We start from the raw sequence: 57,485 nt of genomic DNA, 5'->3' as shown, positions 1-57,485 counted from the left end.
ATGCGAGGGCGGAAGGTCGGGGTCGTGATAGATCGCGACAGGATTCTCACCGAACCCGCGCGGCGGCTGCACCATGATCGCCACATTGCCGAATGTCAGTGCTGCGACGACGATCTCGCCGTCGGAGCTCTGCGATCGGTCGACGAAGAGGTCGCCCGGCGCAGGCCCCCAGTGCTGTTCGACGCCGTGCCGCAGTTCCTCCGGCAGCGTCGCGAACCACCTCTCGTAGTCGGTGGCGCTGACGCGAATCGGGTTGGCAGCCAAGGCCTCCTCGGTCAGCCAGTCGGAGTCCTGGCCGCCACGGTCGATGACCGCGTGGATCAGTGCGTCCGAATCATCCTCAGCCAGACCGGGAATCGCGTCCGGCCCCGATTCCGGGCCGATGTCGTAGCCTGCCGCGCGCAACGCATCCAGCAGACGTAGGAGGCTGCGGGGTGTGTCGAGGCCGACAGCGTTACCGATGCGCGCGTGCTTGGTGGGATACGCCGACAACATCAGTGCAATACGACGATCCGCGGGTGCGATATGCCGTAACCGGGCGTGCGACACCGCGATTCCCGCAACCCGGGCACATCGCTCGGTGTCGGGTTGGTACCAGGGCAGACCGTTCTCGTCGAACTCCTTGAAGGAGAACGGCACGGTGATGATGCGGCCGTCGAATTCCGGAACAGCCACCTGAGTCGCGACGTCGAGCGGCGAGAGCCCGTCGTCGTTGGCCTCCCAGTCGGCTCGTGGCCCGGTGAGGCACAGTCCCTGCAGGATGGGGATGTCGAGCGCGGCGAGGCGCTCGATGTTCCACGCCTCGTCGTCGCCTCCGGCCGACGCTGTGGCAGGTGTCGCGCCACCGGCGGCGAGGACGGTGACCACCAGCGCATCCGCGGTCGCCAGCAACTCGATGAGGTCGTCGGGCGCGGTACGCAACGAGGCGCAGAAGATCGGGATCGGCCGCGCGCCCCGCTCCTCGATCGCCGCGCATAGTGCTTCGATGTACCGCGTGTTCCCTGCGAGGTGCTGTGCTCGGTAATAGAGGACACCGATCACCGGCGCGGTGTCGGGAACAGCTCTGGTCGGCTGCCGCTCGAGAACTCCCCAGCCGGGAGTCTGTTCGGGAGGTTCGAACCCGTACCCGGACAGCAACACCGTGTCGGACAGGAAGTTGTGGAGGTTGGTGATGTTGGGCACCCCGCCGAAGGCGAGGTAGTTGTGGGCGTCTGCGGCCACCCCGGCGGGCACCGTCGACAGCGCCATCAGGTCGGGATCGGGTTGCTGCTCGCCGGAGAGGACGACTACCGGTTTCCCGACGGCGAGGACGGCGTCGAGCCCCTCCTCCCAGGCGCGGCGGCCACCGAGGATGCGAACGACCGTGAGGTCGGCGTCGGCGACCATGCCGGGAACGTCGTCGAGCAGGATTCGTGACGGGTTCGCGACGCGATACTCCGCGTCGCTGGCGTCAGCGGTGATGAGATCGGTGTCCGATGTGGACAGCAGCAGGATCATCGCAACTCCTCGGACTCCGACTCGCGCGGAGACATGTGGAACACAGGTCCGAGGTCGCAGGTCTGGCTTCGCAGGAGCCCGCTGCTCTCGCGTCACAGTGGCGCGACCGCGCCGGAATCGCACCGGCTTCCGCGCACCTCGTGCGGCTCAGCCTAGTGGAGAGCGTTCCGTGACGGTCGGACACGTCCCGCGCAGGTTCGCACCCGTCCGCCGACGCCTACGCTGGATACCGTGCGTGACCCCGCCTCCCCTTCGTCACACGGCCAGTCCCGTGAGCCCACCGGTGAGTCGTCGACGGGGCGAACAGCGTCGGACCGATGCCCCGGAGTCTTCACCCCGCACCCGTCCACCGACGGCGCACTGGCGCGTGTTCGTCTGCTCGGTGGATCGATCACGCCCGAGCAACTCGCGGTGCTCGCGCATGTCGCCGCACAGTACGGCGACGGTTTCGTCGATCTGACGGGGCGCGCCAACGTGCAGATACGCGGCATCGCCGATGTCGACGCCGTCGCCGACGCGCTCGTCGATGCCGGACTGGTGCCGAGCACCACGCACGAGAAGGTACGCAACATCGAGGTCAGTCCCTTCACCGGGCGCGTCGGCGGCCTTGCCGATCTACGTCCCCTGGCGCACGAACTCGACGACGCACTCCGCTCCGATCACAGCCTCGCGGCGCTATCCGGCCGGTTCCTCTTCGGCCTCGACGACGGACACACCGACATCGCGGGTGGCGGCACCGACGTGTGCGCCGTCGCGCGCAGCCGTACCGACGGATCGGTCGGTTTCGACATCGTCGTCGACGGCGAGATCGCAGGCTCGGTCGCCGACGACTCTGCCGTGACACAGGCGCTGCTGGGTGTTGCGCACGATTTCCTCGAGGTGGCGGGCAGTGCGTGGCGGATCGCGGATCTACCCGAGTCCGCGCGTGGCGACCTGATGGCGGTGACCCGGGACCGACTCGACCCGCCGCTCGAGCCAGGAGCTCTCGCACCGACGGCCGGCGATCCGCGAGTGGGGTGGTTCGACCAGGATGACGGCCGCGTGCTGCTCGGCGCAGTCGTCGAACTCGGGCGCCTGCCCGCGCGTCTCGCCGAATTCATCGCAGCCGTCGAAGCGCCGGTGGTGTTCACGCCAGACCGCGAAATCCTCGTCTGCGATCTCGGCGAGGGTGTTGCCGAGACCGTGGTGCGCGTCCTCGCTCCGATGGGACTCATCTTCGACGCCGCGTCACCGTGGGCACAGGTCAGCAGTTGTGCCGGCGCACCCGGCTGCTCGCGCGGGCTTGCCGAGGTCCGCGCCGACGTGAGTGAACGAGTCGAATCGGGGCCGCCCGTCACCGAGCGTGAACACTGGGTGGGCTGCGACCGTGGATGTGGGTCGCCGCGCGAACCGCACCTGCGGGTCGAGGCAACCAGCGCAGGATATCGACGCACACACGAGTGAGGATCAGGTCCTCTCGACCACCCCGATAGGGTTGAACAACTATGCCCGAATACCTACGCGACGCCGCCGAGATCTACCGGCAGTCTTTTGCCACCATCCGAGCCGAAGCTGATCTGTCCGGATTCGCCCCGGATGTCTCCGGGGTCGTCGTACGCATGATCCACGCGTGCGGCGAAACGGATCTGACGACGAACGTCGTCGCGACAGACGGCGTCGTATCCGCGGCACGGTCGGCTCTCGAGGCAGGTGCGCCGATCCTGTGCGACTCGACGATGGTCGCCAGCGGGGTGACGCGCAAGCGGTTGCCCGCCGACAACGAGGTGCTGTGCTACCTCGCGGAACCCGGCTTGCCTGCGCTCGCCGAGCAGTTGTCGACCACACGGACCGCCGCGGCCGTCGAGTATTGGCGTGACCGACTCGACGGCGCGGTCGTCGCGATCGGCAACGCACCGACCGCGTTGTTCGCGCTCCTCGACATCATCGATGCCGGCGCACCACGTCCGGCAGCGATAGTCGGTGCGCCCGTGGGATTCATCGGGGCCGCGGAATCCTGTGCGGCACTGGCGAACCGCGACGATCTCGAGTTCATCACCGTCACCGGACGTCGGGGTGGATCGGCGATCGTCGCCGCGGCGATCAACGCGCTGGCGAGTGCACAGGAATGACGTCATGAGCACATCACCCGACGCGGGGAACACATCGCGCAAGGCGGGCACCGGAAAACTCTGGGGCGTCGGACTCGGTCCCGGTGACAGCGAGTTGGTCACGGTCAAGGCCGCACGTGTCATCGCTGCGGCCGATGTCATCGCGTATCACAGTGCGCGCCACGGAAACAGCATCGCCCGAGGTGTCGCCGAGCCGTATCTGCGTGGCGATCAGATCGAAGAGCGGCTGATGTATCCGATCACGGTCGAGACCACCGATCACCCGGGCGGCTACCGTGGCGCCTTGAATGACTTCTACACCGACAGTGCCGAAACTCTCGCGGCGCATCTGCGGGCAGGACGGGATGTCTGTCTGCTGGCCGAGGGCGATCCGCTCTTCTTCAGTTCGTACATGCACATGCACAAGCGCCTCGCCGACGACTTCGACGCCGAGATCGTGCCCGGGGTGACGTCGGTGAGCGGGGCCTCCGCCGCGCTGGGCATCCCGCTCGTCGAAGGTGAGGAGACGCTGACCGTTGTGCCGGGAACACTCCCGGTCGACGAGCTGACCGCGGAGTTCGCCGGCGCCGACGCCTTCGCGGTGCTCAAGCTGGGTCGGACCTTCTCGACGGTGCGCACAGCCCTCGAACGCGTCGGACGGCTCGACGAGGCGTGGTACGTGGAACGGGCGTCAACCCCGGCACAACGTGTCCTGCCCGTCAGCGAGGTCGATCCGTCGGACGTCCCGTACTTCTCGATGGTCGTCGTGCCGGGCCGACGCAACAATCCGCGTTTCGATCCGACGGAGCTCGGGACCGGCGAAGTCGTGGTGGTCGGCCTCGGGCCGGGGGCCGCGTCGCAGACAACGCCGCAGGTGCGCGCCGAATTGTCTTCTGCCACTGACCTTGTCGGCTATCGAACCTATCTCGCGCGCGTCACGCCTCGGCCAGGGCAGCGGGTGCATGCCAGCGACAACCGTGTCGAGGCAGAGCGCGCAGAATTCGCGCTCGACCTCGCCTCCCGGGGTGCCCGCGTGGCCGTCGTGTCCTCCGGTGACCCGGGTGTGTTCGCCATGGCGGCTGCCGTCGCCGAGGTCGCGGCGCAATCGCGCTGGGCGGACGTACCCGTCCGCGTGGTACCGGGGGTGACGGCGGCAACCGCGGTCGCCGCGGTTGCCGGTGCCCCGCTGGGGCACGACTTCGCGGTCATCTCACTGTCGGACAGACTCAAGCCGTGGGAGCTGATCGAGGCGAGGATTCGGCATGCGGTTCAGGCCGATCTGGTGATCGCCGTCTACAACCCCGGCTCACAGAGCAGGACGTGGCAGGTGCCGCGCCTGCATGATCTGTTGCGCGAGATGGTCCCCGACGACCGTGTGCTCATCGTCGGGCGCGATGTCGGCGGACCGGAAGAGGCTCTGTCGGTGACGACTGTCGGCGCGTTCGATCCGTCGATCGTCGACATGCGCACGATGCTCATCATCGGATCGTCGGCGACGACGATTGCCGAGCGCAGCGGCGGTCGTCTGGTCTTCACACCGCGCCATCACAGCGTCTGATTGTCTCAGCGTCTGATTGTCACAGCGCCTGACTATCTCAGCGCCTCATTGACTCAGCGCTGACCGGCGAGCAGATCACACACGAGTCCGACGGCGACTTCTGCGTCCTCGACGGCGCGCGTCGCGGGTTCGCTCGGACGGTCGACCATCACGACCTCGATACCGAGAGTCCTTGCGGCGTCGAGCTTTGCGCGAGTCATGTCGCCGCCACTGTTCTTCGTGACGAGCACGTCGATGCCGTGCTCACGCATCAGGGCCGTTTCGTCGGATAGACGATACGGGCCACGCGACCGGATCACCGTGTGGTGCATCGGCATAGCGGTCTGCGGTGGGTCGACGACCCGGATGAGAAACCACGCTGACGTGTTCTCGGCGAAGGCGTCGACGTCCTGCCTTCCTGTGGTCAGGAATACGCGGGCTTGTCGACCGTCGAGATGCCTTGCGGCGCTGTGTATGTCCGGAACCCGAACCCAGGTATCTCCGTCACCCGGCGACCACGATGCGCGGCATAGCCGGACGAGAGGTAGTGCGAGGTCGTGGGTTGCCGCAGCGGCGTTGGCACTGATGCCACTCGCGAAGGGGTGTGTCGCATCCACGACGACGCGAATGGCGTTGTCGCGCAGCCATGTCCGTAGACCGGCCGCTCCCCCGAAACCTCCGATGCGTACGGCGCCGACGGGCAGTCGCGGCTCGGCAACCCGGCCGGCAAGTGAACTGATCACGGGAATGTTCTCGGCGACGAGTCCGGCGGCCAGCGCGCGAGCTTCGCCGGTGCCCCCGAGCACCAGCACAACCGGTGTATCGGTCATGTCGTCGATGAATTGTCGTCGTGGGCGCCGCTGCGAAGTTTTGTCATCCGTGCCTGCGAGTAGAGATAACTGTCTGTGGGGGTCGAGGTTCCCGGGTCGAGCACCTTGCCCACGAAGATGACTGCGGTGCGTCGGATCCCGTGGTCGTCGAGCTGCTGCGGCAGGTCCGACAGCGGGCACCTGATCACCACCTGATCGCTGCGGGACGCGAAGGCGACTGTAGCCGTAGGGCATTGCGGCCCGTAGTGTTCGGCGAGTGCTTCGACGATCTGTGGCGCGCGGTGCGCAGCGAGGTGCAACGCGAGGGTGACACCCGACTGCGCCAGGCGCGCGAGTTCTTCACCTGGCGGCATGTCCGTCGACAGCGTCGACATGCGGGTGATGAGAAGACTCTGGCCGACGCCGGGCACGGTGAGTTCGGTATCGAGGGCCGCCGCTGCCGCGGCGAAGGCCGGTACCCCCGGCACGATTTCGGTATCGATACCCAGGCGTCTGAGCTCACGGTGTTGCTCGGTGAACGCCGAGTACAGCGAGATGTCGCCGGAATGCAGGCGTGCGACGTCGCCACCGGACGCGTGTGCCTCGACGATGTGCCCGATGATCTCGTCGAGCGGCGTCCGAGCGGTGTCGATCAGGGTGGCGTCGGCCGGACACAGGTCGAGAAGTTCCTGCGGGACAAGCGATCCGGCATAGAGACAGGTGGTGCATTCACCCAGGATGCGGGCGCCACGCAGGGTGATGAGGTCGGGTGCGCCCGGACCCGCACCGATGAAATAGACGGTCACGACTCATCGTCCGTCCGTGTGACCACCCACTGCACGATCGGGAGTGCGGGGCGCCATGTGGTCATGGAACCGAGCGGTTCGACGGTTTCGATGGAGAATCGTCGAAGAGTTCCACCGACGCGGCGGTGCCAGTCGACGAGCAGTGACTGGGTTTCGACCGTGACAGCGTTCGCGACGAGGCGCCCACCCGGGAGCAGCGCGTGCCACGAAGCGGTCAGGACCTCGTCGTCGAGTCCTCCCCCGATGAAGATCGCATCCGGATCCGGTGCGCGGCGCAGTGATTCGGGCGCGGCGCCCAGCAGGGTCAGCGCGCCCGCCACACCGTGACGGACGGCGTTGCGTCCGAGTCGCGCGGCACGAACCTGGTCGCGTTCGAATGCGATGGCGGTCCCGTCGGAGTCTGCGCGCAACCACTCGATCGCCACGCTCCCCGACCCGGATCCGATATCCCACAGGATAGCTCGCCCACCCGGTGCGAGGGCCGCGACGGTCAGCGCTCGTACCGCCGACTTGGTGAGTTGGCCATCATGCTCGTAGGCGTCGTCGGGTAGCCCCGGTAGTCGGGTCGTGCTGGGTCCGACACAATCGATGGCGACGATGTTGAGCGCATCGTGGGGTTGAGGTCGGTACGAGCGCGCAACGGACTCGACGGTCCGTTCTTGTGGACCACCGAGTTGTTCGAGAATCGTCATCGTCGACCAGCCGAACCCGTTGCGCACCAGCACCTCGGCGATCGCGGCGGGTGTCTGCGATCCCCTGCTGAGCACGAGGATCCGACGGCCGTCGGTCAACGCGGGCACCACGACGTCGGCGTCGTCGCGCAGCGTGCTGATCACCTGTGTGCGGGACAGGTCCCACCCGAGTTCGGCGCAGGCGAGACTCGCCGATGACACGGTGGGGAGCACTCGAACCCGGTTGCGCCCCACGGCATTGACGATCGTGGACCCGACACCGTGGAACATCGGATCGCCGCTGGCCAGTACGTGCACCGGGGAGTGAGAAGTGGCGGACAGCACCTGCTGTAGGTGCTCGGACATCGGCGAATGCCATGCCACCGTCGTCGCGTCGAGGTCGGGAAGGAGTTCGAGTTGGCGTGTCGACCCGTATACGACTGTGGCGCTGCGTAATTCGTCGCGTGCACGATCGGTCAGTCCTGCCCACCCGTCGGCGCCGATCCCGACGACGACGAACTCCGATGTGTCCGTCGCCGCGGCCGTCATCGGGGCAACCTGCGCCAGATCGCGCGCGGTACGAACTGCATCGCGAATCCGACGAAGCGCAGTGGTCCGGGAATCCACACCTCCCAACGACCGCGGTGGTACGCCCGTGCCACCGCGTCGGCCACCTGTTCGGCGTCGACCGACATGGGCGCGGGCTTGGTGCCCGAAGCCATGAGTTCTGCTGTCATGTTGCCGACCACGAAACCCGGTCGGGCGAGCAGTAACCGGACGCCCGATCCATGGAGTGCGTCCGACAACCCACTGGCGAAGCCGTCGAGTCCCGCTTTCGCCGACCCGTACACGTAGTTGCCGCGACGTACCCGCACACCGGCGATCGACGAGAAGACGATCATGGTGCCCGACCCCTGCCGCCGCAGTGCGTTGGCCAGCGGCGTCAGCACACTGATCTGGCCGACGTAGTCGGTCTGGGCGATCTGTAGCGCGTGCGCGACGTCGGTTTCGGCGCGATGCTGATCGCCGAGAATGCCGAACGCGATGATCGCCGCGCTGATCGGTCCGTGATCGGCTGTGATCGTCTCGATGAGCGACGAGTGCGTCTGCGTGGCATCGGCGTCGAACTCGACGGCGATGACGTTGTCGGCGCCCGCCGCGCGCATCGCGGCGATCTCCTCGTCGAGGTCGTCGGACCGGCGCGCGGCAAGGACGACGCTGCGGCCTGCGACGAGCCTCTTCGCGAGGGCGATCCCGATCTCGCTGCGTCCACCGAAGAGGACAACGGTTCCCTGGTCGTCGTGTGAGTTGCTACGCGCCATGACAGGCAGTATTCCACCGGCCGACAGGCAGCCGACAGCGGCGCCACCGCGGTGGCTATCGTTGGCGCCATGCCGCGTACTCCGGAGAACCTCGGTTCCGCTGCGCTCGACTTCTTGGGCGAGCGACACCTTGCGTCACTCGCGACGCTCCGACCCGACGGCACACCACACGTCGTTGCCGTCGGATTCACGTACGACCCCGACAGCGGATTGGCTCGGGTGATCACTCGTGAGGGCAGCCAGAAGGTGCGCAACGCCGAGCGCGGCGGCTATGCCGCGGTGACCAACGTCGACGGTCCGCGGTGGCTGACGCTGGAGGGCCCCGCGACCGTTCATCGCGATCGCGACCGCGTTGCGGAGGCCGAACGGCGCTACGCCCAGCGATATCGCGAGCCGAAACCGAATCCCGAGCGCGTCGTCATCGAGATCGACGTGCAGCGTGTGCTCGGTTCGCACTCGCTGCTCGATTGATCGTCACCCCTCCCGTGGGGCGTGGGTCTACAACACCACCAACTCGTGCGGGCGCACATTGACCGGTTCGCATCCGTCGTCGGTCACGATGACGATGTCTTCGATCCGCGCGCCCCACTGCCCCGGGAAGTACACGCCCGGTTCGATCGAGAACGCCATCCCGGCCTCGAGGACGAGATCGTTGCCACTGACGATGTAGGGCTCCTCATGAACAGAGAGGCCGATGCCGTGGCCGGTTCGGTGGATGAAGTTCTCGCCGAATCCTGCGTCGACGAGTACCTCGCGCGCTGCGGCGTCGACCTTTTCGGCGGTCACTCCCGGACGTACGGCGGCAACCGCGGTCCGCTGAGCGAGCTCGAGCGCGGCATACGCACGTGCCCTGTCGTCGTTCGGCTGGGCGAAGCAGTATGTCCGCGTGGAATCGGAGTTGTAGCCCGGTTCGACAGGTCCCCCGATGTCGATCACGACGATGTCGTCGGGTTGAATCACTCGCTCTGACTGCTCGTGGTGCGGGTCGGCGCCGTTCGGTCCCGACCCGACGATGATGAATTCCGGCGCGGTGTGCCCCTCGGCCACGATCGCCTCGCCGATGTCGGCGGCGACGTCGGCTTCCGTGCGTCCCGGACGCAGCCACTCACCCATGCGTGCGTGTACCCGGTCGATCGCGGCGCCTGCGCGTCGAAGGGCCTCGACCTCGTTGTCGTCCTTGATCATTCGCATCTGGCGAAGTACCGGCGTCGCGAGGACGGGGGTGGCTCCCAGACGATCTGCGATCGGCACCAGATGCAGCGCAGGCATCGACTCGGAGACCGCAACCGCAGCGGGAGTCGGCAATCCGGCAACCGCCAGCGCGTGTGCGTCATCGCCGTCGACCCAGTCGACGACGTCGATGTCGAGTTCGCTGACCGCGGAGTCGCGCACGGAGGCGAGCTCGAGTCGAGCAATCACCAGCCGAGGGGTGCCGGCGGCGGGGATCACCAGGGCCGTCAGACGCTCGAAGGTGTCGGCCCGCGAACCGGTGAGATAGCGCAGGTCGGGGCCGGGAGAAACGATGAGGGCGTCGAGTCCGGCTTTGCCGGTCAGCACGGCGGCCCGTGCAAGGCGACGGCGGTACACCTCGGCGTCGAAACGCTCTTCTGCAGTGGCGGTCACGAGTCGAAGCCTACGCGGATGGCAGAGTTGAGACATGCCAGGATCCGTGATGTTGCTCGACGGCGCAAGCCTGTGGTTCCGCTCGTTTCACGCACTGCCCGAGAAGCTCACCGCGGCCGACGGACGGCCCGTGAACGCGGTCCGTGGATTCGTCGACACGATCGCCTCTCTGGTGTCCCAACACCATCCGACGCGTCTCGTCGTCTGCCTCGACCTCGATTGGCGGCCCGCGTTCCGCACGGATTTGTTGCCGTCCTACAAGGCCCACCGGGTGGCGCAAGAGGCACCGCATTCCGGCGATGCAGGTCGAGAAGAACCCGACATCGAGGAGGTTCCCGACACCCTCACGCCGCAGGTCGACATGATCCTCGACGTGCTGGCCGCCGCGGGACTCACGACATCGGGAGCGGTCGGGTGCGAAGCCGACGACGTCATCGGCACACTCGCAGCGACCGAGGCCGACGACGACGTGATCGTGGTCAGCGGCGACCGCGATCTGCTCCAGGTCGTGGCCGACGACCCGGTGCCGGTGCGCGTGCTCTACGTCGGACGCGGGCTGGCGAAAGCCGAGCTGATGGGGCCTGCAGAGGTTTCCGACCGATACGGGGTGCCCGTCGAGCGCGCGGGTACCGCCTACGCGGAGATGTCGATGCTGCGCGGCGACCCGTCGGATGGTCTGCCCGGCGTCGCGGGGATCGGCGACAAGACCGCCGCGAAACTGATCACCACCTACGGCGACCTCGACGCACTCGAGGCTGCCGCCGACGACCCCTCGTCGACGCTCACCCCGCGCGTGCGGTCAGCACTGCGTGACTCCGCGGACTACCTCCGTGCCGCGCGCACCGTGGTCACTGTCCGCACCGACGCACCGACGGTGGAGAGCATCGATGACGATCACCTGCCGTCGGCGCCCGCCGACCCCGAGCGACTCGCCGACCTCATCGACGAACTGCGTATCGGTACGTCGGTGGGAAGGCTCGCCGATGCGCTCGGGTGGGAGTTGGTCTCGCGCTGATCAGCTCGTGGGACGCGACACCGCGTACTTGCCGTCGTCGTCGAGAATTGTGACCTTGACCTGCTGTTTCTGGCCTCCAACGGTGACAGAGCAGCTGAACGAATTGCCCTTCTTCACGCTCTGACCCGACGGGCACGAGACGTTCGAGACATCGGTCGCCTGGTAGTCCTTGGTCAGCACCTGCTTCACGCCGTCCTGAACCGCATTCTGATCGAGCGACTTCGGTGCCCACCCCGGCCAGGCGAACGCGGTGATGAGCAGGATCGCGGCAATGACGACCACCGCTCCGATACCGCCGAAGAGGGCCACGCGCTTGTTCTTCGACGACCCCGACGCGACCGACATCGCCGAGAACTGGTCACCCTGCTGGCCGGGCTGACCGAACTGACCCGGCTGGGTTGCCGTCTCACCCGCGGCTCCTGCCTGCCCGTACTGCCCCGGCTGGCCGTACTGACCGGGCTGACTGGTCTGACCGGGCTGTCCGTACTGGGGCGGCTGACCGTACTGGCCCGGCTGCTGTGGCTGGCCGTACTGAGGAGGTTGCCCGTACTGGGGCTGGCCTGCCTGGCCGTACTGGGGCGGCTGTCCGTACTGGCCCGGCTGCTGTGGCTGGCCATACTGGGGAGGTTGCCCGTACTGGGGCTGGCCTGCCTGGCCGTACTGGGGCGGCTGACCGTACTGGCCCGGCTGCTGTGGCTGGCCATACTGGGGCGGCTGCCCATACTGACCCGGCTGCTGAGGTTGGCCATACTGGGGAGGTTGCCCATACTGGGGCGGCTGTCCGTACTCGGGCGGTTGCTGGGAGTTCTGCCCCTGCTGGCTGTCCTCGCGCGGCTGATCACCGGTCGAGGACTGGTCACCGGCGTTGTTGGGATCGTACGGATGGCTCATGCGTCTCTCTCTCGATCGGCCCGGCAGTGGCGCACCGGTGTGCAATGTCGAACGGTCACGGTATCGCGGCGTGACGCACTCTCCCCTGCCGTCGTCGCCGACCGATATGCGAAGTGAAGGTTACCCCAGCGAACTGGGGTCGTCGGTCAAGCGGTACACGACTCCCGATCACGTCAACCCGGCCGCGTACGCCCACTACGTCAACCGAGTTCGGCAGCGACAACACCGCGTCTGATCGCTCCGACCGCCGCGCGCGCCGAACGGGCGAGCGGAGCTTCGTCGCCGACGCCGAGTCGGACCTGTTCGAGCAGGTCGACGACCTGCCGGTTCCAGCGAACGAAGTCGCCGGGCGAGAGCAGGGTGCCGCGTTCGCCCGCAGCGGCCAACGACTCGGTCAGTGATCGACCCGACGCCCAGAGCGACACCGCGACAGAGAAACCCGTGTCCGGCTCGCGTGTCGGCGACACCCCGTGACGGCGCTCGACGTCGGTGACCTGACACCAGATGTCGAGGGTCGCGGCGATCGCGGTCCGCAGCTCGACGTTTCCGGGCATCGCGTCGGCGCCTGCATGACTGTCACGACGCGACTCGAACACCATCGCGGCGATCACCGCAGCAAGTTGCGGCGGTCCGAGCCTGTCCCAGATTCCGGCGCGAATGCACTCGGTCACGAGGAGATCGCTCTCGCTGTAGATGCGACTGAGGAGCTGACCGGTGGGTGTCACCACCACCTCGCCACGCTCCTTCTCGACGTACCCGAGTTCGGTGAGCACGCCGACGATCCTGTCGAAGGTCACGCCGAGTGTCGATGTGCGCTCGCTGTTCGAGCGTTCCGCCGACACGATGTCCCGCACGAGCCGGTTTCGTTGCTCGGCCAGTCGGAACAGGTCGTCGCCGTTGTCGAGCTGATGAGCGGGGTGGGCGCGCAGTTGATGGCGCATCCGTGCCAGCTCTGTATCGTCTGCCGCCAGCGCCCGCTTCTTCTGACGGCCCCGCGGCATTTCTATCCCGGTCGACCGCAGTGCCGATGCCAGGTCGCGTCGACCGCGTCCTGTCCTGCGGTCGGGGTTCTTGGGTAGCCGCATATGACCGAGAACCTCGGGCGGATTCACGAAATCCCGTGTACCCACGCGGCCACACCAGGCGTACTCGCTGAGAACGAGCGGCTTGGGATCTGCAGGCTGACTCGCGGCCTCGAGCACCACGGCGAGTCCGCGGTGGCGCCCCGATGACACACCGATGACATGTCCGCGTTTGAGTCCGGCGAGGTCGGCGACCGTCGACTCCTGCGTCGCCACCCGGCTGCGGAACTTGAGATCACGCTCCCGTCTGCGAATCTCCTCGCGCAGGGTCACGTAACCGAGGAAGCCTCGATACGAGTCGGATCCGTCGGCCGGATCGTCGTCGTCGAGTGCGGTGATGGTGCCGGGTTCGATGCCGCGTTTGTCGGCGGCTCCCGCGAGCTCGACGTCGAGTTTGCGCAGTCGGCGGTACATGTCGTCGACCTTGCGGGATTGTCCGACGACGGAGCGGTCGGCCTGGAACTGCGCGAACGACCTGTTCAGCAGCTCACGTGATCCCGCGAGTCCTCGACGGCCGATCAGGTTGACCGCCATGTTGTACTCGGGCGCGAAGGAGCTGCGCAGCGGGAACGTACGCGCCCCCGCCAGGCCCGCAACTTGTTCGGGAACCAGCTCGGGCGTCCACACGACAACGGCGTGGCCCTCGACGTCGATGCCCCTACGACCGGCGCGTCCGGTGAGCTGGGTGAACTCGCCGGGTGTCAGATCGACGTGTGACTCTCCGTTGAACTTCACCAGGCGTTCGAGAACCACCGAGCGAGCAGGCATGTTGATACCGAGCGCAAGGGTTTCGGTGGCGAACACCATCCGCACGAGCCCTCGGACGAACAGTTCCTCCACCGTGTGACGGAACGTCGGGAGGAGGCCCGCGTGATGAGCCGCGAACCCACGCTGCAATCCCGCACGCCACTCGTCGACGCCGAGTACGTCGGCATCTCCTGGGGCGATCTCGGTGAGATGGCGGTCGATGACTTCGTCGACGGCACTCGACTCCTCGGGCGTCAGCAACGACAGTCCCGATCGCAGACATTGGGCCAAGGCGGCGTCGCACCCCACGCGCGAGAAGATGAAGCCGATTGCGGGCAGCAGGCCCTCGCGATCGAGGCGAGCAACGAGTTGCGGACGCGAGAGGGCGCCCGGTCCCCTGCCGCGCGTCGACCGCGGTCGTCCACGACCGGAACGTCGATCGTGCCCACGACCGCTGTCGCGCTCGTCGGCCAATAGCATCCGGTGTCGGATGTAGCGTTTGAGTTCGGGGTTGACCTGGGGTTTGCCACCGTCGCGGTGAGAATCGAACAGGTCGAACAGGCGCGAACCGACGAGCATGTGCTGCTGGAGAGGCACCGGTCGATGTTCGTCGACGATGACGGTGACCTCGCCCCGTACGGTCTGAATCCAGTCGCCGAACTCTTCGGCATTACTGACCGTCGCCGACAAGCTCACCACCCGCACCGACGGATCGAGTCCGAGAATGACCTCCTCCCAGACCGCGCCGCGAAAACGATCGGCGAGGAAGTGAACCTCATCCATCACCACATGCGAGAGCCCCTGTAGTGCAGGTGAATTCGCATAGATCATGTTGCGGACGACCTCGGTGGTCATCACCACCACCGGGGCGTCGGAGTTGATCGAGCTGTCGCCGGTGAGGAGCCCCACATTCTGTCTGCCGTGAACAGCGACGAGATCGGCGTACTTCTGGTTGCTCAGCGCCTTGATCGGGGTCGTGTAGAAGCACTTTGTCCCGGCAGCCAACGCCAGATGCACCGCGAACTCACCGACGATCGTCTTTCCTGCACCGGTCGGCGCACACACCAGCACTCCCTGGCCGTCCTCGAGTGCGCGGCAGGCCAGACGTTGGAACTCGTCGAGCTCGAAGGAGAGGCTCGCCGCGAAGCGGTCGAATTCCGCGTGGTCAGTTGACATCGGTCTCAGCGGACATCGGGGTCAGAGAACATCGTCGAAGGTCGAGGCGTCGCGCACGGAGGCGCGGCCCTGCGGGGCCATTCCCGACGACACCGACGTGGGCGCTCCGACCGTCGACGGTCGCGGACGCGGCGATACATCGGGCAGAGGGCTCGCCTGGTCGTCTGGGATCGACGCCCAGTCGGGTGTGTTCCGATCGCGGCGCCGGTCGTTGAAGCGCGAGAACTGAATGGCCACCTCGAGCAGCACGGTCAGGGCGAGCGCAAGGGCGAGCATGGTGAACGGATCCTGGCCAGGGGTCACGATGGCCGCGAACACGAACAGGGCGAAGATCAATCCGCGACGCCAGGCCTTGAGCCGCGGATAATGCAGTACACCCACAGTGTTCAACGCGACGATCAGCAGAGGCAGCTCGAAGCTCACGCCGAAGATGATGAGCAGGTGGATCATGAACCCGAAGTACTGATCGCCCGCCAGCGCGGTCACCTGCACGTTGTTGCCGACGGTCAGCAGGAAGTGGAAGGCCTTTGCAACGACGAGGTAAGCCAGCACAGCGCCGGCCACGAAGAGCACCGCGGCTGCCGTCACGAACGAGATCGCGTACTTGCGTTCCTTCTCCAGCAGACCGGGAGTGACGAACTGCCAGATCTGGTAGAGCCACACCGGGCACGCGAGCACGACGCCCGCGGTCAGTGCGACCTTGAGGCGCAGCATGAACTGATCGAATGGCCCTGTCGCCAGGAGGCGGCAGGAGTCGTCCGCGGTCAGGGTCGCGCGGGATGACGCGGGTAGCGAACAGTAGGGCTCACGGAGCAGATCGCCGAGCGTCGGGAGTCCGAATATCCCGTAGGAGTACCAGACGAAGCCGAGGATCGTCGTGACGACGATCGCGGCCATCGAGATGAGCAGACGGGTACGCAGCTCGAACAGATGCTCCACCAACGGCATCGTGCCGTCGGGGTTGAGTTTGCGCTTGCGGTACCTCGGGTCGAATGGAATCCGCACTCAGGTGTCCCAGTGCGCGGCTACGCCGACTTCTTGGTCTGATCCGGGGTGGATTGCGCAGTGGTGCTCGCGTCGGAGGACGGGAGTTCACGCTGCGGTGTGGCTTCGTCGGGGGATGCTGTGGTCTTGGGAGGGGTCGAATCGCCCTCGCGCTGCATCTCCTGGACCTCGCTCTTGAAGATCCGCAGCGACTGACCGAGGCCACGCGCCGCGTCGGGAAGCTTCTTTGAGCCGAACAGCAGTAGCACGACCACCAGCACGATCAGCCAGTGCCACCACGACATTGCACCCATCAGGATTACCTTCCGCTTGTCTTCACACGATCCTACCGCGACACTCAGCGATAGCGCGCTCGCGCTGCGCGTGCGGCATTGGTCACAGCGTCGTCGATATCTCGATCGTCGACGACCCGCACGGTGCCGCCGAACCCCAGGAGGAATCGCGTCAACCACTCCGGTGAGCCGTACGCGAGTCGACCCCTGATCGGCGCATCGCTCTCCTTGGCGACGACCACGTCGTCGAGCGGATCGATCCGGTAGTAGTCGAGAACCCAGGCCTGCTCGGGATCGATCTCGATCTCGACCGAGCGGTGGTCGGGGTCGTCGCCGAGAAGCACGGACTGCTGCGTGCCCGCCACGGATGCGGGCGGAGTCGACGGCTCGTCGCGTAGCTGTGCGGCCTCGATCCGGTCGAACCGGAACAGGCGCACGCCCTCGCTGCCTCGGCACCAGGCTTCGAGGTAGGTGTTGGAGTTCAGTCCCTGCAGGCGTATCGGATCGACGACCCGCTGACTGACCGAATCGCGCGTCGCCGAATAGTACGTGAGGTCGAGTGCGCGGCCTTCGGTCACCGCACGCCGCACGGTCGCGTAGGTCGGGTTCTTCTCGTCGTCGTCGACCGACACCGTCGCGACCGCCGGAAGTGATTTTCCGACGGCTTGTTCGATCTTGGCGATGGCTCGCCGCGCGGCCTGCTGGTCGAGAACACCTGCCATATCGACCAGTGCTTGCAGGGCCACCAGCAGCACGCTGGCCTCGGCGCCGGTCAACCTCAGCGGGCGGTCCATGCCCGCCGTGAACCCGACATCGACATAGCCTTCGGAGAACTCGAGCTCGATGAGGTCGTCCGGGTAATAACCCGGCAGTCCGCAGACGAAGAGCTGCTCCAGATCTTTGCGGAGTTGTGCAGGTGTGACCCCGAGGTCACTCGCGGCCTTCTCCATGGAGATGCCGCCGCGCGTCGAAAAGTAAGGGACGAGCGCGAGAAGTCGGCTCAAGCGCCGCGATTGTGCGGTCGACATCAGGCGTTCACCCCGCCGATCCGGTCGAGACCCGCGACCACGAGGTCACGTAGTTCGGCCGGTTCTCGAACCACCGCGTCGGGGCCGACGGCCAGGATCATGCGGGCCAGCGTGCTCAGTGACCTGATCTCGATGACGAGATCGTCACCGTCCTCACCGTCGAAGACAGCAGGTGTGCTCGACGTCGCCAGACGTCGAAGCCCTGCCGCCCGGCCGCTCGCCACCCAGACACGTGCCGCGCGACCATCCGAACCGGTCGCGGAATCGACTGCGTCGGCGACGATCTGCTGCAGGTCGGTGTGCTCCGGACGGTGTACGACCCCGGCCGACCCGGTGGCGGTGACATCAGAAAGCCTGCTCAGCCGGAAGGTCCGTGTTGCCTCGCGACCACGGTCGTGGCCGACGACGTACCACCGACCCCGATGAGTCACCACGCCCCACGGTTCGAGCGTCCTCGTCTCTCCCGACGACGTCGCGCCCGCGCGGTAGGTGAACGTGATGGCCTGGCCACCGTCGATCGCTGCCAGCGTTGGCGCGAGAGACTGCTCACCACCGAGGGAACGCTGCGATACCGCCGCAACACCGATCTCGTCGTCGGCACGGACGTCGATTCCCGCTGCCTGGAGTTTGAGGACGGCGGTCTGCGAGATGGTCGAGACGTCGGAGTTGTCCCAGAGCGCTGCGGCCATCGCGATGGCCGCAGCCTCCTGCTCATCGAGCGTGATGTCGGGCAGTGAGTACGAGTCTGGATCGATGCGATATCCTTCGATCCCGCTCTCCGGCGAAGGACCGGTGACCAGCGGCACCCCGAGATCGCGCAGATCGTTCTTGTCACGCTCGAACATCCGATTGAACGCCTCGTCGGAACGCTCCTGGTCGTGGTAGCCGGACACGTTGCGGTGGATGTACTCAGCGGTGACGTATTGCTTGGTCGAGAGCAGACAGATCACCAGGTTGATCTGACGCTCGACTTTCGACGTAACCACGCCATGCAGCTTACGGCTACATGGATGCGATCAAGCGATCGACGCGCTCGTCGACGCTGCGGAACGGGTCCTTGCACAACACCGTGCGCTGAGCTTGGTCGTTGAGCTTCAGGTGGACCCAGTCGACAGTGAAATCGCGACCGGCCTTCTGCGCCGCGGAGATGAAATCACCGCGCAACTTGGCCCTCGTCGTCTGGGGCGGCTCGTTGACAGCGGTCTTGATCGCCTCGTCCGTCGTCGCGCGCGTGACCAAACCCTTGCGCGAGAGGAGGTCGAAGACACCTCGTCCGCGTTTGATGTCGTGATAGGCGAGGTCGAGTTGCGCGATCTTCGGATCCGACAACTCCATCGAGTACTTGTCCTGATAGCGCTGGAACAGCTTGCGCTTGATGACCCAGTCGATCTCGGTGTCGACCTTCGAGAAGTCGTCGGCCTCGACGGCGTCGAGCATCCGTCCCCACAGATCGACCACCATGTCCATCTCCGGATCCGGCGCGCGATTGACCAGATGCTCGACGGCACGTGCGTGGTACTCGCGCTGGATCTCCAGTGCTGTGGCCTGCCGTCCACCCGCGAGGCGGACCGGGCGCGTGCCCGTCGTGTCGTGGCTGACCTCACGAATCGCGCGGATCGGGTTGTCGAGAGCGAAGTCGCGGAAAGCGACCCCTGCCTCGATCATCTCCAGCACGAGTGCCGCGGAGCCGACCTTGAGCAGAGTGGTCATCTCCGACATGTTGGAGTCGCCGACGATGACGTGGAGTCTGCGGTATTTCTCGGCGTCGGCGTGGGGCTCGTCGCGCGTATTGATGATCGGACGCGACCGCGTCGTCGCCGACGACACGCCCTCCCAGATGTGCTCGGCACGCTGCGAGAGACAGAAGGTGGCGGCCTTTGGCGTTGCGAGCACCTTGCCCGCACCACAGATCAGCTGGCGGGTGACGAGAAACGGTAGCAGGACGTCGGAGATCCGGGAGAACTCCCCCGCTCGGACGACGAGATAGTTCTCGTGGCATCCGTACGAGTTGCCCGCCGAGTCGGTGTTGTTCTTGAACAGGTAAATGTCGCCGCCGATACCTTCATCGGCGAGTCGCTGTTCGGCGTCGACCAGGAGATCCTCGAGTACCAGCTCACCGGCGCGATCGTGGTTGATCAGCTGGATGAGGCTGTCGCACTCGGCCGTCGCGTACTCGGGGTGCGACCCCACATCGAGGTAGAGTCGCGCGCCGTTCTGCAGGAACACATTCGATGAGCGCCCCCACGACACGACCCGTCGGAAGAGGTACCGCGCGACCTCGTCTGGACTCAGTCGGCGATGGCCGTGGAAGGTGCAGGTGACACCGAATTCCGTCTCGATGCCCATGATTCGACGTTGCACTCTTCAACCCTACCCGCGGAATCCGGCGTCGACCGGTTGCACGATCAGGACGCGCCCGAATCGCTCGGGGCGTCGCCCGCCGCATCGCCGCTGCCGTCGGACGGTGTCGATTCGCTCGACTCTGCGGCAGGTGCGGGCAGCAGATCGGCCACCGCCGTGGCGGTCAGTCGTCGGAACGCGCGCCTGGGGCGATTGCGGTCGAGGATCGCGACCTCGAGATCGCCAGGGCTCAGTTCGCGTGGCGCAGTTGGGGTTCCGTTCGACGCCTCAGTCGGAGTCGAGAGCGCGTCCACCGCGATCTTCAGGGCATCTGCCAGTTGCAGATCGGGCTCGTAGCTGTCCTTCAGCGCCGCCGAAATGGCGTCGGTGGCGCCGCCCATGACGATGAACCGCGTCTCGTCGGCGATCGAGCCGTCGTAGCTGATGCGGAACAACTGCGAGGGCTTGGGCTTTCCGAAACGGGCGACCTCGGCCACGCACAACTCGACTTCGTACGGCTTGGGCTGCTCGGTGAACACAGAACCCAACGCGTTTGCGTACGTGTTGGCCAACGAGAGCGCCGACACGTCGGCCCGATCGTACGAATAGCCACGCATGTCGGCGAGCTGGATACCTGCTTTGCGCAGACTCTCGAACTCGTTGTATTTGCCGACAGCGGCGAAGCCGATCCGATCGTAGATCTCACTCGTCTTGCGCAGGGTGTTCGACGGATTCTCCGCGACGAAGAGCACGCCGTCGGCGTAGGTCAGGATGACCACGCTGCGCCCACGGGCGATTCCCTTGCGCGCGAGATCCGAGCGATCGCGCATGATCTGCTCGGCACTTGCGTAATACGGGAAGGTCATCGCGGCGCCTCCTCATGCTCTGCAGCTCTGCGCTCGATGATCGCCCGGGCTGCCGCCTCGATGTCGGCGGGTGGAACCTCTTGCGCGCCTTCGGCACTCACGACGACGGCGGTCGGGAAGATCTTGCGGACGATGTCGGGACCACCTGTCGCCGAATCGTCGTCGGCCGCGTCGTACAGCGATTCGACGGCGATAGCGAGCGCCGAGCCGGCGTCGAGATCGTGACGGTAGAGCTTCTTCAACGACGACTTCGCGAACACCGAACCGGAGCCGATGGCCTGGTAGCCGCCGAACTCCTCGTGGCGGTCACCGGCGACGTCGAAGGAGAAGATGCGACCCCGCTCGGTCGGGCTGTCGTGGTCGATGTCGTAGCCGACGAGGAGCGGGATGGCGGCCAGCCCCTGCATCGCGGCGCCGAGGTTGCCGCGCACCATCGAGGCAAGCCTGCTGACCTTGCCGTCGAGGGTCAGCGGAACACCCTCGATCTTCTCGTAGTGCTCGAGCTCGACGGTGAACAGTCGGACCATTTCGATGGCGATACCGGCCGTGCCCGCGATCCCCGCCGCCGAGTATTCGTCGGTGACGTAGACCTTCTGCACGTCGCGAGTCGCGATGATGTTGCCCATCGTGGCGCGTCGATCGCCCGCGAGCACCACACCGCCGGGAAAACTCACGGCAACGATGGTGGTGCCGTGCGGGATCTCGGAGGTGTCGGTGGTCGAGGTGAAGGTGCCCATGCGTTCAGCTCTCGCCTGTGGCAATTGGTCGGGCGCGTTGACCCGCAGATAGTCGGTGAACGACGAGATGTCGGCGCCGAATGTGGGGTGGGAACTTCTGGTGGGACCGGACGGGGACAGTGAACCGAACGTCTCGCTCACTGGCCACCCTTCTGCACGTACGCGCGCACGAAGTCTTCAGCGTTCTCTTCGAGCACGTCATCGATCTCGTCGAGGAGGTCATCGGTGTCCTCGGCGAGCTTCTCACGCCGTTCCTGGCCCGCACTGCCGTCGGAGCCGAGTTCGCCGTCGTCTCCACCGCCGCCGCGAGTGGTCTGTTCCTGCGCCATGTGCACTCCTTAGGTTTTGCCGGGACTCCGCCCCGGCCTGTGACTGCGCCTCTGGTCACCGCTCTTCGTCGTCAGCGACATCGCTCGCTTCACTCGCTCGTCGCTTCCTCCTGCATCGCGGTGCGGCGCAGTCACATCCAACTCGTGAATCCACACTACCGGGGGTTCAAGCGAAAAGAGGGTTGAACACGTCCCCGTCGACAACGGGTCAGGTCGTCAGTTGATCGACCAGCTCGGACGCCGAGTGCACGGAGTCGAGGAGTTTGCCGACGTGTGCCCTGCTTCCGCGCAGCGGTTCCAGCGTCGGAATCCGCACCAGCGAATCGCCACCGAGGTCGAAGATGACCGAGTCCCAGCTCGCTGCGGCGACGTCGGCGCCGAACCGGCGCAGGCATTCGCCACGGAAGTATGCGCGAGTGTTCTCCGGGGGTTCGGTGATCGCGCGCGTCACGTCGGCTTCGTCGACGAGTCGCTTCATCGAGCCGCGCGCCACCAGACGGTTATAGAGGCCCTTGTCGAGTCGGACGTCGGAGTACTGGAGGTCGATCAACTGCAGTCGCGGGGCCGACCAGCCGAGTCCCTCGCGCTGTCGGAAACCCTCCAGGATGCGCAGCTTCGCGGGCCAGTCGAGGATGTCGGCGCATTCCATCGGGTCGCGCTCGAGCCGGTCGAGCACATCGGCCCAGGTGCTCAGCACGTCCATCGCTCGCGCGTCGTCGGAGTTCTCACGCTCGTGGAACTTCGTGCATCGTTCGAGGTACTCACGCTGGAGTGCCAGCGCGGTGAGTTCGCGGCCGTCGGTCAGCGCCACCGTCGCCTGCAGCGTCGGATCATGGCTGATCGCGTGTACAGCCGAGACCGGGCGCGCGAGTTCGATGTCCGAGAAGTCGACGCCGGCCTCGATGAGGTCGAGTACCAGCGACGTGGTGCCGACCTTGAGGTATGTAGCGGTCTCGGCGAGATTGGCGTCGCCGATGATCACGTGGAGTCTGCGGTAGCGCTCGGGATCGGCGTGCGGTTCGTCGCGGGTGTTGATGATGCCGCGCTTGAGCGTGGTCTCGAGTCCGACTTCGACCTCGATGTAGTCCGAGCGCTGCGAGAGCTGGTAGCCCGCTTCGTCGCCGGACTGGCCGATGCCGACGCGACCCGCGCCGGTGATGACCTGACGCGAGGCGAAGAAGGTCGTGAGGCCCCCGATGACCGCGGTGAATGGCGTGTCGCGACTCATCAAGTAGTTCTCGTGGGTGCCGTAGGACGCGCCCTTTCCGTCGATGTTGTTCTTGTACAACTGCAGACGCGGAGCGCCGGGCACACTCGCGACGTGGCGGGCTGCTGCCTCCATCACCCGCTCGCCCGCCTTGTCCCAGATCACCGCATCGAGAGGATCGGTGACCTCGGGGGCCGAGTACTCGGGATGCGCATGGTCGACGTAGAGACGCGCCCCGTTGGTGAGGATCATGTTCGCGGCGCCGATCTCGTCGGCGTCGATGATGGGTGCTGGTCCGGTCCCGCGCCCCAGATCGAATCCGCGGGCATCGCGCAGCGGTGATTCGACCTCATAGTCCCAGCGCGTGCGCTTGGCGCGCGGCACCCCGGCTGCTGCGGCGTACGCGAGCACCGCCTGTGTCGACGTCATGATCGGATTCGCGGTCGGGTCGCCTGGCGCGGAGATCCCGTACTCGACCTCGGTGCCGATGATTCGCTGCATGGTATTGAGACTAGATGTCGGTCGGATGAAAGGTCGGACCCACCACCTCGCATCGGTCGCACCGGCGACGCTCGTGTGGGACCTTCTACACGTGAAAGCATTCCGCCGGTTCACCGTTCGGGTTCCGTTGCCCGCTCCCCTGTCCGATCTCGCCGTTCTCGCTCACAATCTCCGCTGGGTCTGGCATGCACCGACCCAGGATTTGTTTGCCACCATCGACCCCGCCAGGTGGGAAGCGACCGGTGATCCGCTGCGGTTGCTCGCGGAGGTGTCGCCCGAGAGACTCACCGAGTTGTCCTCCGACACTGAGTTCCTCACGCGACTCACCGCGCTGCGTGCAGACCTCGACGAGTACTGCACGTCACCCCAGTGGTACGGCGATCGCGCGGCGTCGGGAGACCCCATGCCCGATGGAATCGCCTACTTCTCGATGGAATTCGGCATTTCCGAAGTGCTCCCGATCTACTCCGGCGGTCTCGGCATCCTCGCGGGCGACCACCTCAAGGCGGCATCGGATCTCGGTCTTCCGTTGATCGGCGTCGGGCTCTTCTATCGGTGCGGCTACTTCCGGCAGAGTCTTTCGCACGACGGGTGGCAGATCGAGCGGTACCCGGTCAACGATCCGGGTGCGCTACCGCTGGCGTTGCTGACCGACGCCGCGGAGAAGCCTGTGATCATCGAGATCTCGATGCCCGGCGGACGCACGCTGCACGCACAGGTGTGGGTGGCCACCGTCGGTCGAATCCCGTTGCTACTCCTCGATTCCGACATCGCTGCCAACGACGACGAACTGCGCGGGATCACCGACCGGCTCTACGGCGGCGATCAGGACCACCGCATCAAGCAGGAGATCCTGCTCGGCGTCGGTGGGGTGCGCGCGTTGCGTGAATACGTCCGTCTCGCAGAACGCGCACAGCCCACCGTCTTTCACATGAACGAGGGCCATGCGGGGTTCCTCGGTGTCGAGCGGGTCCGCGAGCTCGTCGACTCCGCTGGGCTCGACTTCGATTCCGCGGAGTCCGTGGTCCGAGCGTCGACGATCTTCACGACGCACACCCCCGTCCCCGCCGGAATCGACCGCTTCCCCGACGATCTCGTGCGCTTCTACCTCGATCCGGGACCCGACGGAACGTCGAATCTGTTGCCGGGGCTGTCGGCGAGCACGGTTCTCGAACTCGGCGATGAATCGAATCCGGGTGTCTTCAACATGGCGCACATGGGTTTTCGCCTCGGTCAGCGATCCAATGGGGTGTCGCAACTGCACGGCGCGGTCAGTCGCGAGATGTTCTCCGACCTGTGGCCCGGGTTCGACGCCGACGAGGTGCCGATCGGTGCGGTCACCAACGGCGTGCACGGACCGACGTGGGTTGCGCGCAAATGGCAGGACGTCAGCGGGGGCAACGAGGACGCCGCACCTGCGGTCTACGCGGCCTTGCCCGCCGCAGACCTCTGGGCGATCCGCTCGGAGTTGCGCGCTGGACTAGTCGACGAGGTCCGACGTCGCGCCTATGCAAGTGGCCGCGACCGCGACTTCACCGACGCCGAACTCGGTTGGACCGCAGATCTTTTCGACCCCGACTCGTTGACCATCGGCTTCGCGCGACGGGCGGCCACCTACAAGCGACTGACGCTGATGCTGCGTGACCCAGACCGGATGCGCCGGATCCTCACCGATCCGGAACGGCCGGTGCAGCTCGTCGTCGCGGGTAAGGCGCATCCGGCCGACGACGGCGGCAAGGCGCTCATCCAACAGATCGTGAAGTTCACCGAGGATCCCGAACTGCGCGACCGCATCGTCTTCCTCCCCGATTACGACATCTCGATGGCGAGACACATCTACGCAGGCTGCGACGTGTGGCTCAACAATCCGGTACGTCCCATGGAGGCGTGCGGAACGTCGGGGATGAAGTCGGCGCTCAACGGCGGACTCAACCTGTCGATCCTCGACGGGTGGTGGGACGAGATGGCCGACGGCGAAAACGGTTGGGCAATTCCGTCGGCCGAAGGTGTGAACGACGAGAATCGTCGCGACGACCTCGAGGCCGAGGCTTTGTACTCGCTGCTCGAGGAGACCGTCGTGCCGCTGTACTACGCACGCGAGAACGGTGTGCCGACGCGCTGGGTGGAGATGGTCCGCCACACTCTCGCGGTGCTCGGTCCCAAGGTGCTCGCGTCGCGCATGGTCCGCGACTACACCCTCGAACTCTATGTGCCCGCCGGGATTTCGTACCAGCAGGCGTGCGCCGACGGGTACGCCTTGGCCACCTCGCTCGCCTCGTACCGTTCGACGCTCGCGTCGTCGTGGAAGTCGGTGGCGATCGCCGGGATCGACGAGTCGACGACACCCGACGACGAGCTCGACCTGACGGCGCACGTCTCGCTCGGCGAACTCGCGCCCGACGAGGTGACCGTGCAAGCCGTGCTCGGTCGGGTGACCGACGACGGCGACATCTACGACGCGGTGCATTCGCCGATGGAACCGGTGCCCGGGACAGATGCCTCCGGCCGAACGCGCTTCCGCGCGGCGGTCGCACCGTATCGATCGGGGGTGCTCGGTTACACCGCGCGTGTGCTGCCGCGGCATCCGCTGCTCACCGACGATGCCGAACTGGGCTTGGTGCGCTACCCGGCGTCGGCGGGTGAACCGCCCGCTATGCCGTCGTAAGCCCGAAACGCAACGGGAACAGACACAATTGCGGCCGACCCATAACGGGTCGGCCGCAGTTGTCTGTACCGAAGGCCTACAAGTACCGAAGGCCTACAAGTACCGAAGGTCTGCAAGTACCGAAGGTCTACAAGTACTGACCGGTGTTGGTCTCGGTGTCGATCGCACGGCTTGCGCCGGAGCTCTTGCCGGTGACCAGCGTGCGGATGTAGACGATCCGCTCGCCCTTCTTGCCCGAGATACGCGCCCAGTCGTCGGGGTTGGTGGTGTTCGGCAAATCCTCGTTCTCGGCGAACTCGTCGAGGATCGAATCGAACAGGTGCTGCACCCGCAAACCGGGGGCGCCGGTCTCCAACTGCGACTTGATCGCGTACTTCTTCGCACGGTCGACGACGTTCTGGATCATCGCTCCGGAGTTGAAGTCCTTGAAGTACATGATCTCCTTGTCGCCGTTGGCGTAGGTGACCTCCAAGAACCTGTTCTCGTCACTCTCGGCGTACATCCGCTCGACGACCTTCTCGATCATCGTGTTGATGCATGCGGTGCGATCGCCGCCGAACTCGTTGAGATCGTCGGCGTGTACCGGTAGTTCCTCGACGAGGTACTTCGAGAAGATGTCGATCGCCGACTCTGCGTCGGGTCGTTCGATCTTGATCTTCACGTCGAGACGTCCTGGCCGCAGGATTGCCGGGTCGATCATGTCCTCGCGGTTGGACGCACCGATCACGATGACGTTCTCGAGGCCCTCCACACCGTCGATCTCGCTGAGCAGCTGTGGCACGACAGTGGTTTCGACGTCGGACGAAACGCCCGACCCGCGCGTACGGAAGATCGAGTCCATCTCGTCGAAGAAGACGATGACGGGCGTGCCCTCCGACGCCTTCTCACGTGCACGCTGGAAGATCAATCGGATGTGGCGCTCGGTCTCGCCGACGAACTTGTTGAGCAGCTCGGGACCCTTGATGTTCAGGAAGTACGACTTCGCTTCCTTGGCATCGTCGCCGCGCGCAGTCGCGATCTTCTTGGCAAGGGAGTTGGCGACGGCCTTGGCGATGAGCGTCTTACCGCAACCGGGAGGCCCGTAGAGCAGCACGCCCTTGGGCGGACGCAATGCGTAATCGCGGAACAGATCCTTGTGCAGGAACGGCAGTTCGACGGCGTCGCGGATCTGCTCGATCTGCCTGCCGAGACCACCGATGTCCTCGTACCCGACGTCGGGCACCTCTTCGAGGACGAGATCCTCGACCTCGGCCTTGGGGACTCGCTCGAACGCGAAGCCCGCCTTGGTGTCGATCAGCAGCGAATCGCCGGGGCGCAGCTTGCGACGCTTACCGTCCTCACCGTCGACATCGCCGAGCAGTGGTTCGGCGAGCCACACGACCCGCTCCTCGTCGGCATGGCCGACGACCAGTGCGCGTTGACCGTCGCCGAGAACCTCGCGCAACGTGCTGATCTCACCAACCGAATCGAACTCGCACGCCTCGACAATGGTCAGCGCCTCGTTGAGACGCAGCGTCTGACCCTTGCTCAACGAGTCGAGATCGATGTTGGGCGAGCAGGTCAGCCGCATCTTGCGGCCTGACGTGAAGACATCGACGGTCTGGTCGGGGTAGATCTCGAGGAGTACGCCGTATCCACTCGGTGGCTGTCCGAGGCGGTCGACCTCCTCGCGGAGGGCAACGAGTTGCTGTCGCGCTTCTTTGAGGGTCTCGAGGAGCTTGGCATTGCGTGTCGTCAGGTTGTCGACCCGCTCCTGGAGGTCCGAAGCGTCTGCTTGACGTCCGAAGGACGGACGGCCGGCCTCTGCGCGCAACGGGGGCGTGTAAGCAGGAGTGAATTGTTCCTCGGCGGAATTGCTCGAATGGCTCGCGGTCTCGTCTGCCACATTCTCACCGGAGGCTTCATGGCGATCAGATTCGGTCATTGCTGACTCCTCTCCCCGGCAACGACCCCAGTGGGTTGCGCCGTAACACCACGCTACCGGGAGGCAGCAAATATCGCCGCGCACCGCGCGATACGCGGTGTTGACGGCGTGTTAAATGTGAGTCTTCGCAACGTATTCGCGGTGTTTCTCCGACGGAACCGCGCTTTGTTCATACCTGCTGCGCTGTGCTCATCCCTTTGTCGGCCGACGCTGCGGGCGCAGCGTCGTGACGCCGTCGGCCAGGCGTCGCGCGGTGATGAGAAAGGCCGTGTGTCCTTGCATTTTGTGCTCGGGGCGCACCGCGAGACCCACAGCGCTCCAGTCACGGACGAGCGATTCCCACGCGTGCGGCTCGGTCCAGCACTCTTGTTCGCGAAGCGCTTCGACGACCCGCGAGAGTTGCGTGACCGTTGCCACATACACGGTCAAAACCCCGCCTGGTTTCAATACCGTTCGAACGACATCAAGGGTTTCCCACGGCGCGAGCATGTCGAGGATGACGCGATCGAATCGTTCGTCGGTATCGATCTCGACGAGGTCGGCGACGGTCAGCGACCAGTTGGCGGGCGTCCCGCCGAAGAACGTCTCGACATTGCGACGGGCGTAGTCGGCGTGATCCTCGCGGATCTCGTACGACACGACTTCGCCCTCTGACCCGACGGCCCGCAGCAGCGAGCAGGTCAGGGCGCCGGAGCCGGCGCCCGCCTCGAGAACCCGTGCACCCGGGAAGATGTCGCCCTCACTGACGATCTGGGCGGAATCCTTGGGATAGATCACCTGCGCACCGCGCGGCATCGACAGGACGAAGTCGACGAGCAGTGGTCGTAGAGCGAGGTACTCGGTGCCGCTGGTGGCGGAGACGATGCTGCCCTCGGGCGACCCGATCAGATCGTCGTGCGAGATGGCGCCACGGTGGGTGTGGAATTGTTTGCCCTCTTCGAGATTGACCGTGAACTTGCGACCCTTGGCGTCGGTGAGTTGGACCCTGTCGCCCACGACGAACACGCCACTCGACGCCATGTGTGTTTCCTCTCGAGACTGATGTGACGCATGTGACCGATGAGAAACATCGGAGGTCAGGGTGCGCATGTCGGGCGGCAGCAATGTCACTGCCGCGACCTACCCTGCCAAATGTGAGCATGACTGCGTACCCCGGGTCCTCCGCCGACACCATCGCCCAGAAGGACGGCGCGGCCGAACACCCTGCGACCTCGCCGGCCCAGGCCCCCGCAGGATCGTCGGCGCCGAGTACCGAAGCGAGCGGGCAGGGACATGGGCGGGGACTCGTCGGCCGGCCGCTTGCCCTGTCACCGTCGAGGGCCGCCGATTTCAAACAGTGCCCCTTGCTCTACCGCTATCGCGCCATCGACCGGTTTCCGGAAACGCCGACGCAGGCGCAGACGCGCGGCACGGTCGTCCACGCGGCGCTGGAGAATCTGTTCGATCTGCCCGCCGAGCTCCGTACCCGCGAGTCTGCCGAATTCCTCGTCGAGGGCGCGTGGGCGGCGATGTGCGAAGCCGACCCGTCGCTGGGGGCGATCCTCGACGGCGACGACGACAAGTTCGTCGAGAAGGCGATCAAGCTGATCGGCAACTACTACCGCCTCGAGAATCCCACAGCGTTCACGCCAGAGTCCGTCGAAGAACATGTGGAGATCGAAAGCGACGACGTCCTGATGCGTGGATTCATCGACAGAATCGACGTCGCGCCGACCGGCGAGATCCGGATCGTCGACTACAAGACGGGCCGCGCGCCCGGTGAAGGGTATGAGGCCAAAGCGCTCTTCCAGATGAAGTTCTATGCGCTGGCGATCCTGCGGATCCGGGGTGTGGTGCCCCATCGGCTCCAACTCATGTATCTCTCCGACGGCCAGGTGCTCAGCTACACGCCCGACCGCGACGAGCTCGAACGGTTCGGTCGTACCCTCTCGGCCATCTGGCAGGCGATTCGCGAAGCAGTTGCCTCCGGTGACTTCCGGCCTCGCCGGTCAGCCCTGTGTCGGATGTGTGAACACAAGTCTCGGTGTCCTGAGTTCGGTGGCGAGATACCGGAGTACCCCGGTCCCCCGCCCGGATTTGTCGCCTGATCGCGCGACCTGTCAGGCCATTTCGTCCGAATCCTGTTGCCTAAGCGGCATTTTCGGCCGCATGCCGACCGGGTCCGGTCAACGCATGCTTGCCGCCTTCCGGCGACCCGCCTCCCGACACCCCTTCACGGGGCGCGTCGGGCTGTGAATCGGCCGCGTGCCGGGGCCCGCCTGACTGGGGTCCGCCTGACTGGGGTCCGTCTGACTGCATCTGCGGCACCGTCGGTGACTGCGACCCTGCCGATGAGTGCTGCTCGGGTGGGCTCGCGCCTTCGGCCGGCTTGGTCAGCGGCAACGGGTTGGTGGTGTTCGAATCGAGAGCGGGTGCCGACGCTGCGGGCGGCGGCGTGGTAACCCGCTCGGGCGCGCGGTGGCGGCCCTTCGTTGGCGGCTGGGTATCGGCGAGATGTCGGTCGCCTACGGCTTCGTCGGTGTTCGTCGACAACGCGGCGGGAGCAGGCGTTGGGGTGTTCTCGACGGCGGCACGCGACGCCGAACCCGGCTCGTCCGTCGGTGCCGTGCGTGCGGCGGTCGGGTCGACGACGTCGACGGCCGCGTTCTGCACTCCCGGCGCCTGGAGCGGGTAGAAGGCGTTGTTCACGTTGTCCCAGCGGGCCACGTCATCGTCGTCGAACGGGATGCCGAGGCGTGTGTTGATCAGTACCGCAAGCGCTGTCAGCGGATGGTGTTTCGGTGTGTAGACGAGGTAGGTCGTGTTGCCGTCCGCACTGTGCAGAACTGTCGGCTCCTGGCTGTAGTCGATGAGGTTGCCGTAGTTCTGTTCGCCGAGTCCGGTGTGGACCGTGAGGAAACCGGCAGCGTCGACGAGGAGTGAACTCACCGGTCGATTCCAGACCCATTGGAAGTTGGCGACGGGATCACCCACCACGATCACCGACGTGACCGGTAGATCGCCTGTCGCCTGCGGGTCGCGCGCCCCGTTGGACTCGGCACCCACCAGCTCCATCAGCCCGGCCACTGCCGGGTGGTCGGCAGCCCATGCTTTCAGCCCCCAAGGGCTGCGCGGATCCGAGATGAGCAGGACGTAGGACTTGTCGACGTCGATCGCCGTACCGTCTGCGTTGTTGGCGACGGCCTGTTCGGCCGCGTTGCCGAGGGCTTCGGCGCCCTGCGAAAAGCCGGTATAGACGACGGTCGGGTTCTCGCCCTGTTGCGTCGCGAAGGCGTGCATGGCCTTGAGGTTCTGCGCGACGGCGATGTCGCGCGACTCGTCGTAGGACGGCGCGAAGATCGGCAGTGAAGCTCCCGATCGTCCGCTGATGATGGGGCCGATCGCCTCGGGGTAGTCGATGATGTACGTCGGTCGATCCCCGGCACGGAAGTCCCTGATCCGTGGATACAGAGTTCCGTCGTCGGTACCCGGGGTGACGACGATCAGAACATCGCCATTGTGCGCTCCGATCGCCGTACTCAACCAGTCCGGACCTGTGCCGTCGTCGGGGTCGGCCGGGCGGAACACGCCATCGGCTGCGAGGCCGTTGACGGTGTCCTGAGTTGCCGCAACGGAAGGTACGCCCGCGTGCGCGGTTGTCGACGAGAGGGCGAGGGGAACAACGGTTCCCACACAGAGCGCGCAACCGACGGCAGCACCGCCGAACGATTTCCGGAGTCGGTACACAGGCAACCTCGTGAGTCGGTGCCGCCGTGCAGTTGGCAGCAGGGGACGTCCGTGACCGAATATTGCGATCTCAATAGTCGACATAACTGTCGCGAACAGACCTGAGTCTGGTCGTTTGACCAGATCGACGCCGTGCACACGTCGAGAATTAGTCTGAACGCAGTAATGAAAGCGTCTGATCGGATGACACTGACCTGGTCGGGTACGTGGGGTTCACGTCATTTAGGGTCGGGTCGTGGAGAGTTGCTACTACGAGCGCGTCGACGACATTCCGAACTCCGACGACGATGCTGACGATTTCGAGTACTTCTCGCCGACGGCCGCCACCCTGAGTGTGTGGGCCTCAGACATCCAGCACGGAGGACCCCCTGCGGGGCTGTTGATGCGCAGTCTTCTGCGCTGTGCGCCGGATCCCACACAGGAGTTCACGCGGGTGACCACCGAGATCCTCGGGCCTATCGGTCTGGGGCTCAACCGGGTGCGGGCCAGGGTGGTTCGTCCCGGACAGCAGATCGCGCTCATCGAAGCCGATCTGGAGGTCAGGCAACCCGACGGTAGGTACCGACTGGCAGCGCAAAGTGTCGGGTGGCGCATGCGCACAACGGATTCGACCACGATCACACGCGCACCGCGCGAACCGCTGCCGTCCCCGGAGACGCTGCCCGTGGTTCGCGGTGTCACCGGTGACGGTGACCTGGGCGTCGACTGGGGCACCGTCGGGTTCATCGGCACGACCGACACCGCAGCGACGCCGGGATTGCACGGCCAGACACCCGCGGTATGGATCAAGCCGTCGATTGACCTGGTAGAAGGCGAGACCATGTCGAATCTGGAGTCCGTCTTCACCGTTCTCGACGTGGCGAACGGGCTCGGCACGACGCTGCGACCGGACGAGTGGACGTGGATGAACACGGACACCACGGTTCACCTCGTCGGCCAGCCGACGACACCCTGGTTGGGCATCGACGCCGACATGGCCGCAGGCAGGCACGGCTACGGCGCCACGTTCGCCGATCTCTACGACGTCGACGGGTTCTTGGGCCGCTCCGCCCAAACCGTTCTGCTCGGTCCGCGCTGACCGTCCCGCGAGCCGGTTCGACCAACGTCAGAAGCGGCAGGAACGGATGTCCGACGCGAGGATCGCGCGCGCACCCAGCTCCGAGAGCTCGTCCATCAGGTTCTGGTGATCGCGACGCGGCACCATTGCGCGCACGGCCGCCCACTCGGGGTCGGCCATCGGAGCGACCGTCGGCGACTCGAGGCCGGGAGTGATGGCGGTCGCCTGCTCCAACAGCGATCGAGGGCAGTCGTAGTCGATCATCACGTACTGCTGTCCGAACACGACGCCCTGCACTCGTTTGATGAACTGCGTTGCGCGCTTGTCGGGGTCGACGCCAGCACGGCTGATCAGGACCCCTTCGGAGTCGCAGAGCGATTCGCCGAACGCCGCCAGGCCGTGCTGGCGCAGGGTCCGTCCGGAGCCGACGACGTCGGCGATCGCGTCGGCGACCCCGAGCTGGATCGAGATCTCGACCGCGCCGTCGAGGCGGATGATCTCGGCAGTCATCCCCCGCGACGCGAGGTCGTCGCGCACCAGGTTCGGATACGACGTCGCGATGCGCTTACCGCCCAGATCGTCGACGCTCCACTTCTGACCTGCGGGAGCTGCATAGCGGAAGGTCGAGGACCCGAAGCCCATCGCGAGCTCCTCGTCGACCTGAGCACCCGAGTCACGAGCGAGATCACGCCCGGTGATGCCGAGATCGAGCGTGCCCGCGCCGACGTAGATGGCGACGTCTTTGGGTCGCAGGAAGAAGAACTCGACGTCGTTGTTGATGTCGAGGACGGTGAGATCCTTCGAGTCGGATCGTTTGCGGTAGCCCGCCTCGGCCAGCACAGCGGCTGCCGACTCGGAGAGGGCACCTTTGTTGGGGACTGCAACGCGCAGCATGGTCACTCCAGGGGATGTCGATGAATCGTCTGTGGTCTGTAGGTCGGGCGGGCCGGGACCGAATCGGTCGCGGCCTACAGATGGCGGTAGACGTCCTCGAGTGAGAGGCCCCGTTTGATCATCATCACCTGCAGCCAGTAGAGAAGCTGGGAGATCTCCTCGCCGAGCGACTCGTCGGATTCGTATTCGGCGGCCAACCACACCTCGCCGGCCTCTTCGATGATCTTCTTACCCAGTGTGTGCACGCCGGAGTCGAGTGCGGCGGCGGTGCCACTACCTGCAGGACGCGTCGCCGCCTTGTCGGTCAGCTCCGCGAACAACTCATCGAAGGTCTTCACGGGTGTCGATTGTCCCATGCGCGCACATCGGATCGACTCACGGGATCGCCGAACGACTAGTCGTGCCGTGCGAGGTCGATGATCGTCAGTCCGTCGAGGCTGCGCCGAAAGCGGCGTCGCGGACCCGCCGGGACGTCGGCGGCCGACGGCACGACGATCGTCGTGCAGCCGGCGGAGACCGCCGACTGCGTTCCGGTAGGCGAATCCTCAACGGCGACACACTGACTGGCTTCGACGCCGAGCAGGGTCGCCGCCCGCAAATAGGGATCGGGCGCCGGTTTCCCGTATTCCACTTCATCGCCGCACACGGTGACCGCGAAGAAGTGCGGGCCGATCGTGCCGAGTGCCTGATCGGTCAGCTCGCGCACCGTATTGGTCACCAGCGCCATGGGGATACCCGCGTCGAAGATTGTCGTCAGCGCCTCGAATGCGCCTGGTCGCCACGGCAGATCGACGGAGAACAGCTGAGCAACCCGATCGAGCAGCCACCGCTCGTCGGCGGCGTAGTCACGCTCGTCGACCGGCACGCCGGAAGCGTCGAAGACCTTGGTCAGGGCGTCGCTCATGGAGTTGCCGAGTGTCGACTCACGAAGCTCCGGCGTCATCACGTAGCCGTGACGTTCGGAGAGTTCGGCGACTGCGATGTCCCACAGTTTCTCGGAGTCGAGCAGCGTGCCGTCCATATCCCAGAGGACCGCGGCCGGACGGGCTAATTCTGTCGAGGTCGTCACCCGAGCATCATCGCCGATACGGACAACGCGCAGCGAATCCGGTGATTCGGCTCACGTGGCGGCGTCGTCCTGCGCGGGCCGCGGGGCCGGGCGCCTGACGGTGTCGACGACGCTGATCACCAGTCCCAGCGCCGCCGCGGCCATCAGGGAGGCGTAGACGGTCAGCGTGATATCGCCCCGGCCCGATGTGTAGCCACCGCTTCCGCCATGTCCATCCGGTCGACCCGGCCCGTGTTGTCCGCCGCGGCCACCCTGTCCACCCGGTCCGCCGGGACCAGCTTGTTGGCCGGTAGGTGGCTGCCCCGCCGGTTGTTCGGACGACTGTCCCCCGGGTTGTCCGGAGGGCTGTCCGGCGCCACCGCTGTTGCCGTGGAACTGCCTTGTCATGCCGTGGCCCTGATCGCCGGACAGTGACGAGTGGTAGACGCCGATCGCCGACGCCTGGATCAGGACCGGCACCGCGATGAACCACAGCGGGAGGTAGAACGCGGCGATCACGCTGAGGATCTCGACGGCGTAGAAGTATCGGTCGTGCATCGCGGGCAAGAGGAACGGTACGGTGGCAGCACTTGCCGTTGCCACGACGAGTATCGAGGCAGGTGTGACGGCCGGCTTCTTCCACAGCGACCAGGCCAGGAACACCACGATCACCAGCGCGGCCAGCCCGATACCGAGATGTGCCAACCAGGTGGCGTCCCCCGAGATCGGAATGAGCTGATACAGGGTCGCCGCGCCGAGCGTGAGCTGCTTGTACGAGTCGGTCTGGTTCAGATACACCGAGAGTGCCGTCGACCACGACGCGCCTGCCAACACCGCGGGAATGTCGAGCAGCACGTAGACGGCGGGTATCGCCAGCAGGGCATACCAGGGGATGCGACGGCGAACGAACAACCACAACACCACCGGCAACACGAAGATCGCCTGCAGTTTGAAGCTGATCGCCAGGCCGAAGAACACACACGCGATCACGGAGTTCGACACGTACGGATTCCACGCACGCACATCCCACATACGCACATTCCACGCAGACCGATTCCAGACGTGCGCCTGTCGCCCAGAATCGCCTTCACAAGTATCGCTGCCTTGAGCGCGCAGCAGGAAGTAGATCCCGGCGACAACACACGCGGTGTAGATGGCGTCGGCCTGACCCCACCAGGCGCTGTTCATGATCACCGACGGCAGGAGGAACACGACGCCAAAGGCCAACGCGCGCAACCAGAATCGATCTGTGCGAATTGCGACGATCCGGTACGCCAAGCTCGCCAGCGCCACGTCGAAGATGATCGACAGCGCCTTGATGCCGATCAGTGACGGCACGTGCAGCACGGTGAGGAGCCAGATCAGATAGAGGTAGGGGTAGTTGTAGTCGGCGAACTGCTCACGGAACGCGCTGAATCCCTGCTGGTCGAGGGTGTCGTACCAGCGGCTCAAGAAGTTCTGGTAGTCCATCGTCTGACGATCGAGGAAGTACCACCGCACGCCAAGCCCTACCGCCAGCACGACGCCGAGGATGCACCAGCGCAGCCACCGGGGCACAGCGTCGTGCCGGGCCGGGTGGTGCGGGATCGGGGCGGGCTGCGCGGTTCCGGAGACGAGGATGCTCGAGTTTTCGGGCAGGTCTGCGGGAGTGAGAGTCGACGACACGGTGTCCACTGTGATCGGCGAGCCTGGGAAGTGGATGGACATAAGCTGTCCGGTTCTTCCCAGGTTCATCCACCCGGCGGGCTTCACCCCGCTTGATTCACCGCGTTTGATCCACCGCGTTTGATCCACCCCGGGCCGACTCGTCCATGGCCAGATCGCCCCGCGCACAATCGTCGTAGTGTCGAGGGAGCACGGACATAGTCGAGCAGTCTCGGAGGATCCATGTCGAAGGTCTTCGTCTTCGGTCACCGCAACCCGGACACCGATGCCATCGCGTCGGCGCTCGCGATGGCTCACCTCGAGCGCACGCTCGACCCCTCACTCGACGTCGAAGCCGTCGCCCTGGGCGAACCCTGCGTCGAAACCCGTTATGCGCTTGATCATTTCGATGTCGACGCGCCTCGTGTCATCGAGCACGCGCGACCGGAGGCCGACGGGGTGATTCTCGTCGACCACAACGAACGTCAGCAGAGCGTCGCCGATATCGCCGACGTGACCGTTCACAAGGTGGTCGATCATCATCGGATCGCCAACTTCGAGACCGCTGCACCACTGTGGTTTCGCGCTGAGCCCGTCGGCTGCACCTGCACCATCCTTCACCGGATGTTCGGCGAGAACGACCTCACCCCACCGGCAGACCTCGCGGGGATGATGGTGTCGGCAATCATCTCCGACACGCTGCTGTTGCACTCGCCGACCGCCACCGACCTGGACCGAACAGCTGCACAGGCACTTGCCGAGCGCGCCGGCATCGACCTCGACCACTACGGCACCGACCTGCTCCGCGCGGGCTCCGACGTCGGCGACGCATCTGCGGCCGAACTCATCGACCGTGACGCCAAGAGCTACACCATGGGATCGACGACGGTCCGCGTTGCACAGATCAACACCGTCGACGTCGACAGTCTGCTCGCACGCCGCGACGAGTTCCTCGCCGCGATGAACGCCGAAGCGCGACAACAGGGGTACGACCTGTTCGTGCTACTGCTCACCGACGTGCTGAAGGTCGACTCCGACCTCCTCGTCGTCGGGTCACCCGTCGAGGCCGTCGAAAAGGCGCTCGGCGTGACCGTCCGCGACGGCCACGCCAAGGCGCCCGGGATCGTCTCCAGGAAGAAGCAGATCGTCCCGCAGTTGACCGAGGTACTGCGCGCCACGTGACGCGCATGCTCAGACGTTGAAGTACTTGGCCTCCGGGTGGTGCAGAACGAAGGCGTCCGTCGACTGCTCGGGATGAAGCTGCAACTCCTCCGAGAGCTCGACGCCGATGCGCTCTGGTTCGAGGAGCTTCATCATCGTGACGCGGTCCTCGAGGTTCGGGCACGCGCCATAGCCGAAGGAGAAACGCGCACCGCGGTACTCGAGGTCGAAGAAGCCCTGGGCAGCGTCGGGATCCTCAGAGCCGAATGACTTGTCCCCCACCGTCAGTTCGCTGCGCACCCGCTGGTGCCAGTACTCGGCCAACGCCTCCGTCAACTGCACTCCGATGCCGTGGACCTCGAGGTAGTCGCGGTACGCGTCGTCGGCGAAGAGCTTGTTGGCGAAGTCGGCGATGGGCTGACCCATCGTGACGAGTTGGAACGGCAGCACGTCGACCTGTCCGGTGGCTACGGCGTCGTCGCGCGAGCGGATGAAGTCGGCGATGCACAGGAACTTCGGCCGCTGCTGGCGTGGGAACGAGAAGCTGTACCGCACAGGGGCATCCGGGCGAGGCTCGGTCAACACATGCACGGTGTCGCCCTCGCTGACCGCAGGGAAGTACCCGTACACAACGGACGCGTGCTGCAGGATGCCCTCGGTCGACAACCGGTCGATCCAGTAGCGAAGCCGCGGACGACCCTCGGTTTCGACCAACTCTTCGTACGACGGCCCGTCGCCGCCGCGCGCTCCCCGCAGCCCCCACTGACCCAGGAAGAGGGCGCGCTCGTCGAGTAGTTGGCGGTACTCGGCAACGGGTACGCCCTTGATGATCCGAGTCCCCCAGAACGGCGGTGTCGGAACGTCGTTGTCGGCGGCCACATCCGAGCGTGCAGGCACCTCGATCGGAGTCTCCGCGGCCTTGCGCTTGGCGGCGATGCGCTTCGATCGTTCGTGGCGTGCCTTGCGCTCGGCAGCCTTCTGGGCGGCAGCGATAGAGTCGGCGCTCTCCGGCACCGATCCCCCGCCACGTTTGAGCGCCATGATGTCGTCCATCAGTCGCAGACCCTCGAAGGCGTCGCGCGCGTAATGCACGTCGCCCTCGTAGGCTTCCGAGAGGTCGTTCTCGACGTACGACCGCGTGAGCGCCGCTCCGCCGAGCAGGACGGGATAGTTGTCCGCCAACCCTCGGGCGTTGATCTCCTCGAGGTTCTCCTTCATGACGACCGTCGACTTCACCAGCAGCCCCGACATGCCGATCACGTCGGCGCGCTTGTCCTCGGCCACCTCGAGGATCGTCGAGATCGGTTGCTTGATACCGATGTTCACGACCTCGTAGCCGTTGTTGCTCAGGATGATGTCGACGAGGTTCTTGCCGATGTCGTGGACGTCGCCCTTCACAGTGGCAAGGACGATGCGTCCCTTGCCGTCCTCGCCGGTCGCCTCCATATGCGGTTCGAGATGTGCCACAGCGGTTTTCATGACCTCGGCCGACTGCAACACGAATGGCAGCTGCATCTGGCCGGAGCCGAAGAGCTCGCCGACGGTCTTCATGCCGGACAGGAGTGTCTCGTTGATGATCTCCAGCGGCGGCTTCTGCGTCATGGCCTCGTCGAGGTCGGCCTCGAGCCCGTTGCGCTCGCCGTCGACGATGCGACGCTCGAGTCGCTCGAACAGCGGAAGCCGATTCAGTTCTGCCGCACGGGTTTCGCGGGCCGACGCCGCCGAGACGCCCTCGAACAGCTCCATGAGCTTTTGCAGCGGATCGTATCCGTCACGTCGACGGTCGTAGATCAGGTCGAGCGCCACGTCGCGCTGCTCGTCGGGGATGCGAGCCATCGGCAGGATCTTCGACGCGTGGACGATCGCGGTGTCGAGACCCGCCTGCACGCATTCGTGGAGGAACACCGAGTTGAGCACCTGGCGCGCAGCGGGATTCAGGCCGAACGAGATGTTGGAAATACCCAGGGTGAAGTGCACCTCGGGATGAGCCTCGTGTAGCCGCCGGATGGCCTCGATGGTCTCGATGCCGTCCTTGCGGACCTCCTCCTGACCCGTCGAGATCGGGAACGTCAGGGTGTCGAGGATGATGTCCTCTTCGGCGAGGCCCCAGTTCCCGGTGATATCGGCGATGAGCCGCTCTGCCACACGGACTTTCCAGTCAGCGGTACGCGCCTGGCCTTCCTCGTCGATCGTCAGCGCCACCACAGCGGCACCGTGTTCGACGGCGAGCCGCATGATGCGTGCGAATCGCGAATCGGGTCCGTCGCCGTCCTCATAGTTGACGGAGTTGACCGCACACCGACCGCCGAGCGCCTCGAGTCCTGCGCGGATCACCTCGGGCTCGGTGGAGTCGAGCATGATCGGCAGCGTCGACGACGTCGCGAAACGGCCAGCGAGCGCAGTCATGTCCGCAGCTCCGTCGCGGCCGACATAGTCGACGTTGAGGTCGAGCATGTGCGCACCGTCGCGGGTCTGGTCCTTGGCGATGTCGAGGCACTTCTGGTAGTCCTCGGCGAGCATCGCCTCGCGGAATGCCTTGGAGCCGTTGGAGTTGGTGCGCTCGCCGATCACCAAGAAGCTGGCGTCCTGGTCGAAGGGGACCGCGGTGTACAGCGACGACGTCTCCGACTCGTGCTGCGGATTCCGCTGCGCCTTGGTCACGTCGGCGACCGCCGCCGCGACCTCACGGATGTGGTCGGGCGTCGTGCCGCAACAGCCACCGACGAAGGACAGGCCGAATTCACCGACGAACGTCGCCAGTGAGGACGCGAGCTCGTCGGGCTGCAACGGGTATACGGCGCCGTTGGGCCCGAGCTCGGGAAGACCGGCGTTGGGCATGACCGAGACCGGGATGGTGGCGTGCCGCGACAGGTAGCGCAGATGCTCACTCATCTCGGCGGGCCCGGTGGCGCAGTTGAGTCCGATCATGTCGACGCCGAGCGGCTCGATGGCGGTCAGCGCCGCCCCGATCTCGGAACCGAGCAACATGGTGCCCGTGGTCTCGACCGTGACGTGGGAGATGATCGGGATCCGACGCCCGAGCTGGGCCATCGCCCGCTTGGCAGCAAGAACGGCAGCCTTCACCTGCAGCAGATCCTGCGAGGTCTCCACGAGGATCGCGTCGGCGCCTCCGTCGAGCATGCCTGCGACGCATTCGAAGTAGGCGTCGCGGATGGCCTCGAACGTGGTGTGGCCGAGGCTGGGCAGCTTGGTGCCGGGGCCGATGGACCCGAGGACGTAACGTCCGGTGCCATCACTCGACGGCCCCATCTCGTCGGCGACACCACGGGCGATGGAGGTGCCCTTGAAGGACAGTTCGCGGATGCGGTCGGCGATGTCGTAGTCGCCGAGGTTCGAGAGGTTGCAGCCGAATGTGTTCGTCTCCACGGCATCGGCGCCGGCCTCGAAGTAGGCGCGGTGGATGTCGGCGAGTACGTCGGGGCGGGTGTCATTGAGGATCTCGTTGCAACCCTCGAGGTTGTTGAAATCGTCGAGCGTCAGATCCGCAGCCTGCAACATGGTGCCCATCGCCCCATCGCCGATCAATACTCGACGCGACATGTCCGTCAGGAACGTCGTGTCGAGGTCGGTTGCGGTACGGGAGGGGTTGGACATGGTTCTCAGCGTAGTTCGCTCTCTTTTGTGATCAGGTCGTAGGCTGGTTCAGTGAACGCAGAGCAGTTGTCGAATCTTCCCCGGTTGCGCCGGCCGATCCTGCTGGCTGCCTTCGAGGGCTGGAACGACGCCGGAGACGCGGCCAGTAGCGCCGTCGAGCATCTCGCGCTGACCTGGGACGCGCAGCCCCTCGTCGACATCGACGCCGACGACTATTACGACTTCCAGGTCAATCGGCCCACGGTGAAGCAAATCGACGGAGTCACCCGCCGAATCGACTGGCCGACGACGTCGATCTCCTACTGCAGCCCCGAGGGAGCCGACCGTGACATCGTACTGGTGCGCGGAATCGAACCCAACATGCGCTGGCGTGCGTTCTGCGCCGAGATCGTCGACCTCGCGCATGAGTTGGGCGTCGAGACGACAGTGATGCTCGGCGCGCTACTCGCCGACACCCCTCACACCCGTCCGGTGCCCGTGACCGGGAGCGCCTACAGCAGTGAAGCGGCCGAGCGCTACAACCTCGCAGAGAATCGCTACGAGGGCCCGACCGGCATCACCGGCGTGCTGCAGGATCTGTTCGTGCAGGCAGGGCTGCCCGCGGTGTCGTTCTGGGCCGCGGTCCCGCATTACGTGTCGACGCCGCCCAACCCCAAGGCGACGGTCGCGCTGCTCAACAGGGTCGAGGAGGTCCTCGACATCGAGGTACCGCTCGGCACGCTGCCCGAGCAGGCCGAGGAATGGGAGCAGGCGGTCACCGAGATGACCGAGGACGACGAGGAGATCGCCGACTACGTCCGAGGCCTCGAAGAGCGTGGCGACGCCGAACTCGACACCGACGAGGCGATGGCGAAGATCGACGGCGACGCGTTGGCGGCGGAATTCGAGCGCTATCTCAAGCGGCGTCGACCCGGTCCGTTCGGAAGCTGAGCCGCACCGACCGCTCGCCGTGTCAGCTACTGATGTCGGGGTTCAGTCGATGCGTTCGATGGAGACGACCGGCGTCGTGATGCGCCAGGTCCGTACGTCCGGGTCGTCGGCGGCGCGAACCCAGAACTGCGCTGATTCGCCCACGCGGCATGACTTCACACCGAGAAGCGGGATGTCTTCGGAGTCGCGTCGCAGTCTGCTGACCGCCCATTCCTCGCTGTCGGTGCCACCCACCCCCGGAGCCCGCAGCAGAGTCATGTCGTTGAAGTCAAGCAGATACGTCGAGGTCCGTGTGATCACGGTGTACACGCCGGATTCGGTGTTGGGTCGGATCTCCTGAACGCGGGCCACCCGGAGAACTCTACTAAGCTGCGCCGCCTGCGTACGAATCGAGTCGGATCATCGTGTCGCGTGGCTCAATTCGACGCCGAGCAGTGCTTCGACGGCCGAAGCGAGATCGCCGGGAGCCGTCGTCGACTGTCCGATTCCCTGCTCGACGTCCCGGCACCACCCATCGATTGCCGCGAGGGCCTTGAGTGTGTCGAGGTCGTCGGCGAGATGCTCCCGCACGCGGGCGATGACGGGTGCGGCGTCGGGGCCGGTCGTCGCCGACGTGGCGGCCCGCCAGCGCTCGAGACGTGCGCGACCTTCGTCGAGAACGGCGTCACTCCACATGCGGTCGGCACGGTAGTGCTCGGCGAGCAGCGCCAGCCTGATGGCCGCGGGATCCTCACCCGCGCGGCGCAGCACCGACACGAAGACCAGGTTTCCGCGGCTCTTCGACATCTTCTCGCCGTCGAGTCCGACCATGCCGGTGTGGACGTAGTGGCGGGCAAAGCGACGGGCACCCGTGTACGCCTCGCCATGCGCTGCGGAGAACTCGTGATGGGGAAAGATCAGGTCGTTTCCGCCGCCCTGGATGTCGAATTCGACGCCGAGCCGGTTCAGCGCGATCGCCGAACATTCGACGTGCCAACCGGGACGTCCCGGTCCGAACGGCGACTCCCACGACGGTTCGTCGGGGCGGCGGGCGCGCCACAGGATGGGATCGAGGCGGTCACGCTTGCCCTGACGGTCGGGGTCGCCGCCCCGCTCGGCGAAGAAGCGTTCCATCGTCGCCCGGTCATACCCGGATTCGTAGCCGAACTGCTCGGTGGCGTCCGCGCGGTAGTAGACGTCGGGATATTCGGGATCGTCGACGACGTACGCCGCGCCAGACGCGAGGAGTTTGCCCACCATCTCGATGACCTCGTCGACCGACTCCATCGCACCGATGTAGTCGCGCGGCGGCAGGACGCGCAGCGCCGTCATGTCGTCGCGGAAGAGCTGGATCTGCTCGGAGCCGAGCGCACGCCAGTCGACACCGTCGCGTGCGGCACGCTCGAACAGCGGATCGTCGACGTCGGTGATGTTCTGCACGTAGTGCACCTCGTGCCCCTGGTCGCGCAGCACCCGGTTGACGATGTCGAAGGTGAGATACGTTGCCGCGTGGCCGAGATGCGTTGCGTCGTAGGGCGTGATGCCACAGACGTACATGGTCGCGGTCGCGCCGGGCGAGACGGGGCGCACGGAGCGGCTCGACGTGTCGTACAGGCGGAGCGCGGGTCCGGATCCACCGACAGTGGGCACAGCCGGTTCAGGCCACGATTGCATATCCCCCACTGTATTGGCCGCTGCAGAGCGGAACTGAACAGGGCTGTCAGAACGAGCAGGGACGCCTCAGAAGGGCGGCCAGGGAATGGGGCGGTGAGGCGGCGGCATGGGAAGCCTGCCGGATTCGGCGAGGATGATGGCGCGCAGGGTGAGTGCGTCGATCTCGTCGTCGGTGATGTGTGGGACCAGTGCCGCGCGGAGCTGCGAGTCGTCGGACTCCAGGGCCTCGGCGAGCGTCGCGATATCGGCGATCAGGTGGCCGGGGATCTGATCGCCCGCCCAGCCCCACAGCACTGTGCGCAGCTTGTCTTCGGCGTGTAGGCAGATGCCGTGGTCGACGCCGTAGACGTTGCCGTCGAGACCTTCGAGTACGTGTCCGCCCTTACGGTCTGCGTTGTTGAGGATGACGTCGAGCACCGCCATCCGCAGTAGGCGCGGATCGTCGGCGTGGACGAGAACGACCTGCTCTCCGAGTGGATCGAGCGCCCGCAGGATCGGCCGATAGTTGTCGGGGACCGTGCCAGGTGGGCACAGGTCCACGAGGTCGATGCGGGCCGCCGGGAGGTCGCCGGAGTCGGGATCGGGGGTGTCGATCCAGCGCTGGACCATTCCGGGGCCGAGCGGACCGTCGCGCATCACCGTCGTCGGGATCGTGTGCCAGCCGAGTGCCTCGGAGATCAGGTACGACCCGACCTCGCGCCCGGCAAGCGTGCCGTCGGGGAAGTCCCACAGCGGCACTTCTCCACGAATCGGTTTGTATACGCACCGAACGCTGCCGCCTGTTGACGGTGTTGCCTCGCAGACGAGGGTCGCGTTGCTCGCCGTCGGGATTCGGCCGACGATGACCAGTTCTCCCTCACGGAGCGAATCATCGGAGGTGATGGAGCCCGTGCCGGGCTCGGGCTCGTCGGCGGCCTCCCCCGGCTGCATCGGTGTCAATCCCGCCCCGGGCCCTCGGCGTCGGGTCCATCCCCTGAGTCGTCGCCCTCGTCGTCGGTGTCGTAGAGACCCGAGTCGTCGCCGAGTGACAGGTCGCGGAACACCTCAGGGTCGACGAATTCGATCGATTTGCTCAGCTCTGCGTCGCGTTTGAAGCCGTTCGTGCGGACACAGAGGTGGCCGGCAGGATCGAGGGGCTCGGCACACAGCGGGCATGGCGGCCGACCGGCGGAGATGACCCGCGATGATCGCGCGGCGAACTCGCGGGCGGCCTGCGTGGTGAGGAACACGCGGACGGCGTCGGGACCCTCGTCGGTGTCGTCGAGTACGACGCTCTCGTCGAACTCACCCTCGGTGATGGCGAGCAACTCGACGACGACGGCTTCCGACTCGGCATCCCAGCCGAGGCCCATGGTGCCGACCCGGAACTCGGCGTCGACCGGCATCACCAGGGGGCTGAGATCTCCGACGCGGTCGGACGGCGGTGGAATCGGGGTGCCGAACCTGCGATGGATCTCGTCGAGCAGAGCGCCGATCCGATCAGCGAGGATCTGAACCTGCTGCTTTTCGAGCATCACACTGATGATGCGCGCCTCGTGGACAGCCTGGAGGTAGAACGTCCGGTCGCCCGGTTGTCCGACGGTACCGGCGACAAACCGGTCCGGGCTGCGGAAGACATGGATCGCTCGAGACATCACACCTCCTTTTCTCGTGTGTTCATTATCCGCGCCCGGCGGGAGCCTGTGCAGAAGTTGCCGGTCGCGGGGTGTTGTCGGTACCGGTCTCGCCACCGATGGTCGCGTCGTCCTCGGCTGTGGCGATGTGGGAGGGGGCGTCGTGACTCTTCTTCGGCGGGGGCGACGGTATCGAGATCACGGCGGTGTTGTTGACGGTCTGCACGTACGGGCGCGTCGCGCCGTAGCGCACGATGCTGATCGACGCCGGTTCGATGACTATCCGCTGGAACGTATCGAGGTGGGCGCCCATCGCGTCGGAGATCACCGATTTGATCACGTCCCCGTGCGAGCACGCGATCCAGACGCCGGAGCCGTCCTCACCACCGAGTTCGCGATCGAGCCTTCGGATCGCGGCAACGGCACGGGCCTGTACCTGAGAGAGTCCCTCCCCCTCGGGGAAGACGGCAGCGGACGGGTGTTGCTGCACCACCTTCCACAGGGGCTCGGCGAGAAGGTCTTTGATCGGTCGGTTGGTCCAAGTGCCGTAGTCGACCTCGGCGAGATCGTCGACGACCACCTCGGGAACCTGACGACCGGTCTGCTCGGCAATGGCTGCGAGCAACGGGGCAACGGTCTCACCACAGCGTTGCAGCGGTGAGCGAGCCACCGCCGTGATCTGCTCGACGCACGGGCCGAGTCGATTCACCAGTTCCGCTGCCTGCGAGCGTCCCTTGTCGTCGAGGGCGACACCCGGCGTGCGGCCGGCGAGTACGCCCGAGGTATTGGCAACCGACCGGCCATGGCGAACCAGGATCACGGTCATCCCTCAACCATAGGCACTTGCGCCGGCCGCGGCACAGACAGCCGTCGCGGCGCGGTTCAGGTCGCGCTGATGACCCCTGCGGAGAGCATCCCGATCACGACGAGGCCGAGGGCGACGCGGTAGACGCCGAACCAGTTCAGCGAGTGACCGCTGACGAAGCGCAACAGCCAGGCGATGGAGATGTAGCCGACGACGAACGAGATCAGCGTGGCCACCGCGAGTTGTGCGCCGGTGGCCTCCATACCGTCGCCGGAGGGGTGGAAGGCGTCGGGAAGACTGAACAGTCCGGATGCGAGCACCGCGGGAATCGCAAGCAGGAACGAGAAGCGGAACGCGGCCTCGCGCTCGAGTCCGAGGAACAGACCGGCGCTGGCCGTCGCACCCGACCGTGACACGCCAGGGACAAGGGCGAGGCATTGCGCGAGACCCATGACCAGGCCGTCGCGCAGGGTGAGCTGCTCGATCGACCGGGACTGCGTTGCGACACGTTCGGCGAGCCAGAACACTCCCGAGAACACGATCAGGACGATCGCGGTGATCCAGAGGTTGCGTGCTGCGGTGCGGATCTCGTCCTTCAGCAGGAAGCCGATGATGCCGATCGGGATGGTCGCGAAGATCACGTACCAGCCGATCCGGTAGTCGAGGTTGCGTTCGTGTTCGTTGAACAGTCCGCGGAACCAGGCGGTGATGATCCGCCCGATGTCGCGGGCGAAGAACACGAGCACCGCGGCCTCGGTGCCGAGTTGGATCACAGCGGTGAACGACGCACCGGCGTCGCCGCCGAACATCAGTTCCGAAGCGATACGCAGGTGGGCCGACGATGAGATGGGCAGAAACTCGGTGAGGCCCTGGATGATTCCCAGCACGATCGCCTGGGCCCAGGTCATGGTCTCGGTCACGGGCGACGATGCTACCGGTCGCATGCGGCGCACGAGCGGTGCACCGGATGTGATCCGGCGAACGGCGACGCCGACCTGTCGACGGGCGTTCGATGTGCGTCGCGCAAGATGGTCACATGCGCTCACCCAGGCTTGTCGACACCCCTGCCACTGCCCGCCGACGTTCGGCGTGGGTCTGCGGTGTCGCAGCGATCGTGGCCGCGACGATGGTGCTGGCCGGGTGTGGATCGTCGAACGACAGCGGAGACAAGAAGGAGACCGTGGCGCCCGCGACCGCGAGTGCCGCGCCTTCCGGACCCGCCGCCACACCCGCGGGAACGGTGGTACCCACCCCGCCGGGCAGCACGGTGCTCGCTCATTCGGGCAACGCGCTCGGCGTTCTCGGCCGCGACGGAACGTCGGTGCTGCGATTGTCGACCGAGGCGATCACCACTGCGCCGACCACCACCGCGGTACCCCGCCTCACACGACTGATCGGGGTCGGTGACGCCGCATTCGTGGGCGCCGGCCCGGAAATCCTGGTGCGCATCGGCGCCGACGGTGCCGTGACGTCGGCACGAACCTCAGTCTCGGAGCCCACCGCGCTGGCTCGCACGGCGTCAGGACAGATCCTCGTCGGCACGGCCAACGGTCACCTCGTCGTCTTCGACGCCGCGCTGAAGCAGATCCGCGATATCGGCGGGTTCGTCGGCGTGGATCAGATCACGGTCTCCCCCGCCGGTGCCGACCTGCCCGACGAGCAGGTCGTCGTGCTCGACAAAGCGCAGTCGTCTGTCACACCGGTCAACATCTCCACCGGCGAGTTCGGTGCGGCGCTACGCGCAGGCAACGGCGCCACCGAGGCGACGGTCGACCACTACGGGCGAATCCTCGTAAGCAACACACGCGACGACGAGATCATCGGATTCTTCGGATCACCGCTGGTGATGCGGTTCCGCTATCCCGTGCCGAACGGGCCCTACGCCGTAGACTACGACGACACCCGCAATCTCCTATGGGTGTCGACGACGGCGAACAACGAGGTGGTGGCGTATGACCTTGCCGGTGGTGAACCCGTCGAGAAGCATCGCTTCGCCGCGGTTGCCCAGCCCGACGCACTCACCGTCGACGACGCGTCCGGCACCGTCTACGTCTTGTCCGCCCGCGACGGCGGCGTGCAGGTCGTCACTCCGCCGTACGGCCAAGGGGCGCCCGTGAGCAGTTCGACTGCCGCGCCGAGCGAGGCGGGACGCTGATGTCAACACCTGGTCAGCACCGGCTCCCCCAGCATCACCGCACCAGCGCACGAATCGGTGCGCGCTATCCCCGCGGATGGGAAGTGACGTCCGAGGACTACGAGACGATGTTGATCAAGCTCCCGCCGGACATCACCAGGGTGACCGCGTCGATGCGTCTGTCCCTCGAAGCCGAGTTCGGCGGCTGGGAACTGTCGCGGGTCCGGCTGTATACCGATGGCACCCGAAAAGTGTTGCTACGACGCAAAAAACCGCCACGGGGCAGGGGTGGCGAGCAGTTCGGCGGAAGCGCCGAGGCATGCTGACCCGCGTCAACCGGGTCCTGTACCCGGTCGCGCTGAAGGCGATGTTCCTCCTCGCGCCCGAGCGCATTCACTCGATCATCATGGCGTCGATCCGCACCACCAGCAGGCTGGGCATCGCGCGGACCCTCCTCGCGCGACTGTTCACCGTTCCCGACCCGGTGCTCCGCCAAGAGGTCTTCGGTGTCACCTTCCCGGCACCCCTGGGTCTGGCAGCAGGTTTCGACAAGTCAGCGGCAGCGGCCGACGCCTGGGGGCTTCTCGGCTTCGGGTACGCCGAGGTCGGCACAGTCACCGGCCAGGCCCAGCCGGGCAACCCGCCACCGCGGCTGTTCCGTTTGCCCGCCGACCGCGCGCTCATCAACCGCATGGGATTCAACAATCCCGGCGCACCGGCGGCCGCTGACAATCTGACGGCGGCCCGCGGGCGCGGGATCCCTGTTCCGATCGGCGCGAACATCGGCAAGACCAAGGTCGTGCCGCTCGACGGCGCCGTGGACGACTATCGGGTCTCGGCGCGCCTGCTGGGTCCGCATGCCGATTTCGTGGTGGTCAACGTGAGCTCACCGAACACTCCCGGTCTCCGCGATCTCCAGGCCGTTGACTCACTGCGGCCGATTCTTACCGCGGTACTCGACGAGGTGTCGGTACCGGTCCTCGTGAAAATCGCTCCCGACCTCGCCGACGCCGACGTCGACGCGGTGGCCGATCTGGCCGTCGAACTCGGTCTGGCGGGCATCGTCGCCACCAATACGACGATCTCGCGCGACGGACTCACCACTCCGGCAGACGAGGTCGAGGCAATGGGACCGGGCGGACTCTCGGGAGCACCGCTCGCCGACCGCTCGCTGGAAGTTTTGCGCCGCTTGTACTCTCGCGTCGGCGGCAAGCTCGCCTTGATCAGCGTCGGCGGTATCGAGACACCTGAGCAGGCCTGGGAGCGCATCTGCGCGGGCGCCGATCTGTTGCAGACCTACACCGGCTTCATCTATGGAGGGCCGATGAGCTTGCGCGAGATCCACGAGGGACTCGCAGCCCGCGTGCGCGCCGCCGGATGGAACAACATCTCCGAGGCGGTCGGCAGCGCGACACGCGGCTGATCGTCGACTCAGACGTTCTCGGCGGGCTGCTCGTAGGTACCGATGATCCGCGCGCGTCCGATCGCATGCGAGAACAGGTTGAATCCGAGGTAGGCGGGCGTCGCGTTCTCGGGTAGTTCGAGCGACTCGACGTCGACGGCGTGCACGACGATCATGTACCGGTGCGGTCCGTGTCCGGGCGGTGGCGCAGCGCCGACGAACCGCTTGAGCGAGGCATCGTTGGCCAGCGTGACCGCCCCGGCCGGAAGATCACTGCCGTTCTCGTCGCCTGCATCCTCGGCGAGACTCGTCACCGATGCAGGGATGTCGGCGACCGCCCAGTGCCAGAAGCCTGCGGCGGTCGGGGCGTCGGGGTCGTAGACCGTGACAGCGAAACTCTTTGTCTCCGAGGGAAATCCAGACCACGAGAGCTGCGGCGAGGCGTCGGCGCCGCCCGCTCCCATGATCCCGCTGACCTGCGGAGTTGCCAGCGGTGCGCCGTCGGCCACGCTCTCCGACGTCAGCGTGAACGTCGGCAGGTTCGGCAGGTCTGCGTAGGGGTCGTACGAGGTCATCGAACACCTTTCTCTCGCGAGTACGGCCGGTGTGGCCGAGCGTGCGTGGACTCGTTCGCGAGTCTAATCCGCAGCGCGCGGAGCCCGAGATGCACTTTCACGTCCCGCCATCGAAAGTTGTGTAGTAACTTTCAGTTGACCACTTGGTCAACTTTGGGAGCCGGGTACTCCGCCCTTCCCACGACACGTCCGGGAGCAGCACATATGGGCCGTCTCGAGGCCGCGACAACCCGATCGGGCACAGTCGCATCGTCACAGCCGTGGTCGACCGACCCCGACGCGTACTACGCGGGAATTGACGCGGCGGTGCGCGATGCGGGACTCGACGCGCCGACGCTCGCACTCGATCTCACCGCGCTCGAACACAACATCGCCGACCTGACCGCCCGGGCGGGCGGTGTGCCGATTCGGTTGGCCAGCAAGTCGCTTCGTGTGCGATCGATCATCGACGACGTCGTCGCGCGCGATGGATTTGCGGGAGTCCTCGCCTTCGACGTCGCTGAAGCGCAGTGGTTGGCCACCGAGTCGAACATCGAAGATGTGCTCCTCGGGTATCCGTCGGTTCGACGGGCCGCTCTCGCCGATCTACTCGCCGACGAGGTCGCACTCACGCGCGTCACGCTGCTCGTCGACGACGTCGCCGAGCTCGACGTCGTCGACTCCGTCGTCTCACCAGAGCACCGTTCGGTGGTTCGGGTGGCCATCGACCTCGACGCCTCGTTGCGGCTGTTCGGGGGTCGCGTCCATCTCGGTGTCCGACGCTCCCCTGTGCACGATGCAGACGCGGCCCTGACGCTGGCCCGCGCGATCGTCGCACGTCCCGGGTTCGCGCTCGTCGGCGTGATGTCGTACGAGGCTCAGGTCGCGGGAGTCGCCGACGACGTCGACGGCAAACCACTGATGAACCGGGCAACTCGTGCCATGCAGCGCGTGTCCATGCTCGAATTACGACGCCGAAGAGGCGCGATCATCTCCTCGCTGCGCGAACTCGCCGACATCGAGATCGTCAACGCGGGCGGAACCGGCTCGCTCGAAGAGACCGCGCGCGACGGTTCCGTCACCGACATCGCTGCGGGCAGTGGACTTTTCGGCGGCCATCTGTTCGATGGGTACCGACGCTTTCAGCCCGCTCCAGCGTTGATGTTCGGTCTCGACGTGACGCGCAGACCCGCGCCAAAGATCATCACGTGCGCGGGTGGCGGATGGATCGCGTCCGGCCCACCCGCGCCCGACAGACTCCCGCGTCCGGTGTGGCCCGCAGGTTTGTCCTACATCGGCACCGAGGCCGCGGGCGAGGTGCAGACGCCGCTGACCGGCGACGCGGCGTCGAACCTGGTGCCGGGTGATCGAGTGTGGTTCCGCCACACCAAGTCCGGCGAGGTGTGCGAGCGCGCCAGGACAGTCGCTCTGATCGGACGTGACCAGACCGGACAGGCACGAGTCGACGATCTCGTTCCGACCTACCGAGGGGAAGAAAAGTGCTACCTGTGACAACGCAGACGCGCACGCAGTGGCGCAATTGGAGTGGAAACCAGTCGGCCACAACGGCAGTCGCGACACCCGACAGCGTCGCCGCCGTCGCGGAGCTCGTCGCGACAGCAGCGGCCGACGGGACACGCATCAAGCCGATCGGCTCCGGGCACAGCTTCACCGCCATCGGCGTGCCAGAGGGCATTCAGCTCGACATGTCCGCGCTCCGCGGGGTGGTCGGCGTCGACGGGAAACGGGTGACGTTGCGTGCGGGCACCCGCCTGCACGAGATCCCTGCTCTGCTCGCCCCTTACGGGCTCGGAATGCGCAATCTCGGTGACATCGACCGCCAGACGATCACCGGGGCCACGTCGACGGGTACACACGGAACCGGTCTGAACTTCGGTGGGATCTCGACGCAGATCGTCGACGCGAAGATCGTCACCGGTACCGGTGAGGTCGTCACTCTCACGTCCGACGACGACGAATTGCGCGCTGTCGCCTTGGGATTGGGTGCACTTGGCGTCATCGTCGAGCTGACCATCGAATGTGTCGACGCGTTCAGTCTCCGCGCCCACGACGAGCCTCTCGACCTCGACGATGCGGTCGGAGGCTTTCTCGACCGCGTCGAATCCTTCGACCACCACGAGTTCTACTGGTTCCCGCACACTCGTCGCGCGTTGGCCAAAACCAATACAAGGCTTCCCGCGGATGCCACGCCAAGCGGACCGGGCGCGGTCCGCAGGTATATCGACGACGACCTGATCAGCAACAAGATCTACGGCGTGGTCTGCGAACTCGGACGACGGGCGCCCGCAGTTGTTCCGACGCTGAATCGGGTTGCCAGTCATGCACTTTCGGAGCGCACGTACGTCGCGCCGTCGGCTGAGGTCTTTGCGTCGATCCGCGACGTTCGCTTCCGTGAAATGGAGTACGCGGTCGAACTGCCCGCCGTCGCGGAGGTACTCAACGACATCGAGAAGCTCATCGCGCGCAAGGGATACCGCATCAGTTTCCCGGTGGAGGTGCGCGCGGCCGCCGCGGACAATCTGATGCTCTCGACAGCCTCGGGACGTACCACCGGTTACATCGCGGTCCACCGCTACCACCGTGACGATCCCGCGGACATCTCGGCGTTCTTCGCCGACGTCGAGGAGATCATGGTTGCCCACCACGGCAGGCCACACTGGGGCAAGCTACACACTCGCGACGCGGAGTACTTCCGCGACGTGTACCCGCAATTCGACGACTTCCTCGCGGTTCGGGACAAGTACGACCCCTCGCGCGTCTTCAGCAACGACTACTTGCGGCGAGTGCTAGGAGACTGATCGCGTTGACGCGTCGCAGCTGAACCGTAGGTCGGGGGACCGCTCAGCTGTGATGCAGGAAGTGCTCGAACACTTGCGTGCCGAACAGGACCGAGTCCACCGGGACTCGTTCGTCGACGCCGTGGAAGAGCGCGGCGAAGTCGAGTTCGGGCGGCAGGCGCAGCGGCGCGAAGCCGAAGCACCTGATTCCGAGCTTGGCGAACGCCTTGGCGTCGGTGCCGCCCGACATCATGTACGGGACGGTTCGGCCGTCCTCGTCGTAGGCGAGGATCGCGTCGTTCATCGCGTCGACGAGGTTGCCGTCGAATGTCGTCTCGTAGGAGTCGAGGTGGGTGATCCATTCGCGTCGGACGTTGGGGCCGATCAACTCGTCGATCTCAGCCTCAAACGCCTTCTGGCGTCCGGGAAGAACACGGCAGTCGACGACGGCCTCGGCCTTCTGCGGGATCACGTTGGCCTTGTAGCCGGCCTTGAGCATGGTCGGGTTGGCGGTGTCACGGAGTGTGGCACCGAGGATCCGGGCGAGGCTGCCCAACTTGAACAGGGCGGTCTCGAGATCAGGTGTGTCGGGACCGAGATCCCAACCGGTCTCCTCGGACACCGCCTGCAGGAACTCGGCCACCGAATCGCTGATCACGAGGGGGAATTCGTGATTTCCGATACGCGCGACTGCGGAGGCGATCTCCGTGACAGCGTTGTCGGAGTGCAGGAACGACCCGTGGCCCGCAGTGGCTTCGGCGGTGAGCCGCATCCACGAGAGCCCCTTCTCGGCCGTCTCCACCAGATAGAGACGACGCTGCGTGCCGTCCGGGCGGTCGACGGTCAGTGAGTAGCCGCCGACCTCACCAACTGCCTCAGTCATGCCTTCGAACAGATCCGGCCGATGCTCCACCAGCCAGTGAGAACCCCACGTCCCGCCGGCCTCTTCGTCGGCGAGAAAGGCGAAGACCAGTTCGCGTGGCGGCACGGTGCCGTCACGCTTGAACTGTCGGGCAAGTGCCAGTGCCATCCCCGCCATGTCCTTCATGTCGACGGCGCCGCGGCCCCAGATGTAGCCGTCGGACACCGACCCCGAAAACGGGTGGACACTCCAGTCGGCGGGCTCTGCGGGCACGACGTCGAGATGCGCGTGCACCAGGAGCGCACCACGGTCGGAATCAGGCGGACCGGCGAGCCGCGCGAACACGTTGCCGCGTCCCGGGCGGCCAGACTCGACGTACTGAGTGGTGTACCCCACCTCTTCGAGCATCCCCGCCACCCACTTGGCGCAGTCCTCCTCGCCCTTCGTCGTCTCGGGCTCTCCCGTATTGGAGGTGTCGAAGCGGATCAGTTTGCTGACGATATCGACCACTTCGTCGACGGCTTTGATGGTCCCGGCGGTGGTCTCAGGCTCCGAAGTCACCCCTCACTCCTACGGGATTTGGGATACGGGGGCAACCTCGGTTAGTGTTATCCGGCCCGGTGCGGAACGGAGAAATCCGCGAGACACCGAAGCATCGAGTCCGAGTGGCGGAATGGCAGACGCGCTAGCTTGAGGTGCTAGTGCCCTATTAACGGGCGTGGGGGTTCAAGTCCCCCCTCGGACACCGCGAGAATCCCGGAGAGCATTGCTCTCCGGGATTTTTTCGTTGGGCGGCTGGGCGGCCCGATCGGAAACCTGTGGATCGTGTCGGGCCGATAGCGAGTTCTGATCCTCAAGTCATCCCCCGGCCGGACGGCGACAGCATCTTCACGGCCGGACCAGTGCGCCACGTCGGCAGCCTCCCTGTCAGCGCCGTCGTGCACTCCTGTGGCGTAGGCACAACGGCCGCCGGACTCCGCGCAGGCGTTCCCACAGCCCCGTCGCCAGGGCCGCACTTAGAGGGCGCCAGCCCCGTGTGGGCCAGTCGGCTCATGAGTGGTGCGCGGGTGGCGGGCACGGTGCGGCGCAGCGTCTTGGGCCCGGGTGTCATCATCGAGCGGGGTGCCGAAGTTCTCGATTCGATCGTGTTCTCCGACACCATTGTTCGCGCCAACGCTCGGGTCGGCATCGGCGAGAGACTCGCGCCCGCTTCCCGCCGCACCGCCGGTCATTACTCAACCGGCGGGCGTCGACACCGCCGACGTCAGTAGCCGGAGTCCGGTGACCGGTTCGCGCTCGCGTTCACCCGGTCCCGCACCGTGAGGTAGTACTCCCGTTGCGCCGGGTAGTAGTCATCGAAGTCGAGGTCGGCCGGGTCCGTTCCGGTCACTACCGCCGAGAGACGATCGAGGTAGTACTCCCACCCCGGGCCGGTGCTTTCGATCACCTCCGGATCGTGGACGATCTGACTGAGCCTCAGCGTCGTGATGCCACTGTTCTCGTCCAGCTCAAGGATCAGATCCCACGTACCGGCATCGTCGGTCGTGTGCACCTGAAGGACATGTGGCGGCTCGCAGCGTCGAATGTCGTAGCGCACCGGGGTCATGTTCTCCTCCCCCTCGGCGTTCATCGTGAAGGCGACGTGACCCTCGTCGGGGTCGCCGTCGAAGAAACCTATCCAGCGGGCGAGCCGATCGGACTCGGTCACGGCGGCCCACACGTCGTCGACGGCGGCGCGGTAGGTACGGGTGAACTCGACCACGTCGCCGTCTCGGCGGACGCGGTGCCGGCCGCTGGGTATGGGTGCATTCGTCATCCTGGCTCCTGTATCTGGTGGGATGTGACGTCGGGTTCGGCAGCGTGTCGGCTGGACCTGTCTGGGCTTGCGGCCCTGCGTCTTTCGCGTCGGGTTCGGTACACCTCGGTGTTCAGGGCGTCGAGTGCCGACTCCGCGATCGGCACGCGGGAAGCGTCCGCGGCGTCCCCGGATCCGAGGTCGGACAACAACTTCCGCACCTCGAGCAGTGGTGTCGGGTCGAGTCGGTAGTGACGTTCCCGGCCCGTCGTGGCGGCCTCGACCAGGCCGGCCTCGGCGAGCACCCGCAAGTGTCGACTCACCGCGGGCCGCGAGATCGGGTGACGGGCGGCGAGCAACCGTTGGATGTCGACGACTCGTTGCGGGCCGTCGACCAGGATCCGCAGGATCCCGCGACGCACCGGGTCGGCGATTGCGACGAAGACGGACACTCATAAATGGTAACTGACTAATTACCAATTATCAGGGTGTCTTTGCGGAAGGGGCAGCGAGCGGCGACTGCCATGTTTTGGCAACCATCGCCACGGAGAACCTTGCCGCCGTCGCGTTTTCGGCGATCACGAGCATCCTTGACACCTCGAGTGTTCAACGCCGCAATGCTGGACCGAAAATGGGTGGTCGGGACTCGGCGAAACGCGTGTCCACGAGGTCGAAAAATTGTTCGAGAATTCCTCGACGTTGTCCGTATTGTCGGGTAGTATAGAACACATATTCGATACGACGTGGGGCGGGGGTGGCGGCACGTGAACAGCAAACGCAACAGCAGCGACGGCGGAAGCGGTGGCGTGCCTTCGGCTTTGGGGTCGTCTGTATTGGCCTCTGCGGCGGTGGGGTCTGCGGATGCGGTGGTGGCGGAGAAACTGTCACGGCTTGCTGCGGTGTTGGATGAGTTGGCGACGGTGGATGTGTCGTTGGTGTCCGATGACGTGCTGGTGGAAGCCACCGTCGAGGCCGAACGCCTGGCGTTGCGGACGGCGGGCGCGGTCACGGATCGCTTGGTCGTGGAGGCCTCTGACCGGGATCTGCCCCACTCGTTGGGTTTCCGCGATATTCGGAATTTCATGGGACAACGTCTGCATATTGGCGATCCGGCAGCCCGATATCAGGTGATCGCGGCGACCGGCTCATTCACCACAATCTGCGGCGACCGCCTGCCACCCGCGTGCCCGACGTTGGCCGGCTACGTCGTGGAAGGACGCGTCGCCGGAGCACACGTCCGCGCGGTACTGGAAGTGCTCGAAGCGATCCCCGGTGAGGTGTCGGCCGAGACCAAAGCGGCCGCCGAAGCACAGATGGCCGGGTATGCGGTCCAGTTCACGCCCGCCGAAATCACTAATTTGGGTTCACGATTGTTGGCGCATCTGGATCCGGATGGGACGCTGACCAACCCGAAAGACCGCAAACGTCGACGCCGCTTGTGGGTGAACCGGCAAAACGCACAACTCATGTCGCGGTTGACCGCCGATCTCGATCCGATCGCCCGAGCCCGGCTGGACACCGTGCTGGACTCGTGGGCCAAACCCGGCATGAACAACCCCGACGACCCCGACTCACCTGTCGGTCCGATCACCACCGCCAATGCTGAGCAGGTCGCGGCGGCGGCGTTGCGGGATCAACGCTCACCCGCCCAACGCAA

52 protein-coding genes, 1 tRNA gene and 1 riboswitch (1 of these 54 running past the window's edge) are annotated in these 57,485 nt (G+C 65.8%); of the genes, 18 read left to right on the top strand and 35 right to left on the bottom strand.

Annotation, left to right across the window (positions count from 1 at the left end):
- On the bottom strand, positions 1–1,497 hold the start of the coding sequence (gene cobN / locus A5766_RS04895) for a cobaltochelatase subunit CobN (protein WP_064903634.1). The gene continues 2,133 nt to the left of window position 1, outside the view; only the first 1,497 of its 3,630 coding nucleotides appear in the window; the start codon lies at positions 1,495–1,497; its stop codon lies beyond the left edge, outside the window.
- A 12-nt stretch (positions 1,498–1,509) separates the two neighbouring features.
- Positions 1,510–1,628, bottom strand: a riboswitch (cobalamin riboswitch).
- Positions 1,629–1,728: 100 nt separating this feature from the next.
- Between cobN and cobG the strand changes: the two genes are divergently transcribed.
- Genes cobG through A5766_RS04880 form a run of 3 tightly spaced genes read left to right on the top strand, consistent with a single transcriptional unit; the run spans position 1,729 to position 5,142 of the window.
- Positions 1,729–2,940, top strand: coding sequence for a precorrin-3B synthase (gene cobG / locus A5766_RS04890; protein WP_005202971.1), 1,212 nt, complete (start codon positions 1,729–1,731; stop codon positions 2,938–2,940).
- 41 nt (positions 2,941–2,981) lie between these two features.
- Positions 2,982–3,605, top strand: coding sequence for a precorrin-8X methylmutase (locus tag A5766_RS04885; RefSeq protein WP_005202969.1), 624 nt, complete (start codon positions 2,982–2,984; stop codon positions 3,603–3,605).
- 4 nt (positions 3,606–3,609) lie between these two features.
- Positions 3,610–5,142 carry a precorrin-2 C(20)-methyltransferase gene (locus A5766_RS04880; protein WP_005202967.1) on the top strand — a complete coding sequence of 511 codons (1,533 nt, stop codon included), beginning with the start codon at positions 3,610–3,612 and terminating at the stop codon, positions 5,140–5,142.
- Positions 5,143–5,195: 53 nt separating this feature from the next.
- Here the strand turns inward: A5766_RS04880 and A5766_RS04875 are convergent, their stop codons facing one another.
- From A5766_RS04875 to A5766_RS04860, 4 genes are read right to left on the bottom strand one after another with little or no spacing between them, the layout of a single operon-like run.
- Positions 5,196–5,951, bottom strand: a complete 756-nt coding sequence (locus A5766_RS04875; protein ID WP_005202966.1) for a cobalt-precorrin-6A reductase — start codon at positions 5,949–5,951, stop codon at positions 5,196–5,198.
- Positions 5,948–6,736 carry a precorrin-4 C(11)-methyltransferase gene (gene cobM / locus A5766_RS04870; RefSeq protein WP_064903632.1) on the bottom strand — a complete coding sequence of 263 codons (789 nt, stop codon included), beginning with the start codon at positions 6,734–6,736 and terminating at the stop codon, positions 5,948–5,950. The genes A5766_RS04875 and cobM overlap by 4 nt, the downstream gene beginning before the upstream one ends.
- Positions 6,733–7,956 (bottom strand): bifunctional cobalt-precorrin-7 (C(5))-methyltransferase/cobalt-precorrin-6B (C(15))-methyltransferase, encoded by a 1,224-nt coding sequence (locus A5766_RS04865; protein WP_005202963.1) that lies wholly within the window; start codon positions 7,954–7,956, stop codon positions 6,733–6,735. The genes cobM and A5766_RS04865 overlap by 4 nt, the downstream gene beginning before the upstream one ends.
- Entirely contained in the window at positions 7,953–8,729 is a 777-nt protein-coding gene (locus A5766_RS04860; protein ID WP_005202961.1) for an SDR family NAD(P)-dependent oxidoreductase, read from the bottom strand. Before A5766_RS04860 ends, A5766_RS04865 begins: the two co-directional genes overlap by 4 nt.
- 69 nt (positions 8,730–8,798) lie before the next feature.
- On the opposite strand from A5766_RS04860, the gene A5766_RS04855 reads away from it, so the two are divergent.
- Positions 8,799–9,200 carry a pyridoxamine 5'-phosphate oxidase family protein gene (locus tag A5766_RS04855; protein ID WP_039854508.1) on the top strand — a complete coding sequence of 134 codons (402 nt, stop codon included), beginning with the start codon at positions 8,799–8,801 and terminating at the stop codon, positions 9,198–9,200.
- Between the two features lie 27 nt (positions 9,201–9,227).
- On the opposite strand, the gene A5766_RS04850 is transcribed toward A5766_RS04855, so the two are convergent.
- Positions 9,228–10,388 carry a M24 family metallopeptidase gene (locus A5766_RS04850; protein WP_005202957.1) on the bottom strand — a complete coding sequence of 387 codons (1,161 nt, stop codon included), beginning with the start codon at positions 10,386–10,388 and terminating at the stop codon, positions 9,228–9,230.
- A gap of 13 nt (positions 10,389–10,401) precedes the next feature.
- Between A5766_RS04850 and A5766_RS04845 the strand changes: the two genes are divergently transcribed.
- Positions 10,402–11,367, top strand: coding sequence for a 5'-3' exonuclease (locus A5766_RS04845; protein WP_005202956.1), 966 nt, complete (start codon positions 10,402–10,404; stop codon positions 11,365–11,367).
- On the opposite strand, the gene A5766_RS04840 is transcribed toward A5766_RS04845, so the two are convergent.
- The 11 genes from A5766_RS04840 to dop all read right to left on the bottom strand — a co-directional run bounded on the left by A5766_RS04840 (position 11,368) and on the right by dop (position 23,548).
- On the bottom strand, positions 11,368–12,258 hold the full coding sequence (locus tag A5766_RS04840) for a DUF4333 domain-containing protein (protein WP_005202953.1): 891 nt from the start codon (positions 12,256–12,258) through the stop codon (positions 11,368–11,370).
- A gap of 200 nt (positions 12,259–12,458) precedes the next feature.
- Positions 12,459–15,263 carry a DEAD/DEAH box helicase gene (locus A5766_RS04835; protein ID WP_064903629.1) on the bottom strand — a complete coding sequence of 935 codons (2,805 nt, stop codon included), beginning with the start codon at positions 15,261–15,263 and terminating at the stop codon, positions 12,459–12,461.
- A gap of 21 nt (positions 15,264–15,284) precedes the next feature.
- The gene (gene tatC / locus A5766_RS04830; RefSeq protein ID WP_005202947.1) at positions 15,285–16,268 is read right to left on the bottom strand and encodes a twin-arginine translocase subunit TatC; all 984 of its coding nucleotides are present in this window, start codon (positions 16,266–16,268) and stop codon (positions 15,285–15,287) included.
- 20 nt (positions 16,269–16,288) lie between these two features.
- Entirely contained in the window at positions 16,289–16,561 is a 273-nt protein-coding gene (gene tatA, locus A5766_RS04825) for a Sec-independent protein translocase subunit TatA (protein ID WP_005202946.1), read from the bottom strand.
- 44 nt (positions 16,562–16,605) lie between these two features.
- A complete protein-coding gene (locus A5766_RS04820; protein WP_005202943.1) occupies positions 16,606–17,568 on the bottom strand; it encodes a helix-turn-helix transcriptional regulator in 963 nt (320 codons plus the stop codon).
- Positions 17,568–18,554: a helix-turn-helix transcriptional regulator gene (locus A5766_RS04815; RefSeq protein WP_005202942.1), complete on the bottom strand. Its 987-nt coding sequence runs from the start codon at positions 18,552–18,554 to the stop codon at positions 17,568–17,570. Before A5766_RS04815 ends, A5766_RS04820 begins: the two co-directional genes overlap by 1 nt.
- A gap of 16 nt (positions 18,555–18,570) precedes the next feature.
- On the bottom strand, positions 18,571–19,929 hold the full coding sequence (pafA, locus tag A5766_RS04810) for a Pup--protein ligase (protein WP_049697377.1): 1,359 nt from the start codon (positions 19,927–19,929) through the stop codon (positions 18,571–18,573).
- Positions 19,930–19,973: 44 nt separating this feature from the next.
- The gene (prcA, locus tag A5766_RS04805; RefSeq protein WP_064863965.1) at positions 19,974–20,774 is read right to left on the bottom strand and encodes a proteasome subunit alpha; all 801 of its coding nucleotides are present in this window, start codon (positions 20,772–20,774) and stop codon (positions 19,974–19,976) included.
- Positions 20,771–21,652 carry a proteasome subunit beta gene (gene prcB, locus A5766_RS04800; RefSeq protein WP_005202936.1) on the bottom strand — a complete coding sequence of 294 codons (882 nt, stop codon included), beginning with the start codon at positions 21,650–21,652 and terminating at the stop codon, positions 20,771–20,773. The genes prcA and prcB overlap by 4 nt, the downstream gene beginning before the upstream one ends.
- Positions 21,649–21,840: a ubiquitin-like protein Pup gene (locus A5766_RS04795; protein WP_005202935.1), complete on the bottom strand. Its 192-nt coding sequence runs from the start codon at positions 21,838–21,840 to the stop codon at positions 21,649–21,651. The genes prcB and A5766_RS04795 overlap by 4 nt, the downstream gene beginning before the upstream one ends.
- 208 nt (positions 21,841–22,048) lie before the next feature.
- A complete protein-coding gene (gene dop / locus A5766_RS04790; RefSeq protein WP_064867529.1) occupies positions 22,049–23,548 on the bottom strand; it encodes a depupylase/deamidase Dop in 1,500 nt (499 codons plus the stop codon).
- Positions 23,549–23,639: 91 nt separating this feature from the next.
- Here dop and glgP point away from each other — a divergent pair, with 91 nt between their 5' ends.
- Positions 23,640–26,213 carry an alpha-glucan family phosphorylase gene (gene glgP / locus A5766_RS04785; protein ID WP_064903641.1) on the top strand — a complete coding sequence of 858 codons (2,574 nt, stop codon included), beginning with the start codon at positions 23,640–23,642 and terminating at the stop codon, positions 26,211–26,213.
- A gap of 127 nt (positions 26,214–26,340) precedes the next feature.
- Here glgP and arc read toward each other — a convergent pair whose 3' ends face one another.
- Together arc and A5766_RS04775 are read right to left on the bottom strand one after the other, a co-directional pair.
- Entirely contained in the window at positions 26,341–28,137 is a 1,797-nt protein-coding gene (gene arc, locus A5766_RS04780) for a proteasome ATPase (RefSeq protein WP_005202930.1), read from the bottom strand.
- A 189-nt stretch (positions 28,138–28,326) separates the two neighbouring features.
- The gene (locus A5766_RS04775; protein ID WP_005202929.1) at positions 28,327–29,157 is read right to left on the bottom strand and encodes a tRNA (adenine-N1)-methyltransferase; all 831 of its coding nucleotides are present in this window, start codon (positions 29,155–29,157) and stop codon (positions 28,327–28,329) included.
- A gap of 119 nt (positions 29,158–29,276) precedes the next feature.
- Between A5766_RS04775 and A5766_RS04770 the strand changes: the two genes are divergently transcribed.
- On the top strand, positions 29,277–30,224 hold the full coding sequence (locus tag A5766_RS04770) for a RecB family exonuclease (RefSeq protein ID WP_005202928.1): 948 nt from the start codon (positions 29,277–29,279) through the stop codon (positions 30,222–30,224).
- Positions 30,225–30,264: 40 nt separating this feature from the next.
- Here the strand turns inward: A5766_RS04770 and A5766_RS04765 are convergent, their stop codons facing one another.
- The gene (locus A5766_RS04765; protein WP_231894549.1) at positions 30,265–31,809 is read right to left on the bottom strand and encodes a PE-PPE domain-containing protein; all 1,545 of its coding nucleotides are present in this window, start codon (positions 31,807–31,809) and stop codon (positions 30,265–30,267) included.
- Positions 31,810–32,098: 289 nt separating this feature from the next.
- Here A5766_RS04765 and A5766_RS04760 point away from each other — a divergent pair, with 289 nt between their 5' ends.
- Positions 32,099–32,941, top strand: coding sequence for a thioesterase family protein (locus A5766_RS04760; protein ID WP_005202926.1), 843 nt, complete (start codon positions 32,099–32,101; stop codon positions 32,939–32,941).
- A gap of 27 nt (positions 32,942–32,968) precedes the next feature.
- On the opposite strand, the gene hisG is transcribed toward A5766_RS04760, so the two are convergent.
- The 4 genes from hisG to A5766_RS04740 form a co-directional block, all read right to left on the bottom strand.
- Complete coding sequence (hisG, locus tag A5766_RS04755) at positions 32,969–33,814, bottom strand: ATP phosphoribosyltransferase (protein WP_005202925.1); 846 nt, start codon at positions 33,812–33,814, stop codon at positions 32,969–32,971.
- A gap of 74 nt (positions 33,815–33,888) precedes the next feature.
- A complete protein-coding gene (locus A5766_RS04750; protein ID WP_005202923.1) occupies positions 33,889–34,170 on the bottom strand; it encodes a phosphoribosyl-ATP diphosphatase in 282 nt (93 codons plus the stop codon).
- Between the two features lie 38 nt (positions 34,171–34,208).
- A complete protein-coding gene (locus tag A5766_RS04745; RefSeq protein ID WP_005202922.1) occupies positions 34,209–34,883 on the bottom strand; it encodes an HAD family hydrolase in 675 nt (224 codons plus the stop codon).
- Between the two features lie 51 nt (positions 34,884–34,934).
- Positions 34,935–36,569 (bottom strand): hypothetical protein, encoded by a 1,635-nt coding sequence (locus A5766_RS04740; RefSeq protein ID WP_005202921.1) that lies wholly within the window; start codon positions 36,567–36,569, stop codon positions 34,935–34,937.
- Between the two features lie 180 nt (positions 36,570–36,749).
- Here A5766_RS04740 and A5766_RS04735 point away from each other — a divergent pair, with 180 nt between their 5' ends.
- Positions 36,750–37,688 carry a manganese-dependent inorganic pyrophosphatase gene (locus A5766_RS04735; RefSeq protein WP_005202920.1) on the top strand — a complete coding sequence of 313 codons (939 nt, stop codon included), beginning with the start codon at positions 36,750–36,752 and terminating at the stop codon, positions 37,686–37,688.
- Positions 37,689–37,697: 9 nt separating this feature from the next.
- On the opposite strand, the gene metH is transcribed toward A5766_RS04735, so the two are convergent.
- The gene (metH, locus tag A5766_RS04730; protein WP_005202919.1) at positions 37,698–41,282 is read right to left on the bottom strand and encodes a methionine synthase; all 3,585 of its coding nucleotides are present in this window, start codon (positions 41,280–41,282) and stop codon (positions 37,698–37,700) included.
- A gap of 51 nt (positions 41,283–41,333) precedes the next feature.
- On the opposite strand from metH, the gene A5766_RS04725 reads away from it, so the two are divergent.
- On the top strand, positions 41,334–42,212 hold the full coding sequence (locus A5766_RS04725; protein ID WP_005202918.1) for a PAC2 family protein: 879 nt from the start codon (positions 41,334–41,336) through the stop codon (positions 42,210–42,212).
- Positions 42,213–42,254: 42 nt separating this feature from the next.
- Here the strand turns inward: A5766_RS04725 and A5766_RS04720 are convergent, their stop codons facing one another.
- From A5766_RS04720 to A5766_RS04695, 6 genes are all read right to left on the bottom strand, one after another.
- On the bottom strand, positions 42,255–42,563 hold the full coding sequence (locus tag A5766_RS04720; RefSeq protein WP_005202917.1) for a hypothetical protein: 309 nt from the start codon (positions 42,561–42,563) through the stop codon (positions 42,255–42,257).
- Between the two features lie 48 nt (positions 42,564–42,611).
- Positions 42,612–43,865 carry a cysteine--1-D-myo-inosityl 2-amino-2-deoxy-alpha-D-glucopyranoside ligase gene (gene mshC, locus A5766_RS04715; RefSeq protein WP_064903627.1) on the bottom strand — a complete coding sequence of 418 codons (1,254 nt, stop codon included), beginning with the start codon at positions 43,863–43,865 and terminating at the stop codon, positions 42,612–42,614.
- 66 nt (positions 43,866–43,931) lie between these two features.
- On the bottom strand, positions 43,932–44,795 hold the full coding sequence (locus A5766_RS04710) for an SCO1664 family protein (RefSeq protein ID WP_005202914.1): 864 nt from the start codon (positions 44,793–44,795) through the stop codon (positions 43,932–43,934).
- 5 nt (positions 44,796–44,800) lie between these two features.
- Complete coding sequence (locus A5766_RS04705; RefSeq protein ID WP_005202912.1) at positions 44,801–45,499, bottom strand: DUF3090 domain-containing protein; 699 nt, start codon at positions 45,497–45,499, stop codon at positions 44,801–44,803.
- A gap of 25 nt (positions 45,500–45,524) precedes the next feature.
- Complete coding sequence (locus A5766_RS04700; protein WP_005202910.1) at positions 45,525–46,304, bottom strand: MSMEG_4193 family putative phosphomutase; 780 nt, start codon at positions 46,302–46,304, stop codon at positions 45,525–45,527.
- Positions 46,305–46,360: 56 nt separating this feature from the next.
- Positions 46,361–47,203: an undecaprenyl-diphosphate phosphatase gene (locus A5766_RS04695; protein WP_005202909.1), complete on the bottom strand. Its 843-nt coding sequence runs from the start codon at positions 47,201–47,203 to the stop codon at positions 46,361–46,363.
- Between the two features lie 116 nt (positions 47,204–47,319).
- Here A5766_RS04695 and A5766_RS04690 point away from each other — a divergent pair, with 116 nt between their 5' ends.
- Genes A5766_RS04690 through A5766_RS04680 form a run of 3 tightly spaced genes read left to right on the top strand, consistent with a single transcriptional unit; the run spans position 47,320 to position 49,840 of the window.
- Complete coding sequence (locus A5766_RS04690) at positions 47,320–48,438, top strand: YncE family protein (RefSeq protein WP_005202908.1); 1,119 nt, start codon at positions 47,320–47,322, stop codon at positions 48,436–48,438.
- On the top strand, positions 48,438–48,743 hold the full coding sequence (locus tag A5766_RS04685; protein WP_005202907.1) for a DUF5703 family protein: 306 nt from the start codon (positions 48,438–48,440) through the stop codon (positions 48,741–48,743). The genes A5766_RS04690 and A5766_RS04685 overlap by 1 nt, the downstream gene beginning before the upstream one ends.
- The gene (locus A5766_RS04680; RefSeq protein WP_005202904.1) at positions 48,737–49,840 is read left to right on the top strand and encodes a quinone-dependent dihydroorotate dehydrogenase; all 1,104 of its coding nucleotides are present in this window, start codon (positions 48,737–48,739) and stop codon (positions 49,838–49,840) included. Before A5766_RS04685 ends, A5766_RS04680 begins: the two co-directional genes overlap by 7 nt.
- 8 nt (positions 49,841–49,848) lie before the next feature.
- On the opposite strand, the gene A5766_RS04675 is transcribed toward A5766_RS04680, so the two are convergent.
- Positions 49,849–50,394, bottom strand: a complete 546-nt coding sequence (locus tag A5766_RS04675) for a YbhB/YbcL family Raf kinase inhibitor-like protein (protein ID WP_005202903.1) — start codon at positions 50,392–50,394, stop codon at positions 49,849–49,851.
- 204 nt (positions 50,395–50,598) lie between these two features.
- On the opposite strand from A5766_RS04675, the gene A5766_RS04670 reads away from it, so the two are divergent.
- Both A5766_RS04670 and A5766_RS04665 read left to right on the top strand, forming a co-directional pair.
- Positions 50,599–51,885: an alanine racemase gene (locus A5766_RS04670; protein WP_064903625.1), complete on the top strand. Its 1,287-nt coding sequence runs from the start codon at positions 50,599–50,601 to the stop codon at positions 51,883–51,885.
- Entirely contained in the window at positions 51,882–53,192 is a 1,311-nt protein-coding gene (locus tag A5766_RS04665; protein ID WP_005202898.1) for a D-arabinono-1,4-lactone oxidase, read from the top strand. The genes A5766_RS04670 and A5766_RS04665 overlap by 4 nt, the downstream gene beginning before the upstream one ends.
- A 43-nt stretch (positions 53,193–53,235) precedes the next feature.
- Here the strand turns inward: A5766_RS04665 and A5766_RS04660 are convergent, their stop codons facing one another.
- Positions 53,236–54,594 (bottom strand): M20/M25/M40 family metallo-hydrolase, encoded by a 1,359-nt coding sequence (locus A5766_RS04660; RefSeq protein WP_064903622.1) that lies wholly within the window; start codon positions 54,592–54,594, stop codon positions 53,236–53,238.
- 98 nt (positions 54,595–54,692) lie between these two features.
- Between A5766_RS04660 and A5766_RS04655 the strand changes: the two genes are divergently transcribed.
- Positions 54,693–54,778 (top strand) — tRNA-Leu (locus tag A5766_RS04655).
- A gap of 307 nt (positions 54,779–55,085) precedes the next feature.
- Positions 55,086–55,304: a hypothetical protein gene (locus A5766_RS25480; protein ID WP_064903620.1), complete on the top strand. Its 219-nt coding sequence runs from the start codon at positions 55,086–55,088 to the stop codon at positions 55,302–55,304.
- Here A5766_RS25480 and A5766_RS04645 read toward each other — a convergent pair.
- Both A5766_RS04645 and A5766_RS04640 read right to left on the bottom strand, forming a co-directional pair.
- Positions 55,298–55,849: an SRPBCC family protein gene (locus tag A5766_RS04645; RefSeq protein WP_005202895.1), complete on the bottom strand. Its 552-nt coding sequence runs from the start codon at positions 55,847–55,849 to the stop codon at positions 55,298–55,300. The genes A5766_RS25480 and A5766_RS04645 overlap by 7 nt on opposite strands.
- Entirely contained in the window at positions 55,846–56,280 is a 435-nt protein-coding gene (locus A5766_RS04640; RefSeq protein WP_005202886.1) for an ArsR/SmtB family transcription factor, read from the bottom strand. The genes A5766_RS04645 and A5766_RS04640 overlap by 4 nt, the downstream gene beginning before the upstream one ends.
- A gap of 312 nt (positions 56,281–56,592) precedes the next feature.
- On the opposite strand from A5766_RS04640, the gene A5766_RS04635 reads away from it, so the two are divergent.
- The coding region (locus A5766_RS04635; protein ID WP_156527366.1) for a DUF222 domain-containing protein at positions 56,593–57,485 on the top strand (893 nt) is incomplete at its 3' end.

It is taken from the genome of Gordonia sp. 852002-51296_SCH5728562-b (assembly GCF_001665475.1).
GTDB classification, from domain to species: domain Bacteria; phylum Actinomycetota; class Actinomycetes; order Mycobacteriales; family Mycobacteriaceae; genus Gordonia; species Gordonia sputi.
The sequence above is the reverse complement of the archived record's forward strand: the minus strand, read 5'-3'. Positions and strand labels throughout refer to the sequence as shown.

Coding starts and splice junctions, on each gene's coding strand:
- A5766_RS04645 (WP_005202895.1), bottom strand. CDS start 55,849: ATGACGAATGCACCCATACCCAGCGGCCGGCACCGCGTCCGCCGAGAC.
- dop (WP_064867529.1), bottom strand. CDS start 23,548: ATGCAGCGAATCATCGGCACCGAGGTCGAGTACGGGATCTCCGCGCCA.
- A5766_RS04845 (WP_005202956.1), top strand. CDS start 10,402: ATGTTGCTCGACGGCGCAAGCCTGTGGTTCCGCTCGTTTCACGCACTG.
- arc (WP_005202930.1), bottom strand. CDS start 28,137: ATGACCGAATCTGATCGCCATGAAGCCTCCGGTGAGAATGTGGCAGAC.
- metH (WP_005202919.1), bottom strand. CDS start 41,282: ATGTCCAACCCCTCCCGTACCGCAACCGACCTCGACACGACGTTCCTG.
- A5766_RS04735 (WP_005202920.1), top strand. CDS start 36,750: ATGTCGAAGGTCTTCGTCTTCGGTCACCGCAACCCGGACACCGATGCC.
- A5766_RS04685 (WP_005202907.1), top strand. CDS start 48,438: ATGTCAACACCTGGTCAGCACCGGCTCCCCCAGCATCACCGCACCAGC.
- A5766_RS04795 (WP_005202935.1), bottom strand. CDS start 21,840: ATGGCGCAGGAACAGACCACTCGCGGCGGCGGTGGAGACGACGGCGAA.
- A5766_RS04670 (WP_064903625.1), top strand. CDS start 50,599: ATGGGCCGTCTCGAGGCCGCGACAACCCGATCGGGCACAGTCGCATCG.
- A5766_RS04855 (WP_039854508.1), top strand. CDS start 8,799: ATGCCGCGTACTCCGGAGAACCTCGGTTCCGCTGCGCTCGACTTCTTG.
- hisG (WP_005202925.1), bottom strand. CDS start 33,814: ATGCTGCGCGTTGCAGTCCCCAACAAAGGTGCCCTCTCCGAGTCGGCA.
- A5766_RS04885 (WP_005202969.1), top strand. CDS start 2,982: ATGCCCGAATACCTACGCGACGCCGCCGAGATCTACCGGCAGTCTTTT.
- A5766_RS04860 (WP_005202961.1), bottom strand. CDS start 8,729: ATGGCGCGTAGCAACTCACACGACGACCAGGGAACCGTTGTCCTCTTC.
- A5766_RS04680 (WP_005202904.1), top strand. CDS start 48,737: ATGCTGACCCGCGTCAACCGGGTCCTGTACCCGGTCGCGCTGAAGGCG.
- mshC (WP_064903627.1), bottom strand. CDS start 43,865: ATGCAATCGTGGCCTGAACCGGCTGTGCCCACTGTCGGTGGATCCGGA.
- A5766_RS04850 (WP_005202957.1), bottom strand. CDS start 10,388: ATGTCTCAACTCTGCCATCCGCGTAGGCTTCGACTCGTGACCGCCACT.
- A5766_RS04690 (WP_005202908.1), top strand. CDS start 47,320: ATGCGCTCACCCAGGCTTGTCGACACCCCTGCCACTGCCCGCCGACGT.
- A5766_RS04820 (WP_005202943.1), bottom strand. CDS start 17,568: ATGTCGACCGCACAATCGCGGCGCTTGAGCCGACTTCTCGCGCTCGTC.
- A5766_RS04675 (WP_005202903.1), bottom strand. CDS start 50,394: ATGACCTCGTACGACCCCTACGCAGACCTGCCGAACCTGCCGACGTTC.
- A5766_RS04875 (WP_005202966.1), bottom strand. CDS start 5,951: ATGACCGATACACCGGTTGTGCTGGTGCTCGGGGGCACCGGCGAAGCT.
- A5766_RS04710 (WP_005202914.1), bottom strand. CDS start 44,795: ATGCAGCCGGGGGAGGCCGCCGACGAGCCCGAGCCCGGCACGGGCTCC.
- tatA (WP_005202946.1), bottom strand. CDS start 16,561: ATGGGTGCAATGTCGTGGTGGCACTGGCTGATCGTGCTGGTGGTCGTG.
- A5766_RS04835 (WP_064903629.1), bottom strand. CDS start 15,263: ATGTCAACTGACCACGCGGAATTCGACCGCTTCGCGGCGAGCCTCTCC.
- A5766_RS04750 (WP_005202923.1), bottom strand. CDS start 34,170: ATGGGACAATCGACACCCGTGAAGACCTTCGATGAGTTGTTCGCGGAG.
- A5766_RS04770 (WP_005202928.1), top strand. CDS start 29,277: ATGACTGCGTACCCCGGGTCCTCCGCCGACACCATCGCCCAGAAGGAC.
- A5766_RS04775 (WP_005202929.1), bottom strand. CDS start 29,157: ATGGCGTCGAGTGGCGTGTTCGTCGTGGGCGACAGGGTCCAACTCACC.
- prcA (WP_064863965.1), bottom strand. CDS start 20,774: ATGACCTTCCCGTATTACGCAAGTGCCGAGCAGATCATGCGCGATCGC.
- A5766_RS04865 (WP_005202963.1), bottom strand. CDS start 7,956: ATGACGGCCGCGGCGACGGACACATCGGAGTTCGTCGTCGTCGGGATC.
- A5766_RS04740 (WP_005202921.1), bottom strand. CDS start 36,569: ATGTCCATCCACTTCCCAGGCTCGCCGATCACAGTGGACACCGTGTCG.
- A5766_RS04840 (WP_005202953.1), bottom strand. CDS start 12,258: ATGAGCCATCCGTACGATCCCAACAACGCCGGTGACCAGTCCTCGACC.
- A5766_RS25480 (WP_064903620.1), top strand. CDS start 55,086: ATGAGTGGTGCGCGGGTGGCGGGCACGGTGCGGCGCAGCGTCTTGGGC.
- A5766_RS04705 (WP_005202912.1), bottom strand. CDS start 45,499: ATGTCTCGAGCGATCCATGTCTTCCGCAGCCCGGACCGGTTTGTCGCC.
- A5766_RS04700 (WP_005202910.1), bottom strand. CDS start 46,304: ATGACCGTGATCCTGGTTCGCCATGGCCGGTCGGTTGCCAATACCTCG.
- A5766_RS04880 (WP_005202967.1), top strand. CDS start 3,610: ATGAGCACATCACCCGACGCGGGGAACACATCGCGCAAGGCGGGCACC.